42 protein-coding genes and 1 riboswitch are annotated in these 50,444 nt (G+C 70.9%); of the genes, 17 read left to right on the top strand and 25 right to left on the bottom strand.

What is annotated here, in order from left to right:
• Nucleotides 1–757, bottom strand: a 757-nt coding sequence (locus tag FPZ41_RS14220) for a peptidoglycan-binding protein (RefSeq protein ID WP_152862565.1), incomplete at its 3' end; no start/stop codon positions are given.
• Nucleotides 758–1,224: 467 nt separating this feature from the next.
• Between FPZ41_RS14220 and FPZ41_RS14215 the strand changes: the two genes are divergently transcribed.
• The gene (locus tag FPZ41_RS14215) at nucleotides 1,225–3,234 is read left to right on the top strand and encodes an MDR family MFS transporter (RefSeq protein ID WP_152862587.1); all 2,010 of its coding nucleotides are present in this window, start codon (nucleotides 1,225–1,227) and stop codon (nucleotides 3,232–3,234) included.
• Between the two features lie 13 nt (nucleotides 3,235–3,247).
• Here the strand turns inward: FPZ41_RS14215 and FPZ41_RS14210 are convergent, their stop codons facing one another.
• Nucleotides 3,248–3,823: a GNAT family N-acetyltransferase gene (locus FPZ41_RS14210; protein ID WP_407698781.1), complete on the bottom strand. Its 576-nt coding sequence runs from the start codon at nucleotides 3,821–3,823 to the stop codon at nucleotides 3,248–3,250.
• 34 nt (nucleotides 3,824–3,857) lie between these two features.
• Nucleotides 3,858–4,274: a DnaJ family domain-containing protein gene (locus tag FPZ41_RS14205; protein ID WP_152862561.1), complete on the bottom strand. Its 417-nt coding sequence runs from the start codon at nucleotides 4,272–4,274 to the stop codon at nucleotides 3,858–3,860.
• Nucleotides 4,275–4,426: 152 nt separating this feature from the next.
• Here FPZ41_RS14205 and FPZ41_RS14200 point away from each other — a divergent pair, with 152 nt between their 5' ends.
• Nucleotides 4,427–4,822, top strand: coding sequence for an FHA domain-containing protein (locus FPZ41_RS14200; RefSeq protein WP_322620212.1), 396 nt, complete (start codon nucleotides 4,427–4,429; stop codon nucleotides 4,820–4,822).
• A gap of 21 nt (nucleotides 4,823–4,843) precedes the next feature.
• Here FPZ41_RS14200 and FPZ41_RS14195 read toward each other — a convergent pair whose 3' ends face one another.
• Entirely contained in the window at nucleotides 4,844–5,521 is a 678-nt protein-coding gene (locus tag FPZ41_RS14195) for an O-methyltransferase (protein ID WP_152862559.1), read from the bottom strand.
• A gap of 275 nt (nucleotides 5,522–5,796) precedes the next feature.
• On the opposite strand from FPZ41_RS14195, the gene FPZ41_RS14190 reads away from it, so the two are divergent.
• A complete protein-coding gene (locus FPZ41_RS14190; RefSeq protein ID WP_322620211.1) occupies nucleotides 5,797–7,818 on the top strand; it encodes a bifunctional glycosyltransferase 87/phosphatase PAP2 family protein in 2,022 nt (673 codons plus the stop codon).
• Here the strand turns inward: FPZ41_RS14190 and FPZ41_RS14185 are convergent.
• Nucleotides 7,775–9,391 carry a glycosyltransferase family 87 protein gene (locus tag FPZ41_RS14185; protein ID WP_407698780.1) on the bottom strand — a complete coding sequence of 539 codons (1,617 nt, stop codon included), beginning with the start codon at nucleotides 9,389–9,391 and terminating at the stop codon, nucleotides 7,775–7,777. The two genes, FPZ41_RS14190 and FPZ41_RS14185, sit on opposite strands and share 44 nt — an antisense overlap.
• A gap of 450 nt (nucleotides 9,392–9,841) precedes the next feature.
• The gene (locus FPZ41_RS14180; protein ID WP_152862557.1) at nucleotides 9,842–11,077 is read right to left on the bottom strand and encodes a cytochrome P450; all 1,236 of its coding nucleotides are present in this window, start codon (nucleotides 11,075–11,077) and stop codon (nucleotides 9,842–9,844) included.
• 286 nt (nucleotides 11,078–11,363) lie between these two features.
• Here FPZ41_RS14180 and FPZ41_RS14175 point away from each other — a divergent pair, with 286 nt between their 5' ends.
• Complete coding sequence (locus FPZ41_RS14175; protein WP_152862555.1) at nucleotides 11,364–12,533, top strand: steroid 3-ketoacyl-CoA thiolase; 1,170 nt, start codon at nucleotides 11,364–11,366, stop codon at nucleotides 12,531–12,533.
• 34 nt (nucleotides 12,534–12,567) lie between these two features.
• Here FPZ41_RS14175 and FPZ41_RS14170 read toward each other — a convergent pair whose 3' ends face one another.
• The 8 genes from FPZ41_RS14170 to FPZ41_RS14135 all read right to left on the bottom strand — a co-directional run bounded on the left by FPZ41_RS14170 (nucleotide 12,568) and on the right by FPZ41_RS14135 (nucleotide 21,087).
• Entirely contained in the window at nucleotides 12,568–13,188 is a 621-nt protein-coding gene (locus FPZ41_RS14170) for a hypothetical protein (RefSeq protein WP_152862553.1), read from the bottom strand.
• Between the two features lie 49 nt (nucleotides 13,189–13,237).
• Nucleotides 13,238–13,657, bottom strand: a complete 420-nt coding sequence (locus FPZ41_RS14165) for an aggregation-promoting factor C-terminal-like domain-containing protein (protein WP_152862579.1) — start codon at nucleotides 13,655–13,657, stop codon at nucleotides 13,238–13,240.
• A gap of 317 nt (nucleotides 13,658–13,974) precedes the next feature.
• Entirely contained in the window at nucleotides 13,975–14,847 is an 873-nt protein-coding gene (locus FPZ41_RS14160; RefSeq protein WP_152862551.1) for an ECF transporter S component, read from the bottom strand.
• Nucleotides 14,844–16,592, bottom strand: a complete 1,749-nt coding sequence (locus FPZ41_RS14155; protein ID WP_152862549.1) for an ABC transporter ATP-binding protein — start codon at nucleotides 16,590–16,592, stop codon at nucleotides 14,844–14,846. Before FPZ41_RS14155 ends, FPZ41_RS14160 begins: the two co-directional genes overlap by 4 nt.
• Nucleotides 16,593–16,608: 16 nt before the next feature.
• The gene (locus tag FPZ41_RS14150; protein ID WP_152862547.1) at nucleotides 16,609–17,748 is read right to left on the bottom strand and encodes a CbiQ family ECF transporter T component; all 1,140 of its coding nucleotides are present in this window, start codon (nucleotides 17,746–17,748) and stop codon (nucleotides 16,609–16,611) included.
• A 5-nt stretch (nucleotides 17,749–17,753) separates the two neighbouring features.
• Nucleotides 17,754–18,479, bottom strand: a complete 726-nt coding sequence (locus tag FPZ41_RS14145) for an SCO2322 family protein (RefSeq protein WP_322620210.1) — start codon at nucleotides 18,477–18,479, stop codon at nucleotides 17,754–17,756.
• The gene (locus FPZ41_RS14140; RefSeq protein WP_152862545.1) at nucleotides 18,476–19,738 is read right to left on the bottom strand and encodes a prenyltransferase/squalene oxidase repeat-containing protein; all 1,263 of its coding nucleotides are present in this window, start codon (nucleotides 19,736–19,738) and stop codon (nucleotides 18,476–18,478) included. The genes FPZ41_RS14145 and FPZ41_RS14140 overlap by 4 nt, the downstream gene beginning before the upstream one ends.
• Before the next feature lie 129 nt (nucleotides 19,739–19,867).
• A riboswitch (cobalamin riboswitch) is annotated at nucleotides 19,868–19,949 on the bottom strand.
• Nucleotides 19,950–20,052: 103 nt separating this feature from the next.
• Nucleotides 20,053–21,087 carry an MBL fold metallo-hydrolase gene (locus FPZ41_RS14135; protein ID WP_152862543.1) on the bottom strand — a complete coding sequence of 345 codons (1,035 nt, stop codon included), beginning with the start codon at nucleotides 21,085–21,087 and terminating at the stop codon, nucleotides 20,053–20,055.
• Nucleotides 21,088–21,323: 236 nt separating this feature from the next.
• Between FPZ41_RS14135 and FPZ41_RS14130 the strand changes: the two genes are divergently transcribed.
• From FPZ41_RS14130 to FPZ41_RS14120, 3 genes are all read left to right on the top strand, one after another.
• Nucleotides 21,324–22,781 carry an aldehyde dehydrogenase gene (locus FPZ41_RS14130; protein WP_152862541.1) on the top strand — a complete coding sequence of 486 codons (1,458 nt, stop codon included), beginning with the start codon at nucleotides 21,324–21,326 and terminating at the stop codon, nucleotides 22,779–22,781.
• A 2-nt stretch (nucleotides 22,782–22,783) separates the two neighbouring features.
• Nucleotides 22,784–23,017 (top strand): ferredoxin, encoded by a 234-nt coding sequence (locus FPZ41_RS14125; RefSeq protein WP_152862539.1) that lies wholly within the window; start codon nucleotides 22,784–22,786, stop codon nucleotides 23,015–23,017.
• Between the two features lie 101 nt (nucleotides 23,018–23,118).
• The gene (locus tag FPZ41_RS14120; RefSeq protein ID WP_152862537.1) at nucleotides 23,119–24,009 is read left to right on the top strand and encodes a DUF4231 domain-containing protein; all 891 of its coding nucleotides are present in this window, start codon (nucleotides 23,119–23,121) and stop codon (nucleotides 24,007–24,009) included.
• 5 nt (nucleotides 24,010–24,014) lie between these two features.
• Here the strand turns inward: FPZ41_RS14120 and FPZ41_RS14115 are convergent, their stop codons facing one another.
• The gene (locus tag FPZ41_RS14115) at nucleotides 24,015–27,614 is read right to left on the bottom strand and encodes a TIR domain-containing protein (protein ID WP_194236084.1); all 3,600 of its coding nucleotides are present in this window, start codon (nucleotides 27,612–27,614) and stop codon (nucleotides 24,015–24,017) included.
• A 196-nt stretch (nucleotides 27,615–27,810) separates the two neighbouring features.
• Nucleotides 27,811–28,455, bottom strand: coding sequence for a TetR family transcriptional regulator (locus FPZ41_RS14110; RefSeq protein ID WP_152862534.1), 645 nt, complete (start codon nucleotides 28,453–28,455; stop codon nucleotides 27,811–27,813).
• 251 nt (nucleotides 28,456–28,706) lie between these two features.
• On the opposite strand from FPZ41_RS14110, the gene FPZ41_RS14105 reads away from it, so the two are divergent.
• The 3 genes from FPZ41_RS14105 to FPZ41_RS14095 are packed head-to-tail and all read left to right on the top strand — an operon-like array spanning nucleotide 28,707 to nucleotide 31,953.
• Complete coding sequence (locus tag FPZ41_RS14105; protein ID WP_322620209.1) at nucleotides 28,707–30,113, top strand: glycosyltransferase family 4 protein; 1,407 nt, start codon at nucleotides 28,707–28,709, stop codon at nucleotides 30,111–30,113.
• Nucleotides 30,107–30,889 carry a class I SAM-dependent methyltransferase gene (locus FPZ41_RS14100; RefSeq protein ID WP_322620208.1) on the top strand — a complete coding sequence of 261 codons (783 nt, stop codon included), beginning with the start codon at nucleotides 30,107–30,109 and terminating at the stop codon, nucleotides 30,887–30,889. Before FPZ41_RS14105 ends, FPZ41_RS14100 begins: the two co-directional genes overlap by 7 nt.
• On the top strand, nucleotides 30,886–31,953 hold the full coding sequence (locus tag FPZ41_RS14095) for a prenyltransferase/squalene oxidase repeat-containing protein (protein ID WP_322620207.1): 1,068 nt from the start codon (nucleotides 30,886–30,888) through the stop codon (nucleotides 31,951–31,953). Before FPZ41_RS14100 ends, FPZ41_RS14095 begins: the two co-directional genes overlap by 4 nt.
• A 28-nt stretch (nucleotides 31,954–31,981) precedes the next feature.
• Here FPZ41_RS14095 and FPZ41_RS14090 read toward each other — a convergent pair whose 3' ends face one another.
• The 5 genes from FPZ41_RS14090 to FPZ41_RS14070 all read right to left on the bottom strand — a co-directional run bounded on the left by FPZ41_RS14090 (nucleotide 31,982) and on the right by FPZ41_RS14070 (nucleotide 37,789).
• Nucleotides 31,982–33,016, bottom strand: coding sequence for an LLM class F420-dependent oxidoreductase (locus FPZ41_RS14090; protein ID WP_152862532.1), 1,035 nt, complete (start codon nucleotides 33,014–33,016; stop codon nucleotides 31,982–31,984).
• Nucleotides 33,017–33,127: 111 nt separating this feature from the next.
• The gene (locus FPZ41_RS14085; protein WP_322620206.1) at nucleotides 33,128–33,967 is read right to left on the bottom strand and encodes a DUF5336 domain-containing protein; all 840 of its coding nucleotides are present in this window, start codon (nucleotides 33,965–33,967) and stop codon (nucleotides 33,128–33,130) included.
• Nucleotides 33,968–34,135: 168 nt separating this feature from the next.
• Nucleotides 34,136–35,152 (bottom strand): N-acetylmuramoyl-L-alanine amidase, encoded by a 1,017-nt coding sequence (locus FPZ41_RS14080; RefSeq protein WP_322620205.1) that lies wholly within the window; start codon nucleotides 35,150–35,152, stop codon nucleotides 34,136–34,138.
• Nucleotides 35,153–35,251: 99 nt separating this feature from the next.
• A complete protein-coding gene (locus tag FPZ41_RS14075) occupies nucleotides 35,252–35,902 on the bottom strand; it encodes a class I SAM-dependent methyltransferase (RefSeq protein WP_152862528.1) in 651 nt (216 codons plus the stop codon).
• Nucleotides 35,903–36,049: 147 nt separating this feature from the next.
• Nucleotides 36,050–37,789 carry an MFS transporter gene (locus FPZ41_RS14070; RefSeq protein ID WP_152862526.1) on the bottom strand — a complete coding sequence of 580 codons (1,740 nt, stop codon included), beginning with the start codon at nucleotides 37,787–37,789 and terminating at the stop codon, nucleotides 36,050–36,052.
• Nucleotides 37,790–38,008: 219 nt separating this feature from the next.
• On the opposite strand from FPZ41_RS14070, the gene FPZ41_RS14065 reads away from it, so the two are divergent.
• The gene (locus tag FPZ41_RS14065) at nucleotides 38,009–39,436 is read left to right on the top strand and encodes an MFS transporter (protein WP_152862524.1); all 1,428 of its coding nucleotides are present in this window, start codon (nucleotides 38,009–38,011) and stop codon (nucleotides 39,434–39,436) included.
• An 18-nt stretch (nucleotides 39,437–39,454) separates the two neighbouring features.
• Here the strand turns inward: FPZ41_RS14065 and FPZ41_RS14060 are convergent, their stop codons facing one another.
• From FPZ41_RS14060 to FPZ41_RS14045, 4 genes are all read right to left on the bottom strand, one after another.
• Complete coding sequence (locus tag FPZ41_RS14060; RefSeq protein WP_152862567.1) at nucleotides 39,455–40,087, bottom strand: response regulator transcription factor; 633 nt, start codon at nucleotides 40,085–40,087, stop codon at nucleotides 39,455–39,457.
• Between the two features lie 282 nt (nucleotides 40,088–40,369).
• Entirely contained in the window at nucleotides 40,370–41,629 is a 1,260-nt protein-coding gene (locus FPZ41_RS14055; protein ID WP_407698779.1) for a sensor histidine kinase, read from the bottom strand.
• A gap of 14 nt (nucleotides 41,630–41,643) precedes the next feature.
• Nucleotides 41,644–42,360, bottom strand: coding sequence for an ABC transporter permease (locus tag FPZ41_RS14050; RefSeq protein WP_152862520.1), 717 nt, complete (start codon nucleotides 42,358–42,360; stop codon nucleotides 41,644–41,646).
• Entirely contained in the window at nucleotides 42,360–43,295 is a 936-nt protein-coding gene (locus FPZ41_RS14045) for an ABC transporter ATP-binding protein (RefSeq protein WP_152862518.1), read from the bottom strand. Before FPZ41_RS14045 ends, FPZ41_RS14050 begins: the two co-directional genes overlap by 1 nt.
• A 331-nt stretch (nucleotides 43,296–43,626) precedes the next feature.
• On the opposite strand from FPZ41_RS14045, the gene FPZ41_RS14040 reads away from it, so the two are divergent.
• The 6 genes from FPZ41_RS14040 to FPZ41_RS14015 all read left to right on the top strand — a co-directional run bounded on the left by FPZ41_RS14040 (nucleotide 43,627) and on the right by FPZ41_RS14015 (nucleotide 50,286).
• Nucleotides 43,627–44,502 (top strand): MaoC/PaaZ C-terminal domain-containing protein, encoded by an 876-nt coding sequence (locus FPZ41_RS14040; protein WP_152862516.1) that lies wholly within the window; start codon nucleotides 43,627–43,629, stop codon nucleotides 44,500–44,502.
• A 140-nt stretch (nucleotides 44,503–44,642) separates the two neighbouring features.
• Nucleotides 44,643–45,728 carry a Zn-dependent alcohol dehydrogenase gene (locus FPZ41_RS14035; protein ID WP_152862514.1) on the top strand — a complete coding sequence of 362 codons (1,086 nt, stop codon included), beginning with the start codon at nucleotides 44,643–44,645 and terminating at the stop codon, nucleotides 45,726–45,728.
• Between the two features lie 127 nt (nucleotides 45,729–45,855).
• The gene (locus tag FPZ41_RS14030; protein WP_152862512.1) at nucleotides 45,856–46,830 is read left to right on the top strand and encodes a 3-oxoacyl-ACP reductase; all 975 of its coding nucleotides are present in this window, start codon (nucleotides 45,856–45,858) and stop codon (nucleotides 46,828–46,830) included.
• Nucleotides 46,831–46,938: 108 nt separating this feature from the next.
• The gene (locus tag FPZ41_RS14025) at nucleotides 46,939–47,268 is read left to right on the top strand and encodes a hypothetical protein (RefSeq protein ID WP_131570107.1); all 330 of its coding nucleotides are present in this window, start codon (nucleotides 46,939–46,941) and stop codon (nucleotides 47,266–47,268) included.
• A 73-nt stretch (nucleotides 47,269–47,341) separates the two neighbouring features.
• Nucleotides 47,342–49,573, top strand: coding sequence for a hypothetical protein (locus FPZ41_RS14020; RefSeq protein WP_152862510.1), 2,232 nt, complete (start codon nucleotides 47,342–47,344; stop codon nucleotides 49,571–49,573).
• On the top strand, nucleotides 49,570–50,286 hold the full coding sequence (locus FPZ41_RS14015; protein ID WP_152862508.1) for a hypothetical protein: 717 nt from the start codon (nucleotides 49,570–49,572) through the stop codon (nucleotides 50,284–50,286). Before FPZ41_RS14020 ends, FPZ41_RS14015 begins: the two co-directional genes overlap by 4 nt.
• Nucleotides 50,287–50,444 lie beyond the last annotated feature (158 nt).

Here is a 50,444-nt window from a genome sequence, read left to right as displayed (position 1 = left end):
GGGAGGTGACGGTCGGGGTCGGGGTCGGCGAGGCCGAGGGGGGTGCCGAGCTGTCGGGTGTGGAGAGGGACGCGCTCGGACTCGTGCTCGACGGTGCGGGTGGGGCGTTTGGCGCGGGGGCCGTCGACGGGGTTGCCCCGGAGGGTTCCGATGAGGCCTCGTCGTCCGCCGACGTGTCCGGGACACTCGCCCGCAGGTCGTCCGGCAGTGCGTGGTCGCGGGTGGGCGTGTTGTACGAGAAGAGACCGCCGGCGAAGCCCGCGGCGGCCAGCACGGTGGCGACGGCTGCGGCGACGGCGATCGTCATGCGGCGGCTGAGCCGGGGCGCGCGCTCGGGAGGCGTCGGGGGCGTGGGCTCCGTGTGCTCGGGATTGGCGGGTTCCGGATGGGCAGGCTCGGGGTGGGCGGGTTCGGCGGTGTCGTCCTCGAAGAGCCGTACGTCGGCCGAGTCCGGGCGGGTCGTCGTGGACGCCACCGGCATGGCCATGGTGGGGACGTCGTCGGGTTGCCGCGCGGTCGACGGGGGTGCGTCGGCCGGGGTTGCTTCCCGCTCGCCGCTCAGTTCGACGTAGGGCCGTATGCGTAACGGGTCGAAGTCCTCGGCTGCCGCCGCCTCCGCCGTGCGCGCGTCGCGCAGGGCCTCCGAGGCGCGCCGGTTGCACGAGCAGGACGGAGTGCCGTCCAGCGTGCGCGGTGCCGCGCACTCCGGGCAGAGGTGGCGGTGCGATGCGCCGCCGTTGCCGCTTGCTTCACTCACGTGTGGTTCCTCCCCGCGCGATCTCCAGAAATTATGCAGATCTCGCGCACAGAATCTCCCAGACATCCCGGAATCACAGATTCCGGCGGGACTCAACAGGCCATAACCGGTCACACCGGCCACGATGGAGGGAGAAGCCCGGGACCGGGCTCCGCAAGACCCTCGCGCCTCGGGAGGTCTTCATGACGTCAGGAATGCCGGGAACGTCGGGTGCGTCGAGTGCATCCGGCGCGTCCGGGGCGGCGCGTGCGTCAGATGCGTCGGGTGTGTCCGGCACATCCGGTATATCGGGTGCACCTGGTGCGTCGGATACGCCAGACGCATCGGGTGCACCAGGTGCATCCGGTACGTCGTCCGCGTCGCTTGCGTCGCGTGCCTCGGATACGGCCGGCGGTGCCGACGGAGGCGCGAACCCCTCCCCGGCCCGGCACGGGGGCGCCGCCGCGGGGCGTCCGAACCGCGGTGTTCTGGTCTCCATCAGTGCCCTGTTGCTGGGCCTGCTGCTCGCCGCGCTCGACCAGACCATCGTGTCGACCGCGCTGCCGACGATCGTCAGCGATCTCGGCGGCCTGGAGCACCTGTCCTGGGTGGTCACCGCGTATCTGCTGGCCTCGACCGCGGCCACGCCGCTGTGGGGGAAGCTCGGTGACCAGTACGGCCGCAAGCGGCTCTTCCAGATGGCCATCGTCATCTTCCTCGTCGGGTCCGCGCTGTGCGGAATGGCGCAGAGCATGCCCGAGCTGATCGCCTTCCGGGCGCTCCAGGGGCTCGGTGGCGGCGGGCTCATCGTGCTGTCCATGGCGATCGTCGGCGACATCGTCCCGCCGCGTGAACGAGGCCGGTACCAGGGGCTGTTCGGGGCCGTGTTCGGCACGACCAGCGTGCTCGGGCCGCTGCTCGGCGGGCTGTTCACCGAGCACCTGAGCTGGCGCTGGGTGTTCTACATCAACCTGCCGGTCGGGATCGTCGCGCTCATCGTGATCGCCACCGTGCTGCGCATCCCCGTCGCGGCCACGCGGCACGTCATCGACTACCTCGGTACGTTCCTCATCGCGTCCGTCGCCACCTGCCTGGTGCTCGTCGCCTCGCTCGGCGGCACGACCTGGGCCTGGGGTTCGCCGCAGATCATCGGGCTGGCGGTGCTCGGGGTGGTCCTCGCCGTATGCCTCGTCGCCGCGGAGCGGAGGGCCGCCGAGCCCGTCCTGCCGCTGAAGCTGTTCCGGGTCCGGACGTTCACGCTGGCCGCCGTCATCAGTTTCGTCGTCGGCTTCGCCATGTTCGGCGCGCTGACGTACCTGCCCACGTACCTCCAGGTCGTCCGCGGCGTCTCGCCCACCCTGTCCGGCGTCCACATGCTGCCGATGGTGCTGGGCCTGCTGCTGGCCTCCACCACCTCCGGGCAGATCGTCAGCCGTACCGGCCGCTGGAAGGTGTTCCCGATCGCGGGCACCGGCGTCACGACCGTCGGACTGCTGCTGCTCCACCAGCTCGACGAGCACAGCTCCGACGGCGAGACGAGCGTGTACCTCTTCGTCTTCGGAGTGGGCCTCGGCCTCGTCATGCAGGTACTGGTGCTGATCGTGCAGAACGCGGTGCCGTACGAGGACCTGGGCGTCGCCACCTCCGGCGCGACCTTCTTCCGCGCGATCGGCGCCTCGTTCGGCGTGGCCATCTTCGGCACGGTCTTCGCGAGCCGCCTGGGCGAGAAGCTCGCGGCGGCACTCGGGGGTGCCCGCCTGCCGCCCGGTGTCACCCCGGCCACGCTGCGTGCCGACCCGCACGGCATCGCCGAACTCCCGCCCGCCCTCCGCGCCGACGCCCTCCACGCGTTCTCCTCCTCGATCACCGCGGTCTTCCTGTACGCGGTGCCGGTCACCCTCATCGGCTTCGTGCTGGCCTGGTTCCTGCACGAGGACCGGCTGCGGGCCTCGGTGACGGCACCGGACATCACCGAGACGCTGGCGACCAACCCGGTCCAGAGGTCGTCGTACGACGAGGTGTGCCGGGCCCTGTCGCTGCTCGGGTCCCGGGAGGGGCGGCGGGAGATCTACGAGAAGATCACCGCGCGTGCGGGCTACGATCTGCTGCCGGCGGCGAGCTGGCTGCTGCTGCGGATCAGGAAGCACGGCCGGGCCGAGCCCGCGCTGCTGGCCGAGGGCCGCACCGTGCCGCTGGACGTCGTCCTCGCCGCCTCCCGGCAGGTCGAGGAGCGCCGTCTCGTCCGCCGCGAGGGGCTCGAACTGGAGCTCACCGACACCGGCAGTGAGGCCGCCGACCGGCTGGCCCGGGCCCGCGAGGAGTCCCTCGCCGAGCTTCTCGGCGACTGGTGGGGGCCGGACCGCCCTACCGACCTCGCACAGCTGGTGGCGGAACTGAACGCCGAACTGTGCGGCTCCGACCAGGAACGCCCCCACGACGGCCCGGGCACCCGACCCCACGGCGGGGCCAACCGCCGCCCCATCGGTGACAACCTCTAGCCGTCGAGGTGCGTCAGCCCGTGAGGCCTGTGGGTCCAGTGAGACCTCTGGGTCCAGTGAGGGCTGTGAGCCGGGTGAGGTCCTTGCGGAACCAGTGCTCGGCGTAGAGCTGCTGGTTGTAGGGTTCGGTCTCCTCGTAGCCGAGCCGGGTGTACAGGGAGCGGGCCTCCACCAGGTCGTTACGGGTGTCCAGCACGATCCGCTCGGCACCCAGGCCGCGGGCCCCGTCCTCGGCGGCGGCCACGAGGAGCGCGGCCCCGCCCCTGCCCCGCGCCCTCTCGTGCAGGAAGACCCGCTTGAGCTCCGCCGTGACGGGGTCCAGCATCCGTAGGCCCGCGGTGCCCACGGGCTCGCCCCCGTACCGCGCCACCAGCAGCAGCCCGCCGGGCGGGGCCAGGTAGTCCCCGGTGTCCGCCGCGACCTCGCGCTCCAGCTCGTCCGAGTCCGTACGGCGCCCCTCGTGCAGCAGGTACCAGCGGTCGCTGACCTCCGTGTAGTACGCCCGCCAGAGTGCGGCGGCGACGGGGGAGTCGTGGGGCTCCGGGGCGATGGACCAGGTGGTGGTCGCGGGCGAGGACATGCGGGTCATTGTGTCTCTTCGCCGCGCCCCCCGCCGCCGGTTTTCATCCCTCGCCGCGCTCCCGCCCCCGGCGCTCGCGCCACTGCCCGACGAGCTCTTCCACGTCATACGGTTTGAGGCCCAGGGGCGGGCCCGGCGGGGGCTTGAACATCATGTCGCGGATCTTCGTGTTGATCTCTGTGACGATCTTCCGCACGAGCCGTTCGGAGGGGGCCGACGCGGCGGCCGCGAGCGCGTCCTCGGCCTCCTTGCGCAGGGCGAGTGCCGGCGGCAGGACCGACATGCCCTCGCGGGCCATCTTCTGTTTGATCCACCACAGTTCGTCGTACGACGTGTCGTCGCCGCTCAGTGGTTTCCCGGCACCGGGAAGCGTTGCGAACTCGCCGCGCGCCTCCGCGTCCCGGATCTGTTTGTCGACAAAGGACTCGAAGCTGACACCCGGTGGCTTTCGCTCGGTCATGACCCCCATTGTGCCGGAGGCGGCCCCGGGCGGCCGAGTCTGCGATTTATCATGCGGCGGCGGTGCGCTGAGCGTGCGCCGCGGAGTGATTATTGGATCCTCTGGACTGCGGGACCGCGCAGACCGGAACCCGTGACCCAGAAGGAGCGCACGTGCTCGAACTCACCATGGCCTCGGTCTCCGAGGAGGACACCGGGGCGACGGCCGGGATGCTGATGGCCGACGCGCCCAGCGACCCGGGCACGGTGCTGCGGGTGGGCCGCGACAAGACCGTGTGCCGGCTCGCCACGCCCGACGACTGGCTGTTCGTCTCCCGGGTCCACCTGGAGTTCCTGTGCGGGCCCGACGGCGACTGGCAGGTGACCTGGCTGCGCGGCACGCACGCCGAGCCGTCCTCCGAGGTGAGCCTGGCGATGGCCGGCCAGCAGGCACAGATGCTCCCGTACGGCACCACCGTCACGCTCCCGCGCGGCAGCTCCGGCGAACTCGTCATCCGGGACCGCACCGCCCCGCGCAGCGTCAACGTGGGCTTCTACCACGAGGCCTGAGAGGACTGGGCTGACGGCGCGTCAGTACAGCACCCGGGCCAGCGCGAAGCCGTCGTGCCCCTTGCTGCCCACCGTCTGCACCGCCGTGCCGCTCACCCTCGGGTGGGAGGCGATCAGCTCCAGTGCGGCCCGGGTGCCCCGGATGCCTGGGTCGTCGCTGCCGGCGTCGGTGATGCGGCCGGCCCGGACGACGTTGTCGAGGACGATCAGCGCGCCGGGGCGGGTGAGCTTGAGGGCCCACTCGACGTAGTTCCGGTTGTTGGCCTTGTCGGCGTCGATGAAGACGAAGTCGAACGGCTCCGGGTTCTCGTCGGCCAGTTTCGGAAGCGACTGAAGGGCGGGGCCCACCCGCACCTCGACGAGCCGGCCGAGGCCCGCGCGGTCCAGGTTGCGGCGGGCCACCTCCGCGTGCCGGACCTCGTACTCGAAGCTGATCAGCCGGCCGTCCTCGGGAAGCGCGCGGGCCAGCCAGATCGTGCTGTAACCGCCGAGCGTGCCGAACTCCAGGATGCGGCGGGCGCCCTGGACCTGGGCCAGGAGCTGGAGCAGCTTGCCCTGGTTGGGGGCGACGTTGATGTGCGGGAGCCCGGCCGCGTCGCTGTCGCGCAGCGCGGCGGTCAGCGCCTCGTCCTCCGGTGCGAGGAGGGCGGAGAGGTAGGCGTCGACGTCGTTCCAGATCCTCGACTCAGCTCTGCTCATGCACCATGCCTTTCGTCAGTTCGGTCAGCGTGGCCGGCTGGTCCCGCCGGGGCGGAACCCGCGCTCCGGGGAACCCCGCTGTGATCTGTGTCGCCTCGCGCGGGTGAACGCAACCCTCCGCGCACTATCGTCATCCGGACCAAAGCAGGGAAGACGTCAGGTGAAGTGGGGGTTGCCTGCGTCTCACACCTGGGGCAGTGCGAGGCTCTGAGGTAGTTCTTAGGGTGCGCACATGGTGACATACGGGACAAGCGGGGCGGGAGGGTCGACGGGGCGTGGCGAACGCGGAGCAGAGCAGACCGGGGAGTGCCTTCGGGGCGGGCATGGTGGCGACGAGGCTGGGGGCGGTCCGTGTCCTGCTGTGGCTCGTCGCCGCCGTCCTGACCGTACGTCAGGTCACCGTCGTGCTGAGTACGCCCAAGGGGGAGCGGCTGACGGATCTGGAGACCTGGGTCGGGCCCGACGGCGTGCTGCATGTGACGGGCTCTCTGTACGACTCGACCCGGTTCACGGGCACACCCTTCGGCGGGCTCGTCCTCAAACCGCTCACGCGCTCGGCCGAGCAGGCCCTCGGCTGGGGCTGGACCTTCGGCACACTGCTCCTGGTCGTCGCCCTGGGCCTGATCGCGGCCCGCGCCCTGCCGGGGCCCACCTCCCGGCGTACCGCCCTGCTCGCCGCGCCCGTCGCGGTCAGCCTGTTGCTGCTGTCGCTGCCGGTGCGCAACGCCCTGTACCTGGGCCAGACCAGCATCATCCCGGTGCTGCTCGTGCTGGCCGGGTGTTTCGTCGTCCGGGGGGAGCGGACGAGCGGGGTGCTCATAGGGATCGCGGCCGCTTTCCAGCCGACCGTGCTGCTGTTCACGGGGCTGCTGTGGTTCACGGGGCGCCGGCGCGCCGCCGCGTCCACCGGGATCACGTTCGCCGCGTGCACCGCGCTCGCCTGGGCCGTGATGCCGCAGGACTCGTACACCTACTGGGTGCACCATCTCGCGGGTGTCGGCCTGGGCGGCGCGGCGGACGACCTCGCCAACCAGTCCCTGCACGGCGCGTTGCTCCGGCTCGGCCTCAACGGGCCGCTGGAGATCGGGCTGTTCCTGCTGCTGGGCGCCGCCGTCGCCGTGGCCGGCCTGCGGCGGGCCGTGCGGTACGCACGCGACGGGCAGTTGCTGCTCGCGGTCGCCATCACCGGCTGTGTCGCCATCGCCGTGTCGCCCACGACCTGGCAGCACCAACTGCTGTGGGTGCTGCTCGCGGTGGTCGGCCGGGTGGGCCGGAAGGCCTCCGACCGGTACCTGTGGCCGGTCGCCGTCATCCTGGTGATGACGCTGCCCGCGAAGATGATGCTGCCGAACATGGCGGCCCTGTACCCCCTGCGTGACAACGTCGTCCTGCTGGCCGCGCTCGCCGCCGCCGTGGTCGTGCCGTTCCTGTCCCGCACCTCGCCCCACTACCGGTCGCCGATCCCGACCGACTACGCGGAACCGGTCCCCACGCGCTTCAAGCACGTCCCGCTCCTGCCGTTCCTGCGCCGTGTCCTGGCCCGCCCGAACCTGCTGCTCGAACTGCTGCTGATCCGCGTCACCTACGCCGCCTACTCACAGGTCCGGCTCGCGGCGACCGGCGGACGGGCCACCGCCGAGGAACACGGCCAGGAGATCCTCGACATCGAGAAGGCCCTGTTCATCGACATCGAGTACTGGGTCAACCACGCCGTGGTGAAGATCGACTGGCTGCGGGCCTTCTTCGACTTCTACTACACGTCGTTCCACTTCGTCGTGCCGCTGTCGGTTCTCGCCGTCCTCTACGTCCGCCGCCCGGTCGACTACCGCTGGGCGCGCTCCTCCCTCGGTTTCACCACCCTGCTCGCACTGCTCGGCTTCTGGCTGTACCCGCTGGCCCCGCCGCGCCTGATGCCGGACCTCGGGATCATCGACACCATCCACGGCGTGCAGGACTTCTCCCAGCCCGACTACGGCTCGCTGACCGCGCTGACGAACCAGTACGCGGCCATGCCGTCGCTGCACTTCGGCTGGTCCCTGTGGTGCGGTCTGGTGATCGCGATCCTGGCGCCCAGGTGGTGGATGAAGGCGCTGGGCCTGCTGCACCCGTTCTTCACGGCCCTGGCGATCGTGGCGACCGGCAACCACTGGGTGCTGGACGCGGTCGGCGGCGCCGTCGTGGTGGGCGGCGGCTTCGGGCTGACGTACCTCCTCCAGGGCCCGCGCGCCCGTACGGTGACGAAGGCGGCGGAGGTCAGCAGCGACCGGGAGACGGCGATGGACCGTACTCCGAGCTGATCCGGTACGCGCCCGGCTCGGTCACCGTCAGCCGCGTGAACTCGCCGTCCCGCGTCAGGCACCCGCCGTCGGCGCGCAGCCACGGCGAGTACGCCACCCGCACGGTCACCGAACCGGAACGCGGCATCCGCAGGTCGACGGCGGCGCTCGTGGTCCGTACGACGGTCGCGGGCGCCGAGACGAGCGGTACGGCCCCGCGCACCCGGTACACCCGCCAGTGCGCGTCCCGCCACACCGGCTCCAGCCAGTCGGGCCGGTCCTCGCGCACCAGGCGCGCCTCGTCCTCGGCGAACCCGTCCGGCTTGCCCAGCGGCAGGACGACGAAGCCGACGGCCCAGCGGTCCAGCCAGGCACGGTAGGTGACGGCGGAGAACGTGCCGTCGTAGAAGAGCCGGCCGCGCTCCATGTCGAGCTGCCGGTTCCAGCCGCGCGCCAGGTTCACATGCGGGGCGAGCGCGGTGGCCTCGCGGTGGTTGCGGGCGGGGACCACCTCGACGCGGGTGCGGTCGGCGCCGGCCCGCTTCAGCGCTTGGACGACGCCCCGGGTGTCGGCGGCCCACGCGGGCACGGTCGTGGACACCTTCAGGTCGTCGACCGTCTTCTTGCCGACCCAGCCCACGGCGAAGACGAGGACCGCGATCAGCAGGTTCCGGCGTAGTCCCCGCACGGTGAGCAGCGCCGCGAGCAGCACGGCCGGCGCGAACAGCTCGGCGAACCGCTCGACGTTGGTGCCGATGGGTGAGGCCACCAGGTACACGAGCACGGTCCCGGTCGCGTAGACGACCCCGGACCACCGCGCCACCCGCCAGCCCCGCGGCGCCAGCGCCGTCACGGTCAGCCCGAGCAGCACGGGCGGCCAGATCCGCGCCGGCGGCATCAACTGCTCGCCGGTGAACGGGAAGAACAGCGTCGTCACCCCCACGACCACCGCCGGCGGCACCAGCAGCGCGGCAGCCCGCCCCCAGTCCCGTACGACGAGGAAGCCCGCGCCCACCACCGCCAGGAACAGCCCCGCGACCGGGCTCGCCATCGTCGCGAGCGCCGCGTACGCACCCGCGAGGACCACCCGCCGCTCACGCGTCAGCAGCACACAGGCGGCGAGGCCGAGGGCGGTGCCCAGCGCGAAGGTGCTGCGGCCGGAGGCGACGTTGCACCACAGCGCGAGCGACGCGAGGAGCGCGGGGCCCACGGGACGCCGTACGCCCGCCCGTTCGACGAGGACGGCCGCGAGCCAGGACGCGACCAGACCGGACACCACCGTGACCGTGCGCACCCCGATCGCGGCCATCAGATAGGGCGAGATCAGGCTGTAGTTGGCGGTGTGCATCCCGCCGTACCAGAAGAGGTTGTACGCCGATCCGCCGTGCTGGGACACGAACCCCGTCCACGCCTGCTGGGCCGCGAGGTCTCCGCCGCCGGTGGCCAGGAACAGGTACCACACCGCGTACAACGGAAGTGTGGGGACCGTGGCCAGGAACGGCACGCGGTAGCGCTCCCACAGAGGGCGGAAGGGACGCTTCCAGCGCGTGGCCGTGGGGTCCGGCCGGACGATGGAGAGTTCGGCAGGGGCCACGGTTCGGGGGTTCCGTTCGAAGTCTTCGAGGTCGAGGATGTGGGGCTGACGATGCCACAGTCGAAGACGTGGAGCGGCGGCGGAACGTTCACCGACGTGTGTGGTTGGCGTGAACCCGGTGCTTCGGATCTCGCCCGGCTCTCCGTGCCGGGCCGGCGGAGCCGGGAGGCCGCCGGCCCGTGTACGGGGGGCCTGAGCGGCTCTGGGGAAGCTCGGGCACGCCCCCGCGCCGCCCGGCACGCTCCCCCACTGCCTTAAGGGCGTGGGAGGTGCCCCCACTCGCCGCACCGGCCAAAGGCCCAAGTAGCTCCTCCCCCAGTCTCAACTCCGTTCGACCGGGGGCGCCCCCATCGAGGACCTTCGTCCGGCACGCCGAGAGCACGCACCGGCTGCGACACAAGCCGCTGCCGCGGCGGGCGCGGGAACGCCCCCGCACTTCCCCAGAGCCGCTCAGTCCGCGCTGACCTGGAGTTCCTTGACGCCGTTGATCCAGGCGGAGCGCAGGCGCCGTGGGTCGCCCGCGGGCCTGAGGTTCGGCAGCGTGTCGGCGACCGCGTTGAAGATCAGGTCGATCTCCAGGGCGGCCAGGGACTTGCCCAGGCAGAAGTGCGGGCCTCCGCCGCCGAAGCCGAGGTGCGGGTTGGGATCGCGGGTGATGTCGAAGGCGTCCGGGTTCTCGAAGACCTCGGGGTCGTGGTTGGCGGCGGCGTAGAAGAGCCCGACCCGGTCGCCCTTCTTGATGGTCCGGCCACCGAGTTCGGTGTCCTGGGTGGCGGTGCGCTGGAAGGAGTTGACCGGGGTGGCCCAGCGGACGATCTCCTCGGCGGCGGTCGCCGGGCGCTGCCGCTTGTAGAGCTCCCACTGGTCGGGGTGGGTGAGGAAGGCGTGCATGCCGTGGGTGATGGCGTTGCGGGTGGTCTCGTTGCCCGCGACGGCCAGCATCAGCACGAAGAAGCCGAACTCGTCGGAGGCGAGGCTGCCCTCGTCCTCGGCGGCCACCAGCGTGGTGACGATGTCCTCGGCCGGGCACTGCTTGCGGTCGGCGGCCATGTTCATGGCGTAGGCGATGAGTTCGGTGGCGGACTCCTGGCCGACCTCCTCGGTGATCGCGTACTCCGGGTCGTCGTACGAGATCATCTTGTTGGACCAGTCGAAGATCCTGGCGCGGTCGTCCTGCGGGATGCCGATGAGTTCGGCGATGGCCTGGAGGGGCAGTTCGCAGGCGATCCGGGTGACGAAGTCGAACGGTCCGGGCTGTGCCAGAGCCTCCTGGGCGATGCTGTGGGCGCGGGTGCGCAGGGCGTCCTCCAGGGCGCGGATGGCGCGCGGGGTGAAGACGCGCTGCACGATCTGGCGGACCCGGGTGTGCTCGGGCGGGTCCATGTTGAGCAGGATCAGGCGCTGGGCGTCGATGGCGTCGCGTTCGATGTGCTCGTTGAAGCGGATGATCGCCGTGTTGAGGTACGAGGAGAAGAGCTCCGGGTGCGTGGAGACGTACTTGACGTCCGCGTGCCGGGTGACGGCCCAGTAGCCGTCGTCGTCGAAGCCGGCCAGGCCGTGCGGCTGTGCGATCCAGCGGACCGGTTCGGCCCGGCGCAGTTCGTCGTACTCCGGCAGCGGAACGCGGTGGTGCAGCAGGTCGGGGTCGGTGAAGTCGAACCCGTCGGGCAGCGCTGGACAGGGCATGGGCGACTCCCGTCGTTCTGACGGTCCATCAGTTATGAGGATTTGCCGAGACGGTAGTAACGGGTTCTACAAGTCGCAAGAGGCGTGGGCGCCTCAATTGCGTGCGGAACTCGTGCAGATCAAGCGTCCGGAGCCTGCTGGAGGCCGCTGATGGCTGCACGCCCCTTGCGGCGGCGGACACGCCGTCAGCACACTGCCAACAGAACTAGAACGCGTACTAGTTCTGCGTGGCGGGTCGGGCCGGGACGCCCCGCGCCGCGCGGGTAACCGAGCAGAGGAGCCCCCCATGGCCGCGGAACCCGTGATCGTCGAAGCCGTACGCACCCCCATCGGCAAGCGCGGCGGCGCGCTCGCCAACCTGCACCCCGCCTATCTCCTGGGCGAGACCTACCGCGAACTCCTCGGCCGTACCGGCATCCAGGCCGACTGTGTCGAGCAGATCGTCGGCGGCACGGTGACCCACGCCGGCGAGCAGTCCATGAACCCGGCGAGGACCGCCTGGCTGACCATGGGCCTGCCGTACGAGACCGCGGCGACGACGGTGGACTGCCAGTGCGGCTCGTCGCAGCAGGCCTCGCACATGGTGGCCAACATGGTCGCCGCGGGGGTGATCGACGTGGGCATCTCGTGCGGGGTCGAGGCGATGTCACGGGTGCCGCTGGGATCGGCGTCCAAGCACGGTCCGGGCAAGCCCTTCCCCGACGAGTGGAACGTGGACCTGCCCAACCAGTTCGAGGCGGCGGAGCGGATCGCGCGCCATCGTGGTCTGACGCGGGAGAACGTCGACACGCTGGGGCTGCTGTCCCAGGAACGGGCGGCGGCCGCCTGGGCGGAGGAGCGGTTCAAACGGGAGACGTTCGCCGTGCAGGTGCCGACCACGGAGGACGAACAGCAGGCGGGGCAGGGCATGTGGCGCCTCGTCGACCGGGACGAGGGACTGCGCGACACGTCGACGGAGGCCCTGGCGCGGCTGAAGCCGATCATGCCGACGGCGGTGCACACGGCGGGCAACTCGTCGCAGATCAGCGATGGCGCGGCCGCGCTCCTGTGGGCCTCGAAGCGGATGGCGCGTGCGCTGAAGCTCCGGCCGCGGGCACGTGTGGTCGCGCAGGCGCTGGTGGGGTCGGACCCGCACTTCCACCTCGACGGGCCGATCGACGCGACCCGGGCGGTGCTGGGGAAGGCCGGGATGTCGCTGAAGGACATCGACGTGGTCGAGATCAACGAGGCGTTCGCGTCCGTGGTGCTGAGCTGGGCACAGGTCTTCGAGCAGGACCTGGCGAAGGTGAACGTGAACGGCGGCGCGATCGCGCTGGGTCACCCCGTGGGAGCAACGGGCGCACGGCTCATCACGACCGCACTGCACGAGCTGGAGCGTACGGACAAGGAGTTCGCGCTGATCACGATGTGCGCGGGGGGCGGACTGGCCACCGGCACGATCATCCAGCGGCTTTAGCGCCGGGGCCCGGGCCCCCGGGGCCGGTTCCGGGTCAGTACAGGAACCGGTGGAGGGGCTCGGACTCCGTCAGGAGCATGGTGACCCGGTGGGCGAGACGCTGCCACGCGTCCTCCTGTGCGTGGGTCAGCCGTACGTCCTCGCCGTCGGCTGCCTCCAGTGCCGCGAAGAGGGCCGCGGTGTCGGCGTCGGCGGCGAGGTCCACCAGCGCGAGCACGCGCGCCAGCGCACCCACCAGGACGACCGCGGTGTCCGCACCCGGCCCGGTCGACGGGGTCGTGTCGCGCAACGCCGCGACGACGCCCGCGGGGTCGGGGGCGTCCGGCGGTGACACCAGGGCCGCGGACAGCTCACGCAGCAGTGCGTACAGCACGTCCGTTTCCCTCGGGGGTATCTCGGCGATGCGCAGGCCCTCGTGCTCCCAGCGGCCGTTCGGCGTCCACACCCGTGGCCCTCGGGCCACGGCTTCGGCCAGTGCCGTACGGATGCGCCGGAAGGCCGCGAGCCCGTCCGTGAACAGTGCGTGATCGCGGGTCCCGCGGGTCGATCCCGCCAGGGGTGCCAGAAGGTGGTGCTCCGCCCGGTCGCACTGGGCGCCGAGGTCCGGGTCGACGACGACGATGCGGGCCGACGTGGGCTGCTCTCGCTGTTCCATGCCTGCCAGCCTGCCAGCCGGCACCGACAACCGGGCGGAGTGACCGTGCTCAGTACCAGCCGTTGGCCCGCCAGAACTTCCAGGCGCCGCACGGGCTGCCGTAGCGGTTGTTCATGTATCTCATGCCCCATTTGATCTGGGTGGCGGGGTTGGTTCTCCAGTCCCGGCCCGCCGAGGCCATCTTCGAGCCGGGCAGGGCCTGCATGAGACCGTAGGCGCCGCTGGAGGCGTTGGTCGCGGTCACGCGCCAGTCGCTCTCGCGGTCGACGATCCTGGCGAAGCACCGGTACTGGGCTCTCTCGTCGATCATCTTCTTCGCGACCGCCCGGGACCGGGAGGGAGAGGTCTCCCACGTGGCCTGCGCGGGGGTGGCGGCGATCAGGGTGCCGGCGGCGGTGGCTGCCGCTGCCGCGGCGGCGAGGGCCTTCTTCGGGGTGGTGGCGGTACGGAGGACGGTCGAGGCGGACATCGGGATGCCTTTCGTCGGGAACAGGACTGTCGCCGGCATGCCCGCGCCGCGAGGTCGGTGTGCCCGTGCGGCTCGGTCATGCGCCGGCGTCGTGGCCCGGGTGGGGCGTGTCGGCGCCGCGCGACGCCCTCCAGGAAAGCGGGTCGGCCGCATGTCCGTGATCTACGCTTTTGGGCTAGTTATGATCGCGTGATGAGTGAAGGGGGATGTGTAACTTGACCCGTGATATGCAGGTCACAGGGGGTATTGGTGCGTATGTTCCACCGTTGGCGATTTACGATCCTGCTGCGTTTGTGATCTGTGTGCTGTGGGGCGGTTCACGCGTTGGGACCGCAGCCAGTCGGCTCGAATGTGACCGGAGTCTCGAATGCGGCCCGGCGTGTGGCACGGCGCAGGGCCTTGAGGACGGGGGTGCCGAGGGAGAGGGTCAGGACGACGGTGACGGCGGCCCGGCCCAGGTCCCAGCCGAGGGACGTGGCCAGACAGTACGTCAGGAAGCGGGCCAGGTTCGTGGCGAGCGCGGCGTCCGGGGCGAAGGCGACCGTGGACGCGAGTTGGTGCAGGAAGGGCCAGCCGGCGAGGTTCATGACGGTGCCGTAGGCGAAGGCGGCGAGGAAGCCGTACGCGGCGAGGAGAGCGAGTTCGGACCGGCCCCGGAGGCGGTCCGGGCCCGGCAGCAGCCCCGCGCCCATCGTGAACCAGCCCATGGCGAGCATCTGGAAGGGCATCCAGGGGCCCACCCCGCCGGTGAGCAGCGCCGACGCGAACATCGTGACCGATCCGAGGACGAAGCCGAAGCCCGGACCGAGGACACGGCCGCTCAGCACCATCAGGAAGAACATCGGCTCGATCCCGGCGGTTCCGGCCCCGAGCGGCCGCAGCGCCGCCCCCGCCGCGGCCAGCACCCCGAGCATGGCGACCGCCTTCGGGCCGAGCCCCGACTCCGAGATCGTCGCGGCGACGACGGCCACCAGCAGGACCAGCAGGCCCGCGAACAGCCAGGGGGCGTCCTGCGCGTGGGCGTTCACCTGCGAGGCGGGCGGGGCGAGGAAGGGCCAGCCGAAGCCGGCGACTCCCACGGCGCTGACGAGGACGAGGGCGGCCAGGGAGCGGGGGCCCAGACGGACGGGGCGGGCCCGGCGGGCCTGCCGAGGGGTTCTCGCAGTGGTGGCCCGAGTGGTTGCCGTCATGCCAGCGCCTTACGTACCTGAGTGACCGTGAGCCACTTCTGCGGGGCCAGGATCTTGGCGACCTGCGGGGCGTAGGACGGGGAGGCGACCACCACGTCCGCCGCGGGGCCGTCGGCGATCACCTCGCCGTCCGCGAGCAGGACCACTCGGTGGGCGAGTTCGGCGGCCAGCTCGACATCGTGCGTGGCCAGCACGATGGAGTGGCCCTCGGCCGCCAGCGAGCGCAGGACGCCGACCAGGCGGGCCTTCGCCGCGTAGTCCAGACCGCGGGTCGGCTCGTCGAGCAGGAGCAGGGGAGGGCGGGCCGCCAGGATCACCGCCAGCGCGAGGGTGAGCCGCTGACCCTCCGACAGGTCCCGCGGGTGTGTGTCGTCGTCGATGCCCGGCAGCAGACCGGAGACCAGCGCCCGGCACGTGCCCGGCGCGGCCCCCGTGATGGGGGTCCCCCCGCGCGAGCGCAGTCGAGCGTGGGGGAGGTCGGCCGCCGCGCACTCGGCGGCCACCGTGTCGGCGTACAGCAGGTCCCGCGGCTCCTGCGGTACGAGGCCGACACGGCGGACGAGGTCGCGCGGGGACGTGCGGTGGGGGACCGCCCCGCCCACGCGCACCGTTCCGGCGGACGGTTCCACCAGGCCCGCCAGCGCGCCGAGCAGCGTGGATTTTCCGGCCCCGTTCCGCCCCATCAGGGCGATCGTCTCGCCCGGGGTGACGGTGAGGCCGACGCGGCGGAGGGCCTCGACACGGCCGCGGCGGACGGTGAGTGCGTCAACGACCGCCGGGTGGGCGGGAGCTGAGGGATTCAGGACGGGCGACGGTGTACGCCCGCGGAGGAAGCGGGGGCCGCGGGACGGCTTCCGGGGAGCCGTGGGGACGGGCGGCTCCGGTACGGTCCCACCGGCCCTCACGTCCTCGGCGCCCGGCGCCGTCGTACGCTCCAGCCGCTCCCGCAGCAACCCCGCCCGCCGCCGCGCGTCCCGAACCGTGAGCGGCAGCGGCGTCCAGCCCGCCAGCCGCCCGAGGTCCACCACCGGCGGGTACACCGGAGACACGGCCATCACCTCCGACGGCGTGCCCAGGACCAGGGGCGCGCCCGGAGAGGGCAGCAGGGCGACCTGGTCCGCGTACTGGATGACGCGCTCCAGACGGTGTTCGGCCATCAGCACGGTCGTCCCCAGGTCGTGGACGAGCCGCTGGAGCACGGCCAGCACCTCCTCCGCGGCGGCCGGGTCCAGCGCGGAGGTCGGCTCGTCGAGGACCAGGACCCGGGGGTGCGGGGTGAGGACGGAGCCGATGGCGACGCGCTGCTGCTGACCGCCGGACAGGGTGGCGATGGGGCGGTCGCGCAGGGCGGCCAGGCCGAGCAGGTCCAGGGTCTCCTCCACCCGCCTGCGCATCACGTCCGGTGCGAGGCCCAGCGACTCCATGCCGTAGGCGAGTTCGTCCTCGACCGTGTCGGTCACGAAGTGGGCGAGAGGGTCCTGGCCCACCGTGCCCACCACGTCGGCGAGTTCACGCGGCTTGTGGGTGCGGGTGTCGCGGCCCGCCACGGTCACGCGGCCCCGCAGCGTCCCGCCCGTGAAGTGCGGCACGAGACCGCTCACCGCGCCCAGCACGGTCGACTTGCCGACCCCCGACGGGCCGGCCAGCAGGACGAGTTCACCCTCGGGGACCTCGAAGTCGACGCCCCGGACGGTGGGTTCGGCCGCTCCGTCGTATGTCACGGAGACATCCTCGAAGCGGATCATGCGGGTTCCTCGCGGATCATGCTTGTTCCTCGGGAGTCGGGGGTGGGGGTGCCGTCAGGGCGCCCTTCAGCGGGGCCGGCACGGTGAACGCGGGCAGCAGACCCAGCAGGATCGCCGCCATGGGCCACAACGGGAGCGTCGGCGCCGTCAGTGGCACGACACCGGGATGCAGCGCGGACGGTTCGTACTCGGCGGCGACGACCAGCAGGGCCGCCACCGCGACCCCGGACGCGGACACCAGCCAGGCCCGCGGCCCCCACGCGTCCGGCCGGTAGCGCGTGCGCGGCGAGCGGCGGCCGCCCAGCCACAGCCCGGCGAGCGCCACGGCGAGCCCCGCGAACAGGACGGGCAGGCCGTAGCCGCCGCCCTCGGCGGTGAGGACGCCGTACGTTCCCGCACAGACGCCGAGCAGGCCGCCCAGCGTGAGCCCGGCCGTGGTGCGGCGCACGGCGGGCGCCACCTCGGCGCTGCGGCCGTACCCCCGCGCGTCCATCGCCGCCGCGAGGGCCACCGAACGCTCCAACGCGCCCTCCAGCACCGGCAGCACGACCTGGGCCAGCCCGCGCAGTCCCCGGTCCGGGCGCCCGCGCAGCCGCCGTGCCGCCCGCAGCCGCTGCACGTCCGCGACGAGATGCGGTGCGAACGTCATCGCCACGACCACGGCCACCCCCACCTCGTACAGCGCGGCCGGCAGCGACTTCAGCAGCCGCGCCGGGTTCGCGAGGGCGTTCGCCGCACCCACGCAGACGAGCAGCGCGGCCAGCTTCAGACCGTCGTACACCGCGAAGACCAGGCCCTCCGCGGTGACCCGGCCGCCCACGCGGACGCCCTGCGCCCAGTGGGGGAGCGGGAGTTCGGGGAGCGTGACGATGGTGTGGCTGCCGGGGACGGGCGAGCCGAGGACGACGGCGAAGGCGACACGGAGGAGGAGGACGGCCAGGGCGAGCTTGACGAAGGCGGTGTACGAACGGGACCAGGGGGCGTCCGTGCGGTGGGTGGCCACCACGTAACCGGCCACCACGACGAGAAGGGTGAGCAGGAGGGGGTTGGTGGTGCGGGAGGCGGCGGTGCCGAGGCCGAGAGCCCACACCCACCAGGCGCCGGGGTGCAGCGTCCCGGTCCGCATCGTCCCCGTCTGTATCGCCCTCGTCCGCATCGTCCTCAGCCCCTGCGGCGGCGCGCCTGCCACACCGCCGCCGCGCCCAGCAGCACCACGACACCGGCACCCGCGTACAGGCCGAGGGACGGTCCGCCGGAGGAGCCGTCCTCCGCGCCGGACGCCTGCGAACCCTCGTCCGAGGCACTCGCCCCGGTGCCCGCCCCGGTGTCCGCCCCGCTGTCCGGGACCGGATCGCCGCAGCCCATCTCCGGGTAGTCCGCGATGGCGCACAGCAGGGCGTTCGTGTCGTAGCGAAGGGGCCCCGCCACCGCTGCCAGGGCTTCGGCGGTCGTCGCGTCCTCCGGTACGAGGGCGCAGGCCGTGCGGGGCTCCGGGGGCGTCTCACCGGACGGGGCGTCCGCCGCCGTACCGAAGTCGATGACGAGGGCCACGCGCTTTCGGCCCTCGCTCGGGGGCGTCTTGGCACAGATGGACGCGAAGTCCGCGGCGCCGCGCGGCTCGGCCGCGTCGTCCGCGTCCCGGCTGACCGCGAAACGCAGGCCCTGGACGTCGCCGTCGGAGGGGCGGGCCGTCGAGGGGCCCTGCGTGGCGTACGTCCAGGCCGAACCGCCGTTCCGCCCGTCGCCCCGCCCGCCGTCCTGCTCCCAGAACGACCAGTAGCGGTAGCCGGTGGCCAGAGCCGGGCCGGCGCCCCAGACGACGATGACGAGGGCGAGCAGGAACAGGAACCGGAACGGGTTCGCGGGAGACGTACGACGAGGGATCACGGCTGCTGCTTCTTCGTACGGCCGCTGAGCAGGAACCCGACACCGATACCGGCGACCAGGCACGTCCCGACGATCCACCACACGCCGAACACGGAGCCGTCGTCCTTCCCCTTCTCATCCCCCTTCTCGTCCGCGTCGGCCGCGGTGGAGCGGTTGGGCACCTCGGGGGCCGGGCCGGTCGCGTTCAGCTTCTTGACGAGGTCGGTGCCGCCGAAGTCGCGCGGGTCGGTGCCCGTGGCGTGGGCGGCGAGGATGAGCTGCGCGTACGCGGCCGGACCCGCCCCGGCCGCCCAGGGGACGGAGTTCTTCTCCAGCCAGGCCAGCGGCTTCGCGGTGCTGTCCTTCTGCCCGGCAGCGGCGAGCGCGACGACCGCGTCGGCCGTGTTGCCGTGGTCGGGCTGGTCCTCGGCGCCCGGGAGGGAGGACTTCAGGTAGCCGTCCTTCGCGAGGGCCTCAGTCAGGTAGAGGGCCCCGTTGCGGGCCGCGTCCTCGGGTGAGAGGTCGTCACCGCCGACGCACTCGGCGGCCGTACGGGCGTCGTCCTTGCCGGCCTTCGCCACGAACCCCTTGCCGAGACCGCCGAGCACCGCGGCCGCCGTGGCGTCGGCGTTCGCGAGCAGCCCGCCCTTCTTGTCGGGCTGGAAGGCGAAGGCGCCGCCGCCGTCCTCGTCACAGGGGACGGACAGGGCGCGCAGCGCCTCGTACGGGGAGTGCTCGCCCTTCTTCTGCTCCGCGGGCTCGTCGCCGACGGCCACGAAGGCGCCGATGACGACGGACGTCGAGTTCGCGTCGCTCGCGCCACCCGGCTGGTAGCCCCACCCGCCGTCCTCGTTCTGCGCGCCCTTCAGCCAGCGCACGGCCCGGCCGACCTCGCCGTCGTGCCCGCCGAGTGCGGCGAGGGCCTGGACGGCCGCCGCGGTGCTGTTGGTGTCGACCGGCGTCTTGCCGTCGCACTTCGCGGAGGCGTCGGCACGGTACGCCGCGAACGCCCCGCTGTCGCACTGCTGCCCCACCAGCCAGTCCACCGCGACGACGGCGGGCTTCACACCCACGGTGTCCTGGGCGAGCAGGGCCAGGGACTGGCGCCAGACACCGTCGTACGTGGGGTCGGCGGAGCCGTACAGCCCGCGCGGGATCGACTGGGACGGGGAGGCGGAGGGTGAGGAGTCGTCGGCGAAGGCGGTGACCGGCACGGACCCGGTGCCGAGTACGGCCACGGCTGTGACGGCCAGTATCGCGGCGCTGCGACGTATGTTCATGACGGGTGGTGCCTCCCCCTGTGGGGGAGCCGGACAGCACGGCACAGCCGGGCGGCTCGGCTCCGTATGCCTCGACGGTGCCGTTCACCGACGGGTTGCCGGTGACGCGAGCCGGTCACGTCCGTACGAGGCATTCCGACTTGCCGGCCCCCTTGTTGGGTTCGGGGCGGCTCACGGTTGCGGGTCAGTGCCGGATTTGCACCGGCTTCCCCCCGTACGGGTGTGATGGCGACCGGCACACTCTACCCGCCCGCGGTGACACGCCCGCGGGGTGGCTTGTCGGTGCCGGTGGGGGCCCCGCGGGCCTGAGCGGTTCACACGGCCACGTACGTCACCGGGTCCGTGCCCGGCACCGCCTCCGCGTGACCCAGTTTGACCAGGCGGCGCAGGTGGGCCTCGGCTTCCGAGACGGCGATGTTCCTGGACCCGTGGGGGATGTCGGCCCAGGGGCGGTTCCACTCCATGCGTTCGGCGAGCTGCCACGGGGTCAGCGGGTTCGAGAGGAGGGTGAGGAGTCCGGCGAGGCGCTGCTCGTGGTGTGCGAGCAACTCACCCACACGGGACGGGGCATCGGTGAAGGCGTACTGGTGGGCCGGGAGGATCTCGGCGGCGGCGAGGCGGCCGACGCGTTCGAGGGAGTCGAGGTAGTCGCCCAGGGGATCGGTGACCGTGGCGTCGTCCGGGTCCTCGTACAGGCCGATGTGCGGAGAGATCTCCGGGAGCAGATGGTCGCCGGAGAACAGACGTCCGTGGCCCGGGAGTCGGTCGGGATGGGACTCCTCCAGGTGGAGGCAGACGTGGCCGGGGGTGTGGCCCGGGGTCCAGATCGCGCGGAGGCGGCGGCCGGGGAGGTCGAGGAGTTCGCCGGGGACGATCTCGCGGTCGGGGAGCGCGGGGGAGAAGCCGGGCAGTGCGCGGGGCTCGGAGGTGCGCAGGGGCGCCACGTGTTCCTCGGGTGCGCCCGCGGCCGTGAGCTTGGCGGTCATGTAGGTGAACCAGCGGCCCGGCCTGGTCTCGCGGGTCCGGCGGACGATCGCGCGGTCTGCCGCGTGCATCGCCACCCAGGCACCGGAGGCCTCGCGCACCCGGCCCGACAGACCGTGGTGGTCGGGGTGGTGGTGGGTGACGATCACGCCGTACAGCTCGCCGACGGACGTACCGCAGGCGGTCAGGCCTTCGGTGAGTGTGTCCCAGGAGGCCGGGTCGTCCCAGCCGGTGTCGATCAGTACGGGACCACGGTCGGTGTCGACCGCGTACACGAGCGTGTGTCCGAGGGGGTTGTCCGGGATGGGCACCTGGATGCTCCACACGCCCCCGCCGTGATCGGTCACCCGCGTACTCGCCGCCATGAGGTCCCCCATCGCCGTGTCCCGGGGCCACTATAACTAGAACAGGTTTCGATGAGAGCCCGAGTAGCCCCCTCGCATACCCGTCCCATCCGTGGACTCCTCCAACTGGAACTGGTATCAGTTCCCGTGTCTGATGGATCGTCAGAGGAATACCGTTCAGAGGAATACCTCAGAGAAGAACGGCTCAGAAGAACGGCACAGAACAAGGACGTACGCACCCGGGGAGGCAGTCGACCATGGCCGAGCTCGTGGAACACGGACAGCTGTTCATCGGCGGGGAGTTGACCGACCCCCTCGGCGAGGACGTCATCGAGGTGGTCTCGCCGCACACCGAGGAGGTCATCGGCCGTGTGCCGCACGCCTCCAGGGCGGATGTGGACCGGGCGGTGGCGGTCGCGCGCAGGGCGTTCGACGAGGGCCCCTGGCCGCGTACGACGCTCGACGAGCGCATCGAGGTCGTCACCCGGATCAAGGACGCGATCGCGGTCCGCCACGAGGAGATCGCCCGTGTGATCTCCGCCCAGAACGGCACCCCCTACACCTCGTCGATCATGGTGCAGGCGCTCGCCTCGATGATGGTGTGGGACGCGGCGATCACGACCGCCCGCGGCTTCACGTACGAGGAGAAGCGGGACGGTGTGCTCGGCAAGCTGCTGGTGCGGCGGGAGCCCGTCGGGGTGGTCGCGGCCGTCGTGCCGTGGAACGTGCCGCAGTTCACCGCCGCCGCCAAGCTCGCGCCCGCGCTGCTCGCGGGCTGCACCGCGGTGCTGAAGGTGTCGCCCGAAACACCGCTGGACGCCTACCTGTTGGCGGAGATCGCCGCCGAGGCGGGGCTGCCCGAGGGCGTGCTGTCGATCCTGCCCGCCGACCGTGAGGTCAGCGAGTACCTGGTGGGGCACGAGGGCGTGGACAAGGTGTCCTTCACGGGGTCGGTCGCCGCGGGCAAGCGGGTCATGGAGGTCTGCGCGCGCAACCTGACCCGCGTCACTCTCGAACTCGGCGGCAAGTCGGCGGCGGTGATCCTGCCGGACGCCGACGCGGGGACCGCCGTCGCGGGCATCGCCCCCTTCGCCTGGATGATCAACGGCCAGGCGTGTGTGGCCCAGACCCGCATCCTCGTCCCGCGCACCCGCTACGACGAGTTCGCCGGGGCCTTCGCCGCCGCCGCGAGCGCGTTGAAGGTCGGTGACCCGCTCGACCCGACCACGGAGCTCGGCCCGTTGGTCGCCCGCCGCCAGCAACAGCGCTCTCTCGACTACATCCGCATCGGCCAGGAGGAGGGCGCCAAGCTCCTCACCGGCGGTGGGCGTCCGTCCGGCTTCGAGCAGGGCTGGTACGTCGAGCCGACCCTCTTCGGCGACGTCGACAACTCCATGCGCATCGCCCGCGAGGAGATCTTCGGCCCGGTCATCTGCCTCATCCCGTACGGCGACGAGAGCGACGCGGTGAAGATCGCGAACGACTCCGAGTACGGACTGAGCGGCAGTGTGTGGACCGCGGACACCGAGCGCGGCATCGAGGTCGCCCGGCAGGTCCGCACGGGCACGTACTCCGTCAACACCTTCAGCCTCGACATGCTCGGCCCGTTCGGCGGCTACAAGAACTCCGGTCTGGGGCGGGAGTTCGGGCCCGAGGGGTACGGCGAGTACTTCGAGCACAAGATGATCCACCTGCCCGCGGGCTGGGGGGCGTGAGGATGGGCGACCGCTGGCACGTCGAGGTCGACCGCTCCCTGTGCATCGGCTCGGCCCAGTGCGTGCACCACGCCCCGGACGGCTTCCATCTCGACGCGGGCCGTCAGTCCCACCCCGCCGCTCCCGACACGGACGCCAACGAGAAGATCCTGGAGGCGGCGGAGAGCTGCCCGGTGGAGGCCATCGTCATCACGCTGCCGGGGAGCGGGGAGACGGTGTTTCCGCCCGAGGAGTAGGGCGTCTTTCGGGCGGGGCCGGAGCAGTCCTCCTTGATGGGGTCGAGGCCCAGCAGCAGCCCGGCTTGGCGAACACCCCATGCCCTGTCACTATCCGCTCCATGACGGGGACTTCACACGGTACGGCGATAACCGCGGTCTGGGATCAGCAGAGTGTGTGGTCTCAGGCTGCGGGGCAGCTCAAGGAGCAGGTGGTACGGGCCAGGGCGAGGGCCTTGGCGCTGGGAGTGACGGCGGCGGCGCTGGGCACTGCGGCGTCCCAGACGCTGACGTGGAACGAGGCCGTGGGCAGGGTGCTGGCCTTTGCCGCCGCGGTCGCCGCCGGGGCCGCACCGCTGATGGGCCGGCGCGGCGGACCCGACAGAGTGAGCGACTGGATCCGGCTGCGCGCCGTCTCCGAGGCCCTCAAGGCCGAAGTGTACGTCTGCCTGGCCGGAGTCGGCGCCTACCGTGGGAACGACAGCGGCGGTGATCTGCTGCGCGAGCGGGCCCGCGGGTTCGTGGCGGACGGGGAAGACCTGCTGCGGCACACCATCGGCATCACGGCCGTTGAGCGACGGGTGCCCGATGTCCGGGAGGTGGAGTCGTATGTGGAACAGAGGCTGCGGCTGCAACTGCAGACGTACTACCGGCCGCGGGCCGCGTACATGCACCGCAAGGTCCGGCTGCACGAGCGGATCGAGTTCGCACTGGGCGGGCTCGGGGCGGTGATGGCGGCGGTCGCCGCCGCGTGGGGCGTGGAGCAGATCGCGGCGTGGATCGCGGTCGCGGCGTCGATCGGAGTGGCGGTCACCGCGCATGCGGTCGCGCAGCGGTACGCCTACCAGCAGTTGGAGTTCACACGCACCGCACAGGAGCTGGATCGGTTGCTGGAACGGTGGTCGGCCGAGCCCCAGCCGGCACCGGAGGCCGCCGACCGGTTCGTGGCCGCGTGCGAGCACGTGATCTCCGTGCAGAACGAGGCGTGGATGATCCGCTGGACGGTGGGCTGACCCGGTCAGCACGGCCAGCGGTACCGCTCCCCGGGCGCGACGTCCTGCCACTCCTGTGCGCTGAGTCGGCGGGTGACCATGCCGCACAGCGAGGAGACCCATCCGTCTGCCGTGACTTCGGCGATGGACGTGCCGTAGCTTCCGGCAGTCACGAGACGATCACCGTCCGGGGTGAAGCCCAGAGCGGCATCGGCGTCCACCGCGGCCACTTCGGGGCCGACCTGTCGGCGGCTGGAGATGTCCCACAACGTCACCTGCGGGCGACTGACGAGCCCACCGCCGGGGCTGCCCACGATCACGAGCCGACGCCCGTCAGGGCTGAACTGCGCACGGAACGCCCCCGAATCGGGAACGAGGTCGCTGCCGACCTTCTCCCCGTTCTCCACGTTCCACAGGGAGACGGACCGGCCTGCAAGATTGCCTGCAACTGTCGTGGTGGCCAACGTCTTTCCGTCCGGGCTGAACGCCGCGTTGGCCGCTTCGCGGATGAGGCGCAACCGGGTGCCGGAGGCCGTATCCCACAGACCGACCCCGCCGCTGCGGCCGGTGGCGGCGAGCGTTGTGCCGTCGGGACTGAGAGCAGCGTGGTCGGCGAAGCCGTCGGTCTCCGCCACCGTACGAGGCTTCCCGCCGGAATCCGCCACGTCCCACACGACGACCCTGAACTGTCCCGTCAGCGCCGCGTACAGCTTCTTGCTGTCGGGGGAGAACATCAGGGACGGAATGTGGTGCCTCTCATCGTTCCCTGCCTCGAACCGGGAGACGCGCCGGCCGTCCCGCACGCGGAAGACCTCCACGTTCATCCGGCCCTCACGGAGCCCCACGGCCACCGCGAGCAGCGAGCCATCTGGGCTGAAGGCGGGCATGCCTCCGTTCTCGCTGAGCCGGAAATTCCCGGTGCGTTCACCTGTACCAGTGTCCCAGAGGCTCACGGTCCGGCCTGAGGACGAAGCCACGGTCCGCGCGTCCTGGCTGACCGCGTAGAGACCCTCCTTCGCGGGCACCGGCAGGCGCTCGCTGATCCTCCCGGCGCCGCCCTTCTCCCAGAGCACGACGGATTCGTCGACGGCCGCTGTGGCAACAAGCGATCCGTCGGCCGTCTCCACTTCGGAAACCCGTTCGGCAGGCTCGAACTTTGGCGGGCCGTCGCCTCTGCGCATGTCCATCGCCTTTTCGACGGTGCTTGCCGACCCCATACGCCGATGGTCCAGCAGGTCCCACAGCTCGAATCGATTCTCGCCGGCCTTGGTGAGCACCGCGTAGCGTCCCCCAAGCATGGGGCCGTTGCCCTCCCGGGTGCTACCCGCAGCGGCCATACCGGGAGCCGGTACCCAAGGGTGTGCGGTTCCCTGCTCGTAGACGCGTGCCTCCCTCGCAACATTGACCAGCACCCCGTCGTCCTCGGTGAAGCCCACGAAATTGCTGTTACCGCGGTCAATGTCCTGCAAGGCCTTGTCCTGTACGGCATCGGAGTCCGTGAGCTCCATGAGCCGACCGTCACACACAGCCCTCCGCCCAGAGGGTGACATGGTCATGCCGACGCAGTTGGACTTCTCGACAATGCGATGACTACGCACATCCCACAGCACGTTGGGTGTCTGGTTCGAATCCCCGAAACCGGCAGTGGCAAAGAGACGCCGACCATCCGCACTCAGCCCTGCCGAGAGCTGGAACAGCCCGGTCGGCACACCCGCCTCGACTGTTGAGAAGCTGTCCTTGACGCGCATCGTCCTGGTGTCGGCCAGGTACACCTGTGTCGCGTCGTCCGACGTCAGTGCCACAGTCCGGCCATCGGCAGACAGGGAACGGGCGTTTTGGTCGCCGGACTCCAGCAGGCTGCCCGAAAGCACTCCCCGGCTCCGCGCCCGCTCGACATCCCAGACCTCGGTGGTCCCCCCTCGCTCCTCCACCCCACCAGCGGCTTGCCCTCGTTCGATGAGGAGGATATCCCCGCGCCGACTGAGAAGTACTTTCTTCACGGACTCGCCGCGTGGGGCGACAACTGTGCGCACCCGGTTGAAGTTGGTCAACCGCTCGGCGATGGCGTTCTGCGCCTCGGCGGTGTCCGCCTGTCCCCGCGCGGCCAACGCGTACTGCAGCGCCCTCTCCGGATCGGGGCCGGACACGTCGTCGGCCATGGCGGCCAGCTTGCGGGAGAGGGCGGCCCGGTACTGGGCCTCCGCACCGTCCTGTCCGGCAGCGACGAGCCCGGACAGGACGACGACCGCGGCCGTGCCGGCGGCCAGGGCTGACCGAATGCGGAGTGTGCGCCGTCGGACGGACCCGTGGCTTTCCTCCAGGTAGCGGCTCTGCTTCTCGGTGAGCCCGGCGTGGAAGTCCTCCTCGTCCGGGGTACGCCGCCGCCACGTCTCGGCGACGGACAGTTCGTCGGCCCGCAACAGCAGCCCGTCGCTGCGGCCGCCCTCCCACCACTGGTGCGCCAGCACGCCGAGCCGGGCGTGGAACGCCACCCACTGGTGGTGTTGGTGCACGAAGGCGACGATGTCCTCGACGCCCTGGGCCAGTTGCTCCTCGTCGGGATCCACCAACGACAGGTTCTGGTATGCCGTCAGTTCACCCCACCCGCGCTCCCGCATGAGTCCGCTGGTGCTGCCGCGCACCAGCTCCGGGTCGATCACCACAGGAAGGATGCGCTTGCGCTGCTCGATGGCCTGCCGGCATTCCTCCCAGCAGTACGTGGAGGCCAGGGCGTCCCGACTCAGCAGCACTACGAGAGCGTCCGAGGTGCGGATGCCCTCGGCAATGGACTCGCGCCACCGCTCAGAAGGAGTGATGGCCTGCCAATCGACCCAGAGCTCACCCAGCCGCCCCTCCAGACGGGCACACAACCGGCGGGCGTAATCGGTGTCCTTGCGTGAGTAACTGAGAAACACCTTGCTGGTGGACTCGGCGGGAACCCCGTACGCCCCGGGGGCACGGTCGAACGGGTCGGTCTCGGCCATGGCCCGCAGGAGCGCGTTCCGCAGCAGGAGGGAGCAGCCGGCGGCCAGCAGACCCGCGGCGCCGACCAGGAACGCCCAGTACCACTGCCGGTCGTACGTCGGCCCGAACACACTTGACACGACCTGTGCGTCGGTCCACCGCACGATGCCCTCGACCTGATCCGTGACAGGCAGCCCGGTCCCTGCGAGCACCGCTCGCACGCGGTCCCGCACCACCCAGGCACATACTCCGGAGGCCACAGCGGTGAGCAGTGCCACGACAATGGGAAGGGACACCAGCGGCCATACGGCGCGCGGCCCGGGGGTCGTGTTCTCCTGACCGACGGGTACTCCTCCGGCGCGAATCTCGACCGCACCGGACACAGCGAGCGTGGCAACCTCCACCGGCAGGAACACGAGTACGATCCAGAAGACCGGGTTGCCAGAGGGCGTCACGACGAGCGCGCCGCAGCAGAAGGCCAGCAGCGCCAGGGGCAGCGCGAGCGTCTGCACGCGCAACAGCCGCCGCCACGACCACGCAAAGGTGATGCGGTCCTTCCGCACCCGCCACAGCGCCTCGAACGAATGCCCCGGAAAGAAGACAGCGAAGGGGATCAGCAGGCCGGCCAGTGCCAGCCAAGGTCCGAACAGCGGAAGGAACACGGCCCAGCCCGCTCCACACGCAGCCAGCCAGACAGTGGCCTCACTCGACCGTAACCGCCGGACCAGCGTGGCACGATCCCTCATCAAACCAGCTGAGCCCGCCACATCTGCCCCCTCGCGGCACTGTCGTCAGCCCGGTTCGCCGCTCGGCAGTTTACTGCTGTGGCCGGGAAGGTCGACCGGGGTGGGGAAACACTCAGTCACTCGACGCCGAATCCGTCAGATCGATCAACCGGCACACCGTCTCGATGTCGATCTTCACCTGGGCGATCGACGCACGGCCCGAGAGCCAGGTGATGAGGGCCGAGTGCCAGGTGTGTTCGATGACGCGGACGGCGGAGAGCTGGTCGGGAGTGGGGTTCTCCAAGCCCATCGCGTCGAGGATGATCGCCGTGGTCTGGCGGGAGACCTGGTCGACCTCCGGGCTGACGCTGCGGTCCGCGAACGTCAGGGCGCGGACCATGGCGTCGGCGAGGTGCGGCTCGCGCTGCAGGGCGCGGAAGGCGCGCATCAGGGTCTCCGCCACCCGCTCCGCCGCCGTCTCGCCCTGCGGCGGCTTCTTCCGCAGCGTGCCGTGCATGTGCTCAAGCTGGCTCTGCATCGTGGCGACCAGCAGATGGACCTTGGACGGGAAGTAGCGGTACAGCGTGCCGAGCGCCACCTGGGAGGACTCCGCGACCTCGCGCATCTGTACCGCGTCGAAACCGCCCCGGCTCGCCAGCTGCGCGCTCGCGTGCAGGATGCGGCGCCGGCGTGCCTCCTGCCGCTCGGTGAGGGCAGGGGTGTCGGGCTGCGCCGCTGAGCGCGCGGTACTGGCTTCCACCTTGGCTTCCGCAGGCATGGGTCCCGTTCCGTGACAGTTCGGCGAGAGGAACGACGGATCAGCATGGCAGGGCATCAGGGCGCCGCGCGAATCGGTGGATTACGTGATTCACGCCGGCCCGTCGTGGTGTGAATCACCTGATCCACCGCCCATGGCGGGGCTACCTGCCGGTAGATTCGAAGCCTCTTGAACGATCAACTCTGTAACTTGTTCTAGATTACCGTCCCGGCGTACCCTCGCGGGAAAGTGCGGGGAGAAGGGGGCCCGGAGTGACCGCTGAGGCCAGGGAGGCGGGTCCCCAGGAGGGCCCCGCTGCCGACGGCATGCGACCGCTCGACATCGCGCTCCTCACCTATAAAGGGAACCCGTTCTGCGGGGGCCAGGGCGTCTACGTACGGCACCTCTCGCGCGAGCTCGCCCGGCTCGGCCACCGTGTCGAGGTCATCGGCGCCCAGCCGTACCCCGTACTCGACGTACTCGACGAGGTCCCCGCCGACGGCCCCGGCCGGCTCTCCCTCACCGAGCTGCCCAGCCTCGACCTGTACCGCCAGCCCGACCCCTTTCGCACGCCCGGCCGGGACGAGTACCGCGACTGGATCGACGCCCTGGAGGTCGCCACGATGTGGACCGGCGGCTTCCCCGAGCCGCTGACCTTCAGCCTGCGCGCCCGCCGCCATCTGCGCGCCCGGCGCGGCGAGTTCGACGTCGTGCACGACAACCAGACGCTCGGGTACGGGCTGCTGGGTGATGTGGGCGCCCCGCTCGTCACCACCGTCCACCACCCCATCACCGTGGACCGGCAGCTGGAGCTGGACGCGGCCGAGGGCTGGCGACGGAAGACGTCGGTACGGCGCTGGTACGGGTTCACGCGCATGCAGAAGCGGGTCGCGCGCCGCCTGCCGTCCGTGCTCACCGTCTCGGGCACGTCCCGTCAGGAGATCGTCGACCACCTGGGTGTCGCCGGGTCCCGTGTCCACGTCGTGCACATAGGCGCCGACACGGACCTCTTCTCACCCGACCCGTCCGTACCGCAGATACCCGGCCGCATCGTCACCACCTCCAGCGCCGACGTCCCCCTCAAGGGCCTGATCCACCTCATCGAGGCGCTCGCCAAGGTGCGCACCGAGCACCCCCGCGCGCACCTCGTCGTCGTCGGCAAGCGCGCCGAGGACGGGCCCGTCGCGCAGGCCATCGAGCGGTACGGCCTCGAAGGCGCCGTCGAGTTCGTGAAGGGCATCTCCGACGCGGAACTGGTCGATCTGGTGCGGTCGGCCGAGGTGGCGTGCGTGCCGTCGCTGTACGAGGGGTTCTCGCTGCCCGCCGCCGAGGCGATGGCCACGGGGACGCCGCTGGTCGCCACCACCGGCGGGGCGATCCCGGAGGTCGCCGGCCCCGACGGGGAGACGTGCCTCGCGGTGCCCCCCGGCGACGCGGGAGCGCTGGCCTCCGCGCTGAGTCGGCTGCTGGGCGACCCGGAGCTGCGCGTACGACTCGGCGCGGCCGGCCGGGAGCGCGTGCTGTCCCGCTTCACCTGGGCCAGGGCGGCGGAGGGCACGGTGGCCCACTACCGCGAGGCGATCGCGCGTGCCGGGAGCCGGAAAGCTCCAGCAACAGCCGCAACGGCAGCAGCAGTCGAAGTAGTCGAACCCGATCCCGAAAGCAGGGCCACGTGCTGACCGTCGACTTCTCCCGGTTCCCGCTCGCCCCGGGGGACCGTGTCCTGGACCTCGGCTGCGGAGCGGGACGGCACGCCTTCGAGTGCTACCGGCGGGGCGCCCGGGTGGTGGCGCTCGACCGGAACGGCGAGGAGATCCGCGAGGTCGCGAAGTGGTTCGCGGCGATGAAGGAGGCGGGCGAGGCCCCGGCCGGGGCGACGGCCACCGCGATGGAGGGCGACGCGCTCGCATTGCCCTTCCCGGACGCCTCCTTCGACGTCGTGATCATCTCCGAGGTCATGGAGCACATACCCGACGACAAGGGCGTACTCGCGGAGATGGTGCGCGTACTGAAGCCGGGCGGCCGCATAGCCGTCACCGTGCCGCGTTACGGGCCCGAGAAGGTCTGCTGGTCGCTCTCCGACGCGTACCACGAGGTCGAGGGCGGCCACATCCGCATCTACAGGGCGGACGAGCTGCTGGCGAAGATGCGCGAGGCCGGCCTCCGCCCGTACGGCACCCACCACGCCCACGCCCTGCACTCGCCGTACTGGTGGCTGAAGTGCGCGTTCGGCGTCGACAACGACAAGGCGCTGCCGGTGCGGGCGTACCACAAGCTGCTCGTCTGGGACATCATGAAGAAGCCGCTGGCCACCCGGGTCGCCGAACAGGCGCTGAACCCGCTGATCGGCAAGAGCTTCGTGGCGTACGCGACCAAGCCCCACCTGCCCCGCCTCTCCGAGAACCGCCGCCCCGAGAACCGCCGCTCCGGGAAGACCGAGGCGGCTGCCGAGTGACCACCCCCCGGACAGAACACCTCGTCCTGCCCGGGGTCCTCACCGCGCAGGAGGCCGCCGCGACCGTCCGCGGCATCCTTGCCGTGCAACGGGAGGACGGCGCCATCCCGTGGTTCCGCGGGCACCACCTCGACCCGTGGGACCACACCGAGGCCGCGATGGCCCTCGACGCGGCGGGCGAACACGACGCCGCCGAGCGGGCGTACAACTGGCTGCGCCGGCACCAGAACGAGGACGGCTCCTGGTACGCGGCGTACGCCGACGGCGACCCGGACGACGTCATGGACCGCAGCCGGGAGACGAACTTCGTCGCGTACGTGGCCGTGGGCGTCTGGCACCACTACCTGTCCACGGGCGACGACATGTTCCTGGACCGCATGTGGCCGACCGTGCACGCGGCGGTGGAGTTCGTGCTGGGCCTCCAGCAGGCCGGCGGCCAGATCGGCTGGCGGCAGGACGACGACGGCACGCAGACCGCCGACGCGCTCCTCACCGGCTCGTCCTCCGTCCACCACGCGCTGCGCTGCGCGCTGGCCATCGCCGAGCAGCGGGAAGAGCCGCAGCCGGACTGGGAGTTGGCGGCGGGCACGCTGCGGCACGCGATACGGCGCCACCCGGAGCGGTTCCTGGACAAGGACCGCTACTCGATGGACTGGTACTACCCGGTGCTGGGCGGCGCCCTCACCGGCCCGGAGGCCAAGTCCCGTATAGAGGAGGGCTGGGACCGTTTCGTGGTCCCCGGCCTCGGGGTCCGCTGCGTGGTCCCGAACCCGTGGGTGACGGGCGGCGAGTCCGCCGAACTCGCCCTGGCCCTGTGGGCGATGGGCGAGTCCGACCGTGCCCTGGAGATCCTCCAATCGATCCAGCACCTGCGCGACGCGAGGACCGGCCTGTACTGGACGGGGTACGTCTTCGAGGACGGCGCGATCTGGCCCGAGGAACTCACCACCTGGACCGCCGGCTCCCTGCTCCTGGCGGTGGCGGCCCTGGGCGGCGACGAACCCACGTGTGCGGTTTTCGGGGGCGAGCGCCTGCCGCGCGGGCTCGACACGGAGTGCTGTTAGGCGCTGCCGCGGCTCTCAGCGCCGGGCCTCAGGAGTTGAGCTCCGCCAGCACCCGCAGCGTTAGCCGGTCCGGGGACAGGAGCAGCAGGTCCGTCACCGGGCCCTTGCGCCACGACTCCAGGCGCTCGGCGATCCGCTCCCTCGGGCCGACCAGGGAGATCTCGTCCGCGAAGGCGTCCGGGACGGCGAGGACGGCCTCCTCACGGCGGCCCTCCAGGAACAACTGCTGGATCCGCCGCGCCTCCTCCTCGTAGCCCATGCGCGCCATGAGGTCGGCGTGGAAGTTCCGCTTGGCGTGGCCCATGCCGCCGATGTAGAAGCCGAGCATCGTCTTCACCGGCAACAGCCCCTCGGCCACGTCGTCGCAGACCTGGGCACGGACCATGGGCGCGACAAGGAAGTGAGATTTGCTCGATCCCTCGCGGGCGTCGGGTGCCTCGGCGAGCGAGGCCTCGTACACCTCCGTACGCGTCGGCGACCAGTACAGCGGCAGCCAGCCGTCCGCGATGCGCGCCGTCTGCGCGATGTTCTTCGGGCCCTCCGCGCCCAGCAGAATCGGGAGGTCGGAGCGGAGGGGATGCGTGATCGGCTTCAGGGGTTTGCCGAGGCCGGTGCAGTCCTCGCCGCGGTACGGGTGGGAGTGGAAGCGCCCGTCCAGTTCGACGGGGGCCTCGCGCCGCAGCACCTGGCGTACGACGTCGACGTACTCCCTGGTCGCGGTGAGCGGCGACGACGGGAACGGGCGCCCGTACCAGCCCTCGACGACCTGCGGGCCGGAGAGCCCGAGGCCCAGGAGCATCCGGCCGCCGGAGAGGTGGTCGAGGGTGAGGGCGTGCATCGCGGTGGTCGTGGGTGAGCGGGCCGCCATCTGGGCAACCGCCGTGCCCAGCCTGATCCTTGAGGTCCGGGCCGCGATCCAGGTCAGCGGGGTGAAGACGTCCGAGCCCCAGGACTCCGCCGTCCACACGGAGTCGTAGCCGAGCCGCTCGGCCTCCTGCGCGAGCGGAACGTGGTCCGGCGAGGGGCCGCGGCCCCAGTAGCCGAGTGCGAGACCGAGCCGCATGCCAGCCTGCCTCCTGACGATTCGTCAGCTTCGGGTGTGCGGGAGGCGACTGTACGACAACGGCCCCTCGCCCGGAAGGGGCGAAGGGCCGTGCGGGTGCGGGCCGACGTGTCAGCCGCGCTGGATACCACTCGTGTCCTGGAGCACACCACGGCGACCGTCCTGTGTCTGGGCGACCAGGCTCGGGCCGCGCTGCTCGACGGCCAGGTACCAGGTGCCCGGCGCCAGCTCGGCGATCGTCGACTGCGAGCCGTCCTCCGCGAACAGCGGGCGCGGCACCGGCACCGCGAACCAGAACGGGGAGAAGTCGCTCACCGGAGGCTGCGGGGCCTGCGCCTGCTGCGGCTGCGCGCCGTACGGCTGGCCCGGCTGCGGCTGACCCGGCTGGGGCTGGCCGCCGAAGGGCTGCCCCGGACCCGGCTGCTGGGCACCCGGGTAGCCGTACCCGTTCGGCGGCTGCGCGCCGTACGGCTGCGGGGCCTGCGGGCGCGGGGCAGGGACGAGGACGGCCTTCAGGGCCGGGACGAGGGGGGTGGCGACCGCCCCGGCGGCCATGGCCAGGGTGGCGATGAGGGCGAGGATCAGGCCGGTTCCGGGGCTGACGCCGATGTCCGCACTGCTGCTGTTGTCGGCTCCGCCCATGACGTCGAAGATGTTGCCCAGGGCGCTCCACGCGGCGAAGATCGTGAACGCGACGCCGAACTGGCCGAGGTCGAGTCCGGCGGCCTTCGGCATCTGCGGCAGGTTCCGGGAGGCGACGACGAGCGCGGCGCCGATGATCCCCGCCAGGACGACACTGAGCACCACGGGGCCGCTTCCCCAGAGGTTCGGGAGGTCGGCGCTGTCGGGGGCCCCGTCGACGGAGTAGAGGTCGAGGAACGACGCGATGAACAGCAATACCGCTGCTCCGATCACCACGCCGTCGCCTCTAGTGAGGGAGCGGATATTCACTTCAGGTCCTTCGTCAGTCGTCACGTCATCGGTGGAGGCGTCGCTGGCACCAAGTCGCCGTACGGCCGTGGTGTGAAGCGCAGAGGTGGCCCCTCATCGTAGGGACGACACTATCGTCCGATCAGTGACGGTGTCCGCCGGGATCAGCCCGCTGAACACTGCTCCCCGTTACTTGCGCAGGAAGCTCACGATTCCCTCAGAGATGCCCTGCGCCGCCTTCTGCCGCCAGGCACCGCTGGTGAGGAGTGCGGCGTCCTTGCTGTCGCGCATGTTGCCGCACTCGATGAACACCTTGGGGACAGTCGACAGATTGAGACCGCCCAGGTCCTTGCGCGTGACGAGGCCGGTGCCGCCGCCGACGTAGTTGGAGGGCGCGCTGCCCGTGTTGCGGACGAACCTGCCCGCGACCCGCTCTCCCAGGTCGCGGGAGGGGGCGACGATCAGCCGGGTGTCGGCGCCGCCGTCGTTCACGGCGCCCGGGAGGATCACATGGAACCCGCGGTTCCCGGCGCCCGAGCCGTCCGCGTGGACGGACACGACGGCGTCGGCGTCCGCCTCGTTCCCGATCCGCGCCCGCTCGTCGACGCACGGCCCCCATGCCCGGTTGCCGTCCTGCGTGAACTTCACCGTGGCGCCCTGCTCTTCAAGGATCTTGCGCGCCCGCCGCGCCACGTCCAGCGTGAAGTCGGCCTCCCGGTAGCCCGAGTTGGTGGAGGTCCCAGTCGTGTCGCATTCCTTGAAGTTTGTCCCGATGTTCACCTTGCGGTTGATCTCGGTGGTGTGCTGGAAGTTGCCGGGGTTGTGACCGGGGTCGATGACGACGACCTTGCCGGTGAGGGGACCGGAGGCGGCGGGACCTGAGGGCGAGCCGGAGGCCGAGGGGCTGGGGACCTTGTCGTCGTCGCCGGATCCGGTGGAGGCCGACTTCCCCGAGCCCGATCCGGAGCCCGACCCGGAAGGCGTCGACGTCCTCGCCGAGCCGTTGTCCGGGGCGCCCGCGGTGGACGACGCCCCCGCCGCGGCACTGCCGGACCCGCCCGCGTCTCCTCCGCTCCCCGCGGCCTGCCACACCAGCCACCCTGCCAGTGCACCCGGCACCAGCGCGGCGGCCGCGACCACCAACGGGCGGCGCAGCGGCGAACGGCGGGGCTGGGGCGGATCGAAGTCCGGGCCTACGTACGACACGACCGCCACCTTACGGGGCGACCCCTGGGCCCGCAGGCCGCCGGGGTCGCTCGGGTGAAGGCTGTGCGGGTGATGAACTCCGTGCGGGTGGTGGCCGGCTCAGATCCCCGTCCCCGTCCGCCGCAGCACCCGCAGCGAGCCGGTCGTCGAGACCTCCGTGAACGCTCCGGACCTCAGGGCCCTGAGGTGGACGCGGTACGGGGCCTGGCCGGTGAACTCGTCCACCGGGTCCGGGAACACGTCGTGGATGAGGAGCAGACCGCCCTCGGCCACATGGGGTGCCCAGCCCTCGTAGTCGGCACTCGCGTGCTCGTCGGTGTGACCGCCGTCGATGAAGACGAGGGCGAGGGGTGTGCCCCAGATCGCCGCGATCTGCGGGGAACGGCCGACCAGGGCGACGACGTGCTCCTCCAGTCCCGCCCTGTGGAGCGTGCGGCGGAAGGTGGGCAGTGTGTCCATCAGGCCGAGCTCGGGGTCGACCGTCTCCGGGTCGTGGTAGTCCCAGCCGGGCTGCTGCTCCTCGCTGCCGCGGTGGTGGTCGACCGTCAGCGCGGTGACCCCGGCTGCCCGGGCCGCGTCGGCGAGCAGGATCGTGGACCGTCCGCAGTACGTGCCCACCTCCAGGAGGGGGAGCCCGAGCCGGCCCGCCTCGACGGCCGCCGCGTACAGCGCGAGCCCCTCGTCGGTGGGCATGAATCCCTTGGCGGCCTCGAACGCGGCCAGGGTCTCCGGCTTGGGTGCTGCGGGCATGGGGCTCCTTTGGGTCGTACGTGTGTCCGGGCGCCCATGCTGCCGTACCCCCGGGCCGGAGACGGGCCGGGGGCACGGGTCGGGGGTACGGGTGAGGCCTTCGGGTCAGGAGTTCAGTTCAGGAGTTCAGGTGTCCAGGAGTCCGGCTCAGGCCTTCACGGTGGCGGTCGGCAGGGGCAGGTCCACGTCGATCGGGTGGGCGTCGCCCGTGTGGGTCGCCGACGAGGCGAGCGGGCCGTGGCCGGTGGCGCGGGCCGCCAGCACGTAGGTGCCCTCGGCGGGGACCGCGAGGGCGTACGAGCCGTCCTCGGCGGTGACCGTCGCGCCCGCCCGGCGTCCGCGCGGGTCGATCAGCGTGACCTTGGCGCGGGCGACCGGGGTGCCCTCGGCGTCCAGGACACGGCCGCGGAAGCCTCCCAGCACCTCGGCGGCCCGGCGCAGGGCCGCGTCCTCCTCGCTGCTCGCGCGCAACTGCGGCCTGGTCGCGGGGCGGCTGCCCGGCAGGAACAGGGCGAGGGCCAGGCCCAGGACGACCGCGGCCGTGGCGATCAGGAAGGAGATCCGGAAGCCGTGCATGGTGGGGACCGCGACGCCGTTCACGGTGTTCGCGGTGTTGGCGAGGACCATGCCGATGACGGCACTCGACACCGACGTACCGATGGAGCGCATGAGGGTGTTCAGGCCGTTGGCCGCGCCCGTCTCGGAGGCCGGGACCGCGCCGATGATCAGGGCGGGGAGCGAGGAGTAGGCGAGGCCGATGCCGGCGCCCAGGACCACCGCGATGACGAGGCTCTGCCAGGCGGCGTTCATCAGGCCGAGGCCGGCGCCGTAGCCGATCGCGATGATCACCATGCCGAGGATCAGGGTGACCTTGGGGCCGTACTTCGCCGACAGACGGGCGTAGACGGGGGCCGTGAACATCATCGTCAGGCCCAGTGGAGCGACGATCAGGCCCGCGGCGACCATCGACTGGCCGAGGCCGTAGCCGGTGGACTTCGGCAGCTGGAGCAGCTGGGGGAGGACGAGGGAGACGACGTAGAAGCTGACGCCGACCATGATCGAGGCGAGGTTGGTGAAGAGGACGGCGGGGCGGGCCGTGGTGCGCAGGTCCACGAGGGGCGCCTTCAGGCGCAGCTCCATGACACCCCACAGGACGAGGACGACGGCAGACGCGGCGAACAGGCCGAGCGTGGTGCCCGAGGTCCAGCCCCAGTCGCTGCCCTTGGTGATCGGCAGGAGGAAGAGGACGAGACCGGTGGAGAGGCCGAGTGCGCCGAGGACGTCGAAGCTGCCCTCGGCGCGCATCGGGGACTCCGGTACGGCGAGGAGAGTGAGGACGATCGAGAGGATGCCGAGGCCGGCGGCGCCGTAGAAGAGGGCGTGCCAGTTGGCGTGCTGGGCGACCAGGGCCGCGGCGGGCAGCGCGAGGCCGCCGCCGACGCCGATCGAGGAGCTCATCAGGGCCATGGCCGAGCCGAGCCGCTCGCGGGGCAGCATGTCGCGCATCAGGCCGATACCGAGGGGTATCGCGCCCATGGCGAAGCCCTGGAGGGTGCGGCCGACGATCATCGGGAGCAGTGTGCTGGTGAACGCGCTGATCAGCGCACCGACCACCATCACGGCGAGGCTGAGGACCAGCAGGCGCCGCTTGCCGTAGAGGTCGCCGAGGCGCCCCATGATCGGCGTCGCCACGGCGCCCGAGAGCAGCGTCGAGGTCAGGACCCAGGTGGCGTTGCTCGGGGTGGTGTCCAGCAGCGTCGGCAGGTCCTTGATGACCGGTACGAGCAGGGTCTGCATCACCGCGACAACGATCCCCGCGAAGGCCAGGACCGGGACGAGCGCTCCGGTCGGCCTCCGGGTGGGCCGGTCTGCGGTCGTGTGCGTCATTGCGTGAGGCCTCCAGGCCGCGTGAGAAGGGGTACGTGGATGCTGAACCCCGTGTGCCTGGGCAACTATTCCGATGTTTTGGGTACCTAACGAATTCTTGACCTTCCTATGGGGATCTGACGTGCCGTCATGGTGGTCCGGCCCCGTATGGCGTAGGTCTCACGCCCGAGGTGCACCGGCGCGAAATGCCGATGCCGCGGGCGCCGGGTGGTTGAGAGCATGAGCCTCATGCTCAGAGCCGCCGAAGACACCCGCGCATCGCGCCGTACCGCGCCGCCCACCTGGCTCCTGGTCGCGCTCGCCTGCGCCGGGCAGTTCCTCGTCGTCCTGGACGTGTCCGTCGTCAATGTGGCCCTGCCGTCGATGCGGACCGACCTGGGGCTCGGCGTGACGGGGCTGCAATGGGTGGTGAACGCGTACACCATCGCCTTCGCCGGCTTCATGCTGCTGGGAGGGCGGGCCGGTGACCTGTACGGGCACAAGCGAATGTTTCTCCTGGGGCTCGCCCTCTTCACACTGGCGTCGCTCGGCGGCGGCCTTGCCCAGGACGGCTGGCACCTGCTCGTCGCGCGGACCGTCCAGGGGCTCGGGGCCGCGGTGCTCGCGCCCTCGACGCTGACCATCGTCACCTCGGCGGTGCCGGAGGGGCCCGCCCGCGCACGGGCCATCGCCACGTGGATGGCGGTCGGCGCGGGCGGCGGAGCGGCGGGCGGCCTGGTCGGCGGGGTACTGGTGGACGCCCTGTCGTGGCGGTGGGTGCTCCTCATCAACGTGCCCGTGGGTGCCGTGGTGCTGACCGGCGCGGCATGGCGGCTCGTCGAGAGCCGGGCGCGGGACCGGCGTCGGCTCGACCTGCCGGGCGCGGTCCTGGTGACGGCGGGTCTCGCGGGCCTCGCCTACGGCATCGTGCAGACGGAGGCCGTGGGCTGGACGGCGGCCGTGACGCTGGTGCCGCTGTTCGCCGGACTGGTGCTGATCGGCGCCTTCCTGGCCGTCGAGGCGCGGACGCGGGCACCGCTGATGCCGCCGAAGCTGCTGCGGCTGCGGTCGGTGGCGTCGGCGAACACGGCGATGTTCCTGTGCGGTGGGGTGATGTTCTGCACCTGGTACTTCATGACGCTGTACGCGCAGACCGTGCTCGGCTACACCCCGCTGGAGGCCGGGCTCGCGGGGATACCGAGTTCGCTCGCGGTGGTGCTCGGCGCCCAGCTCGCGCCGCGGCTCATGCGGGTGCTCGGGGCGCGCCATGTCGTGGTGCTCGGGATTCTGGTGGCAGCCGTCGGGTTCGGGTGGCAGTCGACGATGACGGCGGACGGTTCGTACGTGACCGCGATCATGATCCCCGGAGTCCTGATGATGGCCGGCGGCGGCCTGTCGGCGACCCCGTTGGCCGCGCTCGCCACGTCCGGGGCGGCCCCAGGGGACGCCGGTCTGGTGTCCGGGCTCGTCAACACCTCGCGGACGATGGGCGGCTCACTCGGTCTCGCCGTCATGTCGACGATCGCGGCGGCCCGTACGGCGGGCGGCACCTCACCGGAGGCGCTGACGGACGGGTACGCGCTGGTGTTCCGCACGGGCGGAACCGTGCTCGTCGTGGCGGCGGTGCTGATGCCGGCCTGGCTGCCACGGCGGACGCCGACGGACTGACCTCCGGCCTCCGGCCCGCTACAACCACCCCTGCTGCCGGGCCTCCCGCATCGCCTCCATGCGGTTGCGGGTGCCCGTCTTGCCGATGGCGGAGGAGAGGTAGTTGCGGACGGTGGACTCGGAGAGGTGGAGCCGGTCCGCGATGTCGGCGACGGTCGCCCCGTCCGCGGAGGCATTGAGTACATCGCACTCGCGGGCCGTGAGCGGGTTGGGGCCCGCGCTGAGGGCGGCCGCGGCGAGCACCGGGTCGATCACCGTCTCGCCGGTCAGCACGCGGCGCACCGCCTCGGCGAGCTCCTCCACCGGTCCGTCCTTCACTAGGAACCCGGCCGCGCCCGCCTCCATGGCCCGGCGCAGGTAGCCGGGCCGGCCGAAGGTGGTGAGGATCAGCACCCGGCAGTCCGGCACCTGGTCGCGCAGGTCGGCGGCAGCGTCCAGGCCGCTCTTTCCGGGCAGTTCGATGTCGAGCAGTGCGACGTCGGGACGGCGGGTGAGCGCGGCGTCCACAATTGCGTCCCCGGCCGCGACCTGCGCCACGACCTCGATGTCCGCCTCCATGCCCAGGAGCAGCGCGAGGGCGCCTCGCATCATGCCCTGGTCCTCGGCGAGGAGGACTCTGATGGACTTGGCGGGATGATGCTCCCGCGGCATCTCGTTCACGGAGAACAGGCTAGAGCGGGGTGCTTGTCGGGGCGCGTCCAGCAGGGCGGTGGACAGACGAAAGCACCGCCCGGCATGTGGCCGGGGCGTGCGGTGTCAGCGGGCGGTTATGCGTCCTGTGCCGACCAGCAGCCCCGAACTCTGCTGCCGGCTTGCAGCTCCTGCCGCCCGTCGGCATGGCACGCCCGCAGCCCTCGCAGCCGAGCGAGTCGGTGACGAGATGCTTCGCGTGCGTGTTTCGTTTACGGTCGACCGGGACGAGATTGCCCTTGCTCAGCGATCCCTGTGCTGCTCCACCACGTCCCCCTCCAGCACATCCCGCCCCATCAAGTCAGCCCAGTCCACGGGCAGTTCCGCCCGCACCACGAAACCGTCCCTCGCCCCCGGACCCGCTTCAAGAGAGCCGCCCGCCGCGGCGAGGCGTTCCGTGAGCCCTTTCAGGCCGGTGCCGCTGCCGGACGCAGAGCCGGGGACCGGCCCCGTACCGTCGTCCGAGAACACAAGCCGGACCCGCTCCTTCGTGCCCGTGAGACCGATGGCGCAGTGGGCCGCCCCGCTGTGTCGTACGACGTTGGTGACCGCCTCGCGGACCACCCAGCCGAGCAGGGTCTCGGTCTGGGGGGACAGAGGCGGTCCGGACATGCGTACGGAGGACGTGACCCCGGCAGCCGTCAACGCCGACTGCGCGCGGTCGAGCTCCGTGGTCAGACTGCCCTCCCGGTAGCCGGTCACCGCCTCGCGGATCTCGGTCAGGGCCTGGCGGCCGACCGACTCGATGTCCCGTACCTGGAGCAGCGCCGCGTCCAGGTCGCGCGGGGCCAGGCGGCGGGCCGCCTCCGACTTCACGACGATCACCGAGAGCGTGTGGCCGAGCAGGTCGTGCAGGTCGCGGGAGAACCGCAGCCGCTCCTTCTCGACCGCGCGGCGCGCCAGCTCCTCCCGGGCGGCACGCAGTTCGCGCACCGCCTCCGAGAGGGACAGGATCGCCGCGGTCACCATGGTGGACAGGAAGGTGCCGTACGCCACGTTCACCGCACCCCAGCCGTCCCGCACCCCGGCCACCACCCCCGCGAGCACGCTCAGCGCGAAACAGGTCCTGCCGAGCCACCGGCCCCGTACGACCGCGCCCGTCGCCAGGCCCAGCAGGGGGAAGAACAGCAGCCAGCTGCCGCCATAGCCGATCGCGAGTGAACAGGTCACCACCCCCAGTAGGACGAGCGCCACGCGGGTGGAGCGCGCCTCGCGCTTCTCCTTCACGAAGGCACGGAACGTCACGTAGATGTAGAGGGAGTTGAAGGCGAACAGGCCCACGCTCCCGATCAGGGGGTTCGGGGTCCTGCCCTGGAAGAGGTTCGAGAAGGCGCCCATGCCCATCAGAAGCCAGGGCAGCAGGGCGAAGCCGCTGGGCGGCGGGCCCAGTCTCTCGGGGAGCGTCGCGTCCGTGCGGCACGTCACCCGGCGCGTTCGGTATGCCCGATACTTTCGAGATATCCGGGACGCCCTGATCAGGGCCATGGGACCAATCCGGACCATGAGACCACCCCCGTTCAGACGGTCCGCCCGGACCGCCGGTACGACAGCACAGCGTACGAACCGAACAGCAGCAGCCAGGCCGTGAGCACCGTGATCGTGCCGAGGGTGGGGGCGTGGCCGTCGGCGACCGCCGTGCCGAGTGAGGCGAAGCGGTTCCCGGGCGTGTAGGCGGACAGGGAGCGCAGCCAGTCGGGGAAGAGCGAGAGCGGGAACCACAGGCCGCCGACCACCGCGAGCCCCAGGTTGCACACCATGTTCACCACGCCCGTGGTCTGGGCGGTCAGCCGGTAGCCGTTGCCGAGTCCCAGCAGCGTGAACGGGACCGAGCCGAGCCACAGCAGCACCGCGATCGCGGCCCACTGCCACGCGTCCAGCCGTACGCCGTTGACGAGACCGCCGGCGGCCAGTACGGCCACGATGGCCGGCAGCACGGTCACCGACCCCGTCAGTGCCCGGCCCAGCACCACCTCGCGCGACGTCATCGGGGTGACGCGCAGTTGCCGCAGCCAGCCGACCGTCCGGTCCTCGGCGACCCCGCCACCGGTGTTCAGCGCCGAGCCCAACGCCCCGTACGCGGCCATGCCGACCATCGAGGCGGTTTTCCAACTCCCCTCCTGATCGCCGAGGTTGGTGAACAGCAGGTACATCATCACCGGCATCGCCACGCCACCGATCACGAACCCCGTATCGCGCAGCGTCCGGCGCACTTCGAGCCGTAGATAGTCGAGCATCAGACGGTCTCCCTGTCCGGCGTGGCCGTACGGCTGCCCGTCAGGGCCAGAAACGCGTCGTCCAGTGACGCCGAAGCGACCTCCAGCCCCCGTATGGCGTCCAGCCGCGCCAGCGCGACCACCGTCGCGTCCGAGTCGTCCGTGCGCAGCCGGGCCCGCCGCCCGCGCACCTCGACGGACACCACACCCGGCAGCAACTCCAGACCGTCGGCCGTACGGCCCTCCAGATCGATCGAGACGAGGTTGCCGCCGGCCGACCGCCTCAGCTGCTCGCCCGTTCCGTCGGCGACGATCCGGCCGCGGTCGATCACCACGATCCGGTCGGCGTGCGCGTCGGCCTCCTCCAGGTAGTGCGTGGAGAACAGCACGGTGTGCCCGCGGCGTGCGTACGCCCGCATCGACTCCCAGAACGCGTGCCGCGCCTCCACGTCCAGGGCGGCCGTCGGCTCGTCGAGGACGATCAGCGCGGGGTTCCCGGCCAGCGCCACCGCGAAGCGCACCCGCTGCGTCTGGCCGCCGGAGAGCCGGTCGACCCGGCGGTTCGCCAGGTGCGCGACGCCGGCCAGCTCCAGCGCGTCGGCCACCGGCAGCGGCTCCGGATAGCGCCCGGCCACGAAGGAGACCAGCTCGCGCACGGTGACCCGGGGCACGGCCCGGGCGTCCTGCAACATCGCGCCGACCCGCCCGGCGCGCACCGCCTCCTCAGGCGGAGCGCCGAACAGCTCCACCCGCCCCTCGTCCGGCTCGTTCAGGCCCAGCAGCAGCGAGATCGTCGTGGACTTCCCGGCCCCGTTGCGGCCGAGCAGCGCGACGGTCTCGCCGCGCGCGATCTCCAGGTCCACTCCGTCGACGGCCCGTACGGAGCCGAAGGCCTTGACCGCACGGGCGAAGGACACGGCCTGAGACCGAGGCGGTGTTGCAGCTCTTTCCGTCATGGCTACGACGCTACGAGCCACCGGGCGGTCACGGCAGATGCGCTTGTACGGATCCGGGTGGGACAAATGTCACGGCTGTCACGGCACGCGGAGACAGCCGGGGACCATGGATCTGACGTAGCGTCAGAACCCTTCACAAGTGTACGCGGCTCGGCTATACAGAGGTCGCCGGACTGGAACGCGTTCTAGGGATTTCCAGGGATCTCCAGGGAGGGCGGGTTCCGCGGCCCCGTGACGACCTCGGTGCGGCCGATGGTGCGGACGGCCGTGCCGAGGTCTCTTCCCGTCGACGAGCCGTTCCCGCACCCCAGCCGCCCCGATCAGGAGCCCCATGCCCATCGACGCAGCCCTGGCCCTCGCGGCCGAGCCCCGGTCCGGGGAGATCTCCTGGACCCCGAAGGACGTCCAGCTGTACCACCTCGGCGTGGGCGCCGGCGCGAATCCCGACAAGCACAGCCCCGCCACCGATCCCGACGAACTGCGCTACAGCCTGGAGTCCCGGCTGCACGTCCTGCCGAGCTTCGCCACCGTCGCGGGCGCCGGTTCGCCCGGGGTGATCAGCGGCCTGTCCATGCCCGGCGTCGACGTGGACCTGGCCCACGTCCTGCACGGCGGCCAGGCCGTCGAGATCCACCGTCCCCTCCCGGTCGAGGGCACCGCGACCGCCACCTCCCGTATCGCCGCCGTGTACGACAAGGGCAAGGCGGCCGTCCTCGTCATGCGCACCGAAGTCATCGGCGCCGAGGGCCCGTTGTGGACCAACGACGCGCAGATCTTCGTACGGGGGGAGGGCGGCTTTGGCGGAGACCGCGGACCGTCCGCCCGACGCGAACCGCCCGCCGGCGAGCCCGACAAGGTCGTCGAACGCCCGATCCGTGAGGACCAGGCACTGCTCTACCGCCTCTCCGGCGACTGGAACCCGCTGCACGCCGATCCGGAGTTCGCCAAGGTCGCCGGGTTCGAACGGCCCATCCTGCACGGGCTGTGCACCTACGGCATGACCCTCAAGGCGGTCGTCGACACGTTGCTCGGCGGCGATGTGAGCCGGGTGCGCTCGTACACCACACGATTCGCCGGGGTCGTGTATCCGGGGGAGACGCTGCGCATCCGCATGTGGCGTGGGGACGGCCGGGTCCAGGTTTCGGTGACGGCCGTCGACCGGGACGACGCCCCCGTACTCGCCGACACCCTCGTCGAACACTCCTGAGCAGCCCAGCACTCCGGTACGTCCAGCACCCCGCACGACCAGTACTCCGGCACGACCAGTACTCCGGCACGACCAGTACTCCCGCACGTCCAGTACTCCGGTACAACCAGTACTCCGGTACTCCTGAGGGGAGCCGCACCATGCGCGCAGCCGTACTGCACGAGATCGGCCAGGACAAGCTCGACGTCCTCGACGACGTCGAGGCGGTGGGCTTCGGGCCCGGCAGGGTGAGGATCCGGGTACGGGCCACGGGCCTGTGTCACTCCGACCTGTCCGCCATGGCCGGGGTCCTGCCGCAGCCGGCGCCGTTCGTGCTGGGCCACGAAGGGGCGGGCGAGATCCTCGAAGTCGGGGAAGGCGTCAGCCACTTGAAGGCGGGCGACCGGGTGATCGTCTGCTGGTTGCCGGCCTGCGGCGCATGCCCCGCCTGCAAGCGCGGCCAGACCGAGCTGTGCCTGGCCGGGTTCATGAACGCGGGCACCCCCAACTTCAAGCGGCCCGGCGGCAGTTCTCCTGATGTATTCGGCTTCGCGGGCACCGGCACCTTCACCGAGGAGGTCGTCGTCGACGCGGGCTGTGCGGTGCCGATCCCCGACGACGTGCCCTTCGACATCGCCGCCCTCATCGGCTGCGGCGTCACCACCGGGCTCGGCGCCGCGCTCAACACGGCGGACGTGGAGCCGGGTTCGTCGGTCGCCGTCATCGGCTGCGGGGGAGTAGGCATCTCCGCGATCCAGGGCGCACGGCTCAAGGGCGCCGCCGAGATCATCGCCGTCGATCCGGTCGCCTCCCGACGGGAGTCCGCGCTGAAGTTCGGCGCGACGAAGGCGGTGGCGCCGGAGGAACTGGCCGACACCAAACAGTCGGTGACGGCCGGCGAGGGTTTCGACTACGTCTTCGAGGTGGTCGGCAGGTCCGCGACCGCACGGACGGCGTACGACATGACGCGGCGCGGCGGCACGCTGGTCGTCGTGGGCGCGGGCGCCATGGACGACTTCCTCCAGTTCAACATGTTCGAGCTGTTCTTCGACGAGAAGCGCATCCTGCCGTCGATGTACGGCGGCGGGGACGTGGTGCGGTCGTACGAGCGGACGATCGCGCTGTGGCGCGCCGGGCGCATCGACCTCTCGGGCCTGATCACCCACCGGGTGCCGCTGGCCGACGTCAACGAGGCGCTGCACCAGATGCGGACGGGCACGGCGCTGCGGACGTGCGTAGAGATCTGAGAACCCGAGAACCCGAGGACTTGAGAGCCCGGGGACTTGAGAGCCCGAGGACTTGAGAGCCCGAGGACTTGAGAACCCGAGGACTTGAGGATTCATTGATGAGCTTCCATGCGGCGGAGGGGCGTTGATGTCACTGCCACTTGAGGGCCGGTCCGCGATCGTCACGGGCGCGGGCCGCGGACTGGGCCGGGCCGAGGCGCTGGAACTCGCCCGGCTGGGCGCCGCGGTCGTCGTCAACGACTACGGTCAGCCGGGCCGCGACGGCTCGGGCGAGGCGTCCACCGGGCCGGCCGAGGACGTCGCCGCCGAGATCCGGGCGGCGGGCGGCGCGGCCGTCACCCACACGGGAGACGTGGCGGACCACGAACAGGCCGGGGAACTGGTCGAGTTGGCGATCACGGAATTCGGGAAGCTGGACATCCTCGTCAACAACGCGGGCATCCTGCGCGACCGGATGGTCTTCTCGATGTCGGAGGACGAGTGGGACGCCGTCATCCGAGTCCATTTGAAGGGCCACTTCAACACGACGCACTTCGCGGCAGCGCACTGGCGGGCGCGCAGCAAGGCGGAGGGCGGGCGGCCGGTGTACGGACGGATCGTGAACACCTCGTCGGAGGCGTTCCTGGCGGGCTCGGCAGGACAGCCCAACTACGCGGCGGCGAAAGGCGGAATCGTCGGCCTGACGACATCGACGGCGGCCGCCCTCGCAAAGTACGGCGTGACGGCGAACGCGATCTGCCCGCGGGCGCGGACGAGGATGACGGCGGACGTCTTTGCGGACGTGTTCGCGGGCGTGGAGCAGCCCGGGGACGCCGGTGCCGACGGCGGTGGCCTGGACCCGTTGGCCCCCGAGCATGTCGCGCCGCTCGTCGGGTACTTGGCGTCGCCCGCGGCCGCGCACGTGAACGGGCAGCTCCTCGTCGTGCACGGCGGGATGGTCGCGGTCGTCGAACGGCCCCGGGTGGCCGCCCAGTTCGACACCGAGCGGGACGCTTTCACGTACGAGGAGCTGGACGCTCTGCTCAGCCCGTACTACGCCGGGCGGCCGAGGAACGAGACGTTCGCGGCGGTGGAGGTGCTGGGGCTCAGGCGGGGACGCTGAGGGGCCGTACGGAATGCAACGGCCCCACTTACTGTCGTCGTGTTCGCGTCAGGTATGGTAGCTGCCTTCCTCTTACGTACGGAACCCAACGACACATGGGGGTAGGACGTGTCAACCGGGACGGAAATCGAGGATCCGGCAGCCCTCAATCGTGCGGGCACGGGTGCGCGCGAGATCGAGGGGCAGACGCGAACTGCCGGTGCGCATCCGGTGGACGAGACGCGTACGGCAGCCGGGGACTTCGGCAGTGGCAACTGGGACGGTGGGCTGGGCGGGGCGCTTACTGGCCTGGCGGAGACCTGGTCGTCTCAGGTCTCCGCACTCGCGGGCAAGTGTGACAGCCTCGCCGGCCAGTGCGGAGTTTCGGGAGTGCTGTATCAGCGCACGGAAGCCGCGAACGCGCAAACCATGAACTCTCTGGCGAGTGACTTCGGCTGAACCAGGCCTTCCATCCCACCGCCACCGCGCCAACCAGACAAGACTCACGACTTCACGGGGACCCGCCGAGCTCATGCCGACGTACGAGCAGCTGTACCACCTCAAGCTCAGCAACCTCAAAGCGGCCGCTGAGCGCTGGGAGGAGACCGTCACCAAGTTCAAGGGGCTGCACACCGCGTACGGCGATCAGGTCGCCAGCCCCTTCCGGCAGGCAGGCTGGACCCAGCCGGTCCTGACGGCGGCCAAAGCCGACAACGACGTACGCGCCGCCCACCAGGAGTTCGAGGACGCCCACAAGGAGGCGAAGGGCATCGCCGGTGTCCTCACGACCCTGCATGCCGAGCTGAAGAAGGCGAAGAACGACCTCCACCACCTCGCCGACGTCGAGGCCAAGCAGCAGGATCTCCTCGTCAGCCCCACCGGCACCGTCACCCCGCGCTACGACCTCTCCCAGGACGTCGGCGCCAGCCACGACCCCGACGGCCAGGGCGCCATCCGCGAACAGCAGGAAGCCTGCGACGCCTTCGCTCGCCGCATCGACCGCGTTCTGCAGCGCGCCGCCGCCGCCGACGACACCGCCTGCTGGGCCCTGCGCCGCGACCTCGGCGGAGACAAGACCGACTTCAACTCCAAGGTCGTCACCTCCCTCGACGACGCCGACGCCACCCGCGCCTTGGAACTGGCGCAAAAGGGCTCGGACATGTCGGACAGTGAACTCCGGAAGTTCAACGAGCTGTTGCGGGCCAACAAGAACGACAAGGAGTTCGCCGAGAAGTTCACCACAGGAATGGGCGGCCGGGGGACGCTGGAGTTCTGGGAGGGCATGGATCTCCACGGCGATCCGGCCCCCGAGGGCGCCCGCAAGGAGCTCCTGGAGCAGACCCGCAGCCAGCTCGGTGGGACCCTCGCCACCGCCACCGAGTCCGACAGCAGGGCGATGCGGGAGTGGAAGGAGGACGTGATCGCCGCAGGCCCCTACCCGCTCGATCACGACCTCAACAAGCCCCGGGGATTCCAGGTGATGTCGGACCTGATGAACTCGGGCCGCTACGACAGCGCATTTCTGAAGGACTACGGGAACGCCCTGATCGACTATGAGAAGGACGCCACCAAGAACGGTGACTCCCTGAGTAACGAGTACCTCGGTAAGACCATCCCCGGCAGCGGCCTTGACGGCGGTGACATCGACCTCACCAACGACTGGGGCACCGACCCCATGACCGGCTACATGAACGCCCTCGGCCACAACCACCAGGCGTCCACCGAATTCTTCTCCGACAAGGGCAACTTCGACTACGTGGTGGGAGGTGATGGAGTCAAGGGTGCCCGCGACTGGCCCGAGGACGCTCACCCGCAGTACGAGAACGGCACTTCCCGTGGCTACAACGCTCTCGGCCATGCCCTGGAATCCGCCACCACGGGGAGCGACTACGGCGCCGCCAAACCCGAACTCCACCGGGGTGAGGAGGAACGCGCCGTCATGCAGCGGGTCATGGAACGCTACGGGGATCCCGAGGTGGAGCTGATGGACAAGCAGACGGGCATCTCCGACAGCATGGGGCGCATCGGCGCCGCCTACATCGACGACCTCAACTACGGCATTTCGGGACTGGATGCCTCCGACCAAAGCCAGCGAGGTATGGAGGAGCTGTTCGGCGTCAAGGACGAGAACCGAATCGAACCGGTCGCTGCCCAGCAGTTCGTCCGCGAACTCGGCAACGACGAGACCTCGCACGGCATCATGTCTCAGGCCCAGCAAGCGTTCACCACCAGCCGTATCCAGGCCCACGAAGGCACCGCTGAGGCGTATCGGGCCGCCGAGTGGGGGATGACGATGCACGGTGCCCTCGATGAGGCGCGCGCCGAACAGATCGGCCGCGACTACCGTGAGAGCGACGAGGACTACAACCACGAACTCGCGAAGTCCGCAGCCTGGAAGCAAGCGGGAGTCTCCGTCACCGTGGGCGGTGCCACAACCGGGGTCGAAGCAGCTGCCACCATCCTGGCCCCGCAAGCAGCGCCCATCATCCTTCCCATCGCCGAGGCCGCTGGCTCAGCTGTGGAAACCGGCCTGGGCAACGAGATCGCCGACTCCCTCAAGGAAAACGAGCGGGACAGCACCGGCAAAGCCATCAACAGCATCGATGAATTCGACTACGAATCCAAGAAACTGGCCAGAACAGGAATCGACAACTACATGGACAGCCAAGGCGTGGTGGGTGCATCGCGGGACACCCGGAACACGGCACTCGACGCCGCATACGCCCGGGGTAGTCGCATAACAGATACGGACAACTCCCGATGACCCCGAAGCCTCACCGTCATCAAGCCACGGTTGCAGCTCTGGCGCTTGCCGCCCTCATCACCGCCTGCACTGCTTCACCGAATGAGCCCAAACCCGCCCCCATCAAGCCAGTCGCGGCGGACGAGATCTGTGGCGGCATGTTCGGCAGCAGCACAATGCGAGACCTTCAGCAGTTGCTCGTCGGCCGGAAGGAGTTCTATCCGCGTACGCGATCCGAGGGGACGAGAGTCGAGCGGGTCGCAGAGCAAATGCGTAAGGAAGCCCCAGGCAGCAGCAAGCCGAACTACACCAGAGCCTCCTCCGTCTGTTCCTTCCTGCTGTGCAAGGAAGATGTGCGAACGCCGTGCGGTGGCCAAAGGGAAATCGACTTCTACTTCGGCTGGACCCGGCACCCGTACTTCACCAAAGAGGAGAAGTCTGAAACCCTCGATTTCACCGTAGGCGATGCGGAGATGACGCGCGCTGTGGACGACCTCCGGCGTTCAACAGCACGCTTCGCATGCAGGCTTCCGAGTGGCCACGACGGTGCCGTACAAGGCTACTTTGAGGGGTATTGGGACAACGACCTCGACGACGTAACCAAGCAGAGCAATACTCGACTCAGAGTGTTGCTCTCAGCCGCATCCAAGGTAAGTAAGTCCTTGGGCTGCACGAACAGTCCTAACCTCTCGCCCTCTGGCGTCGAGGAGTCTCGCCAGAATGAGACCACTTGACCATGGTTTCGTGAGAGCGGGGTGGACGGGTTCACCGCTCCTTGTGCAGCTCTCTGCTACTGGCGCGGTGAGCACTACCCGGCAGGTCCATCCGGCGCCGAGGACTGCGTTCCGCTACCGCTGGTAGGGGTTGCTCCCGGGTGGGGGCTGGTTCGGCG

Source organism: Streptomyces acidicola, assembly GCF_009377235.1.
GTDB lineage: Bacteria > Actinomycetota > Actinomycetes > Streptomycetales > Streptomycetaceae > Streptomyces > Streptomyces acidicola.
The sequence above is the reverse complement of the archived record's forward strand: the minus strand, read 5'-3'. Positions and strand labels throughout refer to the sequence as shown.

Coding starts and splice junctions, on each gene's coding strand:
- FPZ41_RS14195 (WP_152862559.1), bottom strand. CDS start 5,521: ATGAGCAGAGCTGAGTCGAGGATCTGGAACGACGTCGACGCCTACCTC.
- FPZ41_RS14170 (WP_152862553.1), bottom strand. CDS start 13,188: ATGGAACAGCGAGAGCAGCCCACGTCGGCCCGCATCGTCGTCGTCGAC.
- FPZ41_RS14040 (WP_152862516.1), top strand. CDS start 43,627: ATGCCCATCGACGCAGCCCTGGCCCTCGCGGCCGAGCCCCGGTCCGGG.
- FPZ41_RS14165 (WP_152862579.1), bottom strand. CDS start 13,657: ATGTCCGCCTCGACCGTCCTCCGTACCGCCACCACCCCGAAGAAGGCC.
- FPZ41_RS14130 (WP_152862541.1), top strand. CDS start 21,324: ATGGCCGAGCTCGTGGAACACGGACAGCTGTTCATCGGCGGGGAGTTG.
- FPZ41_RS14065 (WP_152862524.1), top strand. CDS start 38,009: ATGAGCCTCATGCTCAGAGCCGCCGAAGACACCCGCGCATCGCGCCGT.
- FPZ41_RS14045 (WP_152862518.1), bottom strand. CDS start 43,295: ATGACGGAAAGAGCTGCAACACCGCCTCGGTCTCAGGCCGTGTCCTTC.
- FPZ41_RS14125 (WP_152862539.1), top strand. CDS start 22,784: ATGGGCGACCGCTGGCACGTCGAGGTCGACCGCTCCCTGTGCATCGGC.
- FPZ41_RS14140 (WP_152862545.1), bottom strand. CDS start 19,738: ATGAACATACGTCGCAGCGCCGCGATACTGGCCGTCACAGCCGTGGCC.
- FPZ41_RS14120 (WP_152862537.1), top strand. CDS start 23,119: ATGACGGGGACTTCACACGGTACGGCGATAACCGCGGTCTGGGATCAG.
- FPZ41_RS14180 (WP_152862557.1), bottom strand. CDS start 11,077: ATGCCCTGTCCAGCGCTGCCCGACGGGTTCGACTTCACCGACCCCGAC.
- FPZ41_RS14070 (WP_152862526.1), bottom strand. CDS start 37,789: ATGACGCACACGACCGCAGACCGGCCCACCCGGAGGCCGACCGGAGCG.
- FPZ41_RS14075 (WP_152862528.1), bottom strand. CDS start 35,902: ATGCCCGCAGCACCCAAGCCGGAGACCCTGGCCGCGTTCGAGGCCGCC.
- FPZ41_RS14055 (WP_407698779.1), bottom strand. CDS start 41,629: ATGGTCCGGATTGGTCCCATGGCCCTGATCAGGGCGTCCCGGATATCT.
- FPZ41_RS14135 (WP_152862543.1), bottom strand. CDS start 21,087: ATGGCGGCGAGTACGCGGGTGACCGATCACGGCGGGGGCGTGTGGAGC.
- FPZ41_RS14205 (WP_152862561.1), bottom strand. CDS start 4,274: ATGACCGAGCGAAAGCCACCGGGTGTCAGCTTCGAGTCCTTTGTCGAC.
- FPZ41_RS14210 (WP_407698781.1), bottom strand. CDS start 3,823: ATGACCCGCATGTCCTCGCCCGCGACCACCACCTGGTCCATCGCCCCG.
- FPZ41_RS14015 (WP_152862508.1), top strand. CDS start 49,570: ATGACCCCGAAGCCTCACCGTCATCAAGCCACGGTTGCAGCTCTGGCG.
- FPZ41_RS14060 (WP_152862567.1), bottom strand. CDS start 40,087: ATGCCGCGGGAGCATCATCCCGCCAAGTCCATCAGAGTCCTCCTCGCC.
- FPZ41_RS14090 (WP_152862532.1), bottom strand. CDS start 33,016: ATGCGGCTCGGTCTCGCACTCGGCTACTGGGGCCGCGGCCCCTCGCCG.
- FPZ41_RS14175 (WP_152862555.1), top strand. CDS start 11,364: ATGGCCGCGGAACCCGTGATCGTCGAAGCCGTACGCACCCCCATCGGC.
- FPZ41_RS14155 (WP_152862549.1), bottom strand. CDS start 16,592: ATGATCCGCTTCGAGGATGTCTCCGTGACATACGACGGAGCGGCCGAA.
- FPZ41_RS14150 (WP_152862547.1), bottom strand. CDS start 17,748: ATGCGGACGAGGGCGATACAGACGGGGACGATGCGGACCGGGACGCTG.
- FPZ41_RS14035 (WP_152862514.1), top strand. CDS start 44,643: ATGCGCGCAGCCGTACTGCACGAGATCGGCCAGGACAAGCTCGACGTC.
- FPZ41_RS14160 (WP_152862551.1), bottom strand. CDS start 14,847: ATGACGGCAACCACTCGGGCCACCACTGCGAGAACCCCTCGGCAGGCC.
- FPZ41_RS14020 (WP_152862510.1), top strand. CDS start 47,342: ATGCCGACGTACGAGCAGCTGTACCACCTCAAGCTCAGCAACCTCAAA.
- FPZ41_RS14050 (WP_152862520.1), bottom strand. CDS start 42,360: ATGCTCGACTATCTACGGCTCGAAGTGCGCCGGACGCTGCGCGATACG.
- FPZ41_RS14030 (WP_152862512.1), top strand. CDS start 45,856: ATGTCACTGCCACTTGAGGGCCGGTCCGCGATCGTCACGGGCGCGGGC.
- FPZ41_RS14110 (WP_152862534.1), bottom strand. CDS start 28,455: ATGCCTGCGGAAGCCAAGGTGGAAGCCAGTACCGCGCGCTCAGCGGCG.